The sequence below is a fragment of the Streptomyces sp. NBC_01549 genome, assembly GCF_026339955.1.
In the GTDB taxonomy this organism is placed as follows: domain Bacteria; phylum Actinomycetota; class Actinomycetes; order Streptomycetales; family Streptomycetaceae; genus Streptomyces.
Genome location: NZ_JAPEPW010000002.1, coordinates 1,375,219 through 1,430,672, shown reverse-complemented (window position 1 = coordinate 1,430,672; position 55,454 = coordinate 1,375,219). Strand labels below are relative to the sequence as shown.

Annotated in this window: 52 protein-coding genes, 6 pseudogenes and 1 riboswitch; of the genes and pseudogenes, 31 read left to right on the top strand and 27 right to left on the bottom strand. The window is 69.4% G+C overall.

The window, feature by feature from the left end; genetic code table 11:
- Positions 1-237: 237 nt before the first annotated feature.
- Complete coding sequence (locus OG819_RS41245) at positions 238-465, bottom strand: DUF1918 domain-containing protein (RefSeq protein ID WP_266632234.1); 228 nt, start codon at positions 463-465, stop codon at positions 238-240.
- 314 nt (positions 466-779) lie between these two features.
- Here OG819_RS41245 and OG819_RS41240 point away from each other — a divergent pair, with 314 nt between their 5' ends.
- Positions 780-917, top strand: a complete 138-nt coding sequence (locus tag OG819_RS41240) for a hypothetical protein (protein WP_266632236.1) — start codon at positions 780-782, stop codon at positions 915-917.
- Between the two features lie 309 nt (positions 918-1,226).
- On the top strand, positions 1,227-1,646 hold the full coding sequence (locus tag OG819_RS41235) for a CBS domain-containing protein (protein ID WP_266654295.1): 420 nt from the start codon (positions 1,227-1,229) through the stop codon (positions 1,644-1,646).
- Positions 1,647-1,714: 68 nt separating this feature from the next.
- On the opposite strand, the gene OG819_RS41230 is transcribed toward OG819_RS41235, so the two are convergent.
- A complete protein-coding gene (locus tag OG819_RS41230) occupies positions 1,715-1,924 on the bottom strand; it encodes a hypothetical protein (RefSeq protein WP_266654293.1) in 210 nt (69 codons plus the stop codon).
- On the opposite strand from OG819_RS41230, the pseudogene OG819_RS41225 reads away from it, so the two are divergent.
- From OG819_RS41225 to OG819_RS41205, 5 genes and pseudogenes are all read left to right on the top strand, one after another.
- A pseudogene (locus OG819_RS41225) lies at positions 1,917-2,559 on the top strand (zinc-binding dehydrogenase); the annotation flags it as partial. The gene OG819_RS41230 and the pseudogene OG819_RS41225 overlap by 8 nt on opposite strands.
- Before the next feature lie 752 nt (positions 2,560-3,311).
- Positions 3,312-4,184 (top strand): universal stress protein, encoded by an 873-nt coding sequence (locus OG819_RS41220; RefSeq protein ID WP_266654291.1) that lies wholly within the window; start codon positions 3,312-3,314, stop codon positions 4,182-4,184.
- A gap of 643 nt (positions 4,185-4,827) precedes the next feature.
- Positions 4,828-5,232, top strand: a complete 405-nt coding sequence (locus OG819_RS41215) for a universal stress protein (RefSeq protein WP_323139417.1) — start codon at positions 4,828-4,830, stop codon at positions 5,230-5,232.
- 24 nt (positions 5,233-5,256) lie between these two features.
- Positions 5,257-5,460 carry a hypothetical protein gene (locus tag OG819_RS41210; protein WP_266632244.1) on the top strand — a complete coding sequence of 68 codons (204 nt, stop codon included), beginning with the start codon at positions 5,257-5,259 and terminating at the stop codon, positions 5,458-5,460.
- Positions 5,461-5,613: 153 nt separating this feature from the next.
- A complete protein-coding gene (locus OG819_RS41205; protein WP_266632246.1) occupies positions 5,614-6,033 on the top strand; it encodes a CBS domain-containing protein in 420 nt (139 codons plus the stop codon).
- Positions 6,034-6,060: 27 nt separating this feature from the next.
- On the opposite strand, the gene OG819_RS41200 is transcribed toward OG819_RS41205, so the two are convergent.
- Positions 6,061-6,531, bottom strand: a complete 471-nt coding sequence (locus tag OG819_RS41200) for a TrkA C-terminal domain-containing protein (RefSeq protein ID WP_266654287.1) — start codon at positions 6,529-6,531, stop codon at positions 6,061-6,063.
- Between the two features lie 30 nt (positions 6,532-6,561).
- Here OG819_RS41200 and OG819_RS41195 point away from each other — a divergent pair.
- From OG819_RS41195 to OG819_RS41165, 7 genes and pseudogenes are all read left to right on the top strand, one after another.
- Positions 6,562-7,398 (top strand): annotated as a pseudogene (locus OG819_RS41195) (AAA family ATPase); the annotation flags it as partial.
- A gap of 109 nt (positions 7,399-7,507) precedes the next feature.
- A pseudogene (locus OG819_RS41190) lies at positions 7,508-7,658 on the top strand (alcohol dehydrogenase catalytic domain-containing protein); the annotation flags it as partial.
- 97 nt (positions 7,659-7,755) lie between these two features.
- A complete protein-coding gene (gene acsA, locus OG819_RS41185; protein WP_266654285.1) occupies positions 7,756-9,552 on the top strand; it encodes an acetate--CoA ligase in 1,797 nt (598 codons plus the stop codon).
- On the top strand, positions 9,549-10,631 hold the full coding sequence (gene pdhA / locus OG819_RS41180) for a pyruvate dehydrogenase (acetyl-transferring) E1 component subunit alpha (protein ID WP_266632250.1): 1,083 nt from the start codon (positions 9,549-9,551) through the stop codon (positions 10,629-10,631). The genes acsA and pdhA overlap by 4 nt, the downstream gene beginning before the upstream one ends.
- Before the next feature lie 2 nt (positions 10,632-10,633).
- Entirely contained in the window at positions 10,634-11,632 is a 999-nt protein-coding gene (locus OG819_RS41175; RefSeq protein ID WP_266654283.1) for an alpha-ketoacid dehydrogenase subunit beta, read from the top strand.
- A gap of 2 nt (positions 11,633-11,634) precedes the next feature.
- A complete protein-coding gene (locus tag OG819_RS41170) occupies positions 11,635-13,011 on the top strand; it encodes a 2-oxo acid dehydrogenase subunit E2 (RefSeq protein WP_266632254.1) in 1,377 nt (458 codons plus the stop codon).
- The gene (locus OG819_RS41165) at positions 13,008-13,253 is read left to right on the top strand and encodes an acyl carrier protein (RefSeq protein WP_266632256.1); all 246 of its coding nucleotides are present in this window, start codon (positions 13,008-13,010) and stop codon (positions 13,251-13,253) included. The genes OG819_RS41170 and OG819_RS41165 overlap by 4 nt, the downstream gene beginning before the upstream one ends.
- A gap of 472 nt (positions 13,254-13,725) precedes the next feature.
- Here OG819_RS41165 and OG819_RS41160 read toward each other — a convergent pair whose 3' ends face one another.
- The 8 genes from OG819_RS41160 to OG819_RS41125 form a co-directional block, all read right to left on the bottom strand.
- On the bottom strand, positions 13,726-15,111 hold the full coding sequence (locus OG819_RS41160) for a nickel-dependent hydrogenase large subunit (RefSeq protein WP_266654281.1): 1,386 nt from the start codon (positions 15,109-15,111) through the stop codon (positions 13,726-13,728).
- On the bottom strand, positions 15,108-15,899 hold the full coding sequence (locus OG819_RS41155; RefSeq protein WP_266654279.1) for an oxidoreductase: 792 nt from the start codon (positions 15,897-15,899) through the stop codon (positions 15,108-15,110). The genes OG819_RS41160 and OG819_RS41155 overlap by 4 nt, the downstream gene beginning before the upstream one ends.
- A 1-nt stretch (position 15,900) precedes the next feature.
- Entirely contained in the window at positions 15,901-16,707 is an 807-nt protein-coding gene (locus tag OG819_RS41150; protein WP_266632262.1) for an FAD/NAD(P)-binding protein, read from the bottom strand.
- The gene (locus OG819_RS41145; protein WP_266654277.1) at positions 16,704-17,180 is read right to left on the bottom strand and encodes a cyclic nucleotide-binding domain-containing protein; all 477 of its coding nucleotides are present in this window, start codon (positions 17,178-17,180) and stop codon (positions 16,704-16,706) included. The genes OG819_RS41150 and OG819_RS41145 overlap by 4 nt, the downstream gene beginning before the upstream one ends.
- Positions 17,177-18,346: a 4Fe-4S dicluster domain-containing protein gene (locus tag OG819_RS41140; protein WP_266654275.1), complete on the bottom strand. Its 1,170-nt coding sequence runs from the start codon at positions 18,344-18,346 to the stop codon at positions 17,177-17,179. Before OG819_RS41140 ends, OG819_RS41145 begins: the two co-directional genes overlap by 4 nt.
- A gap of 127 nt (positions 18,347-18,473) precedes the next feature.
- Entirely contained in the window at positions 18,474-19,328 is an 855-nt protein-coding gene (locus OG819_RS41135; RefSeq protein ID WP_323139440.1) for a hydrogenase maturation protease, read from the bottom strand.
- 291 nt (positions 19,329-19,619) lie between these two features.
- Positions 19,620-19,898, bottom strand: a complete 279-nt coding sequence (locus OG819_RS41130) for a hypothetical protein (RefSeq protein WP_266654271.1) — start codon at positions 19,896-19,898, stop codon at positions 19,620-19,622.
- A 42-nt stretch (positions 19,899-19,940) separates the two neighbouring features.
- The gene (locus OG819_RS41125) at positions 19,941-20,399 is read right to left on the bottom strand and encodes a CBS domain-containing protein (RefSeq protein WP_266654269.1); all 459 of its coding nucleotides are present in this window, start codon (positions 20,397-20,399) and stop codon (positions 19,941-19,943) included.
- A gap of 979 nt (positions 20,400-21,378) precedes the next feature.
- Between OG819_RS41125 and OG819_RS41120 the strand changes: the two genes are divergently transcribed.
- The 6 genes and pseudogenes from OG819_RS41120 (at position 21,379) to OG819_RS41095 (ending at position 26,377) form a co-directional block, all read left to right on the top strand.
- A complete protein-coding gene (locus OG819_RS41120) occupies positions 21,379-22,254 on the top strand; it encodes a universal stress protein (RefSeq protein WP_266632272.1) in 876 nt (291 codons plus the stop codon).
- A gap of 316 nt (positions 22,255-22,570) precedes the next feature.
- The gene (locus OG819_RS41115) at positions 22,571-22,846 is read left to right on the top strand and encodes a hypothetical protein (RefSeq protein ID WP_266655534.1); all 276 of its coding nucleotides are present in this window, start codon (positions 22,571-22,573) and stop codon (positions 22,844-22,846) included.
- Positions 22,847-23,210: 364 nt separating this feature from the next.
- Entirely contained in the window at positions 23,211-23,633 is a 423-nt protein-coding gene (locus OG819_RS41110) for an Hsp20/alpha crystallin family protein (protein ID WP_266632280.1), read from the top strand.
- A 140-nt stretch (positions 23,634-23,773) separates the two neighbouring features.
- Positions 23,774-24,394 carry a CBS domain-containing protein gene (locus tag OG819_RS41105; RefSeq protein WP_266654267.1) on the top strand — a complete coding sequence of 207 codons (621 nt, stop codon included), beginning with the start codon at positions 23,774-23,776 and terminating at the stop codon, positions 24,392-24,394.
- A gap of 225 nt (positions 24,395-24,619) precedes the next feature.
- Positions 24,620-24,907: pseudogene (locus tag OG819_RS41100) on the top strand (transposase); the annotation flags it as partial.
- Positions 24,908-25,225: 318 nt separating this feature from the next.
- Complete coding sequence (locus OG819_RS41095; protein ID WP_266655532.1) at positions 25,226-26,377, top strand: hypothetical protein; 1,152 nt, start codon at positions 25,226-25,228, stop codon at positions 26,375-26,377.
- Between the two features lie 474 nt (positions 26,378-26,851).
- On the opposite strand, the pseudogene OG819_RS41090 reads toward OG819_RS41095, so the two are convergent.
- Positions 26,852-27,046, bottom strand: a pseudogene (locus OG819_RS41090) (CBS domain-containing protein); the annotation flags it as partial.
- Between the two features lie 24 nt (positions 27,047-27,070).
- A complete protein-coding gene (locus tag OG819_RS41085; protein WP_266632284.1) occupies positions 27,071-27,499 on the bottom strand; it encodes a Crp/Fnr family transcriptional regulator in 429 nt (142 codons plus the stop codon).
- Between the two features lie 477 nt (positions 27,500-27,976).
- Between OG819_RS41085 and OG819_RS59210 the strand changes: the two genes are divergently transcribed.
- Complete coding sequence (locus OG819_RS59210) at positions 27,977-28,465, top strand: fructose 1,6-bisphosphatase (RefSeq protein ID WP_353963260.1); 489 nt, start codon at positions 27,977-27,979, stop codon at positions 28,463-28,465.
- A gap of 17 nt (positions 28,466-28,482) precedes the next feature.
- On the opposite strand, the gene OG819_RS41080 is transcribed toward OG819_RS59210, so the two are convergent.
- Complete coding sequence (locus tag OG819_RS41080; protein WP_266654265.1) at positions 28,483-28,869, bottom strand: hypothetical protein; 387 nt, start codon at positions 28,867-28,869, stop codon at positions 28,483-28,485.
- A gap of 530 nt (positions 28,870-29,399) precedes the next feature.
- Here OG819_RS41080 and OG819_RS41075 point away from each other — a divergent pair.
- A complete protein-coding gene (locus OG819_RS41075) occupies positions 29,400-30,734 on the top strand; it encodes a phosphoribosyltransferase family protein (RefSeq protein WP_266654263.1) in 1,335 nt (444 codons plus the stop codon).
- Between the two features lie 630 nt (positions 30,735-31,364).
- On the opposite strand, the gene OG819_RS41070 is transcribed toward OG819_RS41075, so the two are convergent.
- From OG819_RS41070 to OG819_RS41055, 4 genes are all read right to left on the bottom strand, one after another.
- Positions 31,365-31,517 (bottom strand): hypothetical protein, encoded by a 153-nt coding sequence (locus tag OG819_RS41070; RefSeq protein ID WP_266632291.1) that lies wholly within the window; start codon positions 31,515-31,517, stop codon positions 31,365-31,367.
- A gap of 304 nt (positions 31,518-31,821) precedes the next feature.
- Entirely contained in the window at positions 31,822-32,706 is an 885-nt protein-coding gene (locus OG819_RS41065) for a universal stress protein (protein WP_266632293.1), read from the bottom strand.
- A gap of 104 nt (positions 32,707-32,810) precedes the next feature.
- Positions 32,811-33,020, bottom strand: a complete 210-nt coding sequence (locus OG819_RS41060) for a hypothetical protein (protein WP_266632295.1) — start codon at positions 33,018-33,020, stop codon at positions 32,811-32,813.
- Positions 33,021-33,877: 857 nt separating this feature from the next.
- Complete coding sequence (locus OG819_RS41055; RefSeq protein ID WP_266632297.1) at positions 33,878-34,354, bottom strand: Hsp20/alpha crystallin family protein; 477 nt, start codon at positions 34,352-34,354, stop codon at positions 33,878-33,880.
- A 212-nt stretch (positions 34,355-34,566) separates the two neighbouring features.
- On the opposite strand from OG819_RS41055, the gene OG819_RS41050 reads away from it, so the two are divergent.
- Positions 34,567-34,791, top strand: a complete 225-nt coding sequence (locus OG819_RS41050; protein WP_266632299.1) for a hypothetical protein — start codon at positions 34,567-34,569, stop codon at positions 34,789-34,791.
- Positions 34,792-34,863: 72 nt separating this feature from the next.
- Here the strand turns inward: OG819_RS41050 and OG819_RS41045 are convergent, their stop codons facing one another.
- Positions 34,864-36,513 carry an FAD-dependent monooxygenase gene (locus tag OG819_RS41045; RefSeq protein WP_266632301.1) on the bottom strand — a complete coding sequence of 550 codons (1,650 nt, stop codon included), beginning with the start codon at positions 36,511-36,513 and terminating at the stop codon, positions 34,864-34,866.
- Between the two features lie 254 nt (positions 36,514-36,767).
- Between OG819_RS41045 and OG819_RS41040 the strand changes: the two genes are divergently transcribed.
- From OG819_RS41040 to OG819_RS41010, 7 genes are all read left to right on the top strand, one after another.
- Complete coding sequence (locus OG819_RS41040; RefSeq protein WP_266632303.1) at positions 36,768-37,889, top strand: SchA/CurD-like domain-containing protein; 1,122 nt, start codon at positions 36,768-36,770, stop codon at positions 37,887-37,889.
- Between the two features lie 69 nt (positions 37,890-37,958).
- Entirely contained in the window at positions 37,959-38,441 is a 483-nt protein-coding gene (locus OG819_RS41035; protein WP_266427165.1) for a cupin domain-containing protein, read from the top strand.
- Positions 38,438-39,706 carry a beta-ketoacyl synthase gene (locus OG819_RS41030; protein WP_266427163.1) on the top strand — a complete coding sequence of 423 codons (1,269 nt, stop codon included), beginning with the start codon at positions 38,438-38,440 and terminating at the stop codon, positions 39,704-39,706. Before OG819_RS41035 ends, OG819_RS41030 begins: the two co-directional genes overlap by 4 nt.
- Entirely contained in the window at positions 39,703-40,959 is a 1,257-nt protein-coding gene (locus OG819_RS41025; RefSeq protein WP_266427160.1) for a ketosynthase chain-length factor, read from the top strand. The genes OG819_RS41030 and OG819_RS41025 overlap by 4 nt, the downstream gene beginning before the upstream one ends.
- 26 nt (positions 40,960-40,985) lie before the next feature.
- Positions 40,986-41,246 carry a phosphopantetheine-binding protein gene (locus tag OG819_RS41020; protein WP_266632306.1) on the top strand — a complete coding sequence of 87 codons (261 nt, stop codon included), beginning with the start codon at positions 40,986-40,988 and terminating at the stop codon, positions 41,244-41,246.
- 2 nt (positions 41,247-41,248) lie between these two features.
- Positions 41,249-41,725, top strand: a complete 477-nt coding sequence (locus tag OG819_RS41015; RefSeq protein WP_266632308.1) for an SRPBCC family protein — start codon at positions 41,249-41,251, stop codon at positions 41,723-41,725.
- Between the two features lie 26 nt (positions 41,726-41,751).
- On the top strand, positions 41,752-42,084 hold the full coding sequence (locus tag OG819_RS41010; protein WP_266654261.1) for a TcmI family type II polyketide cyclase: 333 nt from the start codon (positions 41,752-41,754) through the stop codon (positions 42,082-42,084).
- A gap of 95 nt (positions 42,085-42,179) precedes the next feature.
- Here the strand turns inward: OG819_RS41010 and OG819_RS41005 are convergent, their stop codons facing one another.
- The 3 genes from OG819_RS41005 to OG819_RS40995 all read right to left on the bottom strand — a co-directional run bounded on the left by OG819_RS41005 (position 42,180) and on the right by OG819_RS40995 (position 46,730).
- The gene (locus tag OG819_RS41005) at positions 42,180-43,232 is read right to left on the bottom strand and encodes a methyltransferase (RefSeq protein WP_266654259.1); all 1,053 of its coding nucleotides are present in this window, start codon (positions 43,230-43,232) and stop codon (positions 42,180-42,182) included.
- 44 nt (positions 43,233-43,276) lie between these two features.
- Positions 43,277-44,338, bottom strand: coding sequence for a nitrous oxide reductase family maturation protein NosD (locus OG819_RS41000; protein WP_266632312.1), 1,062 nt, complete (start codon positions 44,336-44,338; stop codon positions 43,277-43,279).
- Positions 44,339-44,510: 172 nt separating this feature from the next.
- Entirely contained in the window at positions 44,511-46,730 is a 2,220-nt protein-coding gene (locus OG819_RS40995; protein WP_266654257.1) for an NADP-dependent isocitrate dehydrogenase, read from the bottom strand.
- Positions 46,731-46,926: 196 nt separating this feature from the next.
- On the opposite strand from OG819_RS40995, the pseudogene OG819_RS40990 reads away from it, so the two are divergent.
- Positions 46,927-48,485, top strand: a pseudogene (locus OG819_RS40990) (M1 family metallopeptidase).
- A gap of 41 nt (positions 48,486-48,526) precedes the next feature.
- Here the strand turns inward: OG819_RS40990 and OG819_RS40985 are convergent.
- The 5 genes from OG819_RS40985 to OG819_RS40965 all read right to left on the bottom strand — a co-directional run bounded on the left by OG819_RS40985 (position 48,527) and on the right by OG819_RS40965 (position 55,378).
- Positions 48,527-49,612, bottom strand: coding sequence for a mechanosensitive ion channel family protein (locus OG819_RS40985; protein ID WP_266654255.1), 1,086 nt, complete (start codon positions 49,610-49,612; stop codon positions 48,527-48,529).
- A 280-nt stretch (positions 49,613-49,892) separates the two neighbouring features.
- On the bottom strand, positions 49,893-50,657 hold the full coding sequence (locus OG819_RS40980; protein WP_266632322.1) for a crotonase/enoyl-CoA hydratase family protein: 765 nt from the start codon (positions 50,655-50,657) through the stop codon (positions 49,893-49,895).
- A gap of 70 nt (positions 50,658-50,727) precedes the next feature.
- Positions 50,728-52,221 carry a C40 family peptidase gene (locus tag OG819_RS40975; RefSeq protein WP_266654253.1) on the bottom strand — a complete coding sequence of 498 codons (1,494 nt, stop codon included), beginning with the start codon at positions 52,219-52,221 and terminating at the stop codon, positions 50,728-50,730.
- A gap of 56 nt (positions 52,222-52,277) precedes the next feature.
- Positions 52,278-52,449: riboswitch (cyclic di-AMP (ydaO/yuaA leader) on the bottom strand.
- Positions 52,450-52,564: 115 nt separating this feature from the next.
- Positions 52,565-53,926 carry a diacylglycerol kinase family protein gene (locus OG819_RS40970; RefSeq protein ID WP_266654251.1) on the bottom strand — a complete coding sequence of 454 codons (1,362 nt, stop codon included), beginning with the start codon at positions 53,924-53,926 and terminating at the stop codon, positions 52,565-52,567.
- 264 nt (positions 53,927-54,190) lie between these two features.
- Positions 54,191-55,378 carry a PP2C family protein-serine/threonine phosphatase gene (locus OG819_RS40965; RefSeq protein WP_323139416.1) on the bottom strand — a complete coding sequence of 396 codons (1,188 nt, stop codon included), beginning with the start codon at positions 55,376-55,378 and terminating at the stop codon, positions 54,191-54,193.
- Positions 55,379-55,454 lie beyond the last annotated feature (76 nt).

Here is a 55,454-nt window from a genome sequence, read left to right as displayed (position 1 = left end):
CGCCAGCATCCCGCGGCAGCAGGCCGGACCGGCCGTGTCAACCGAAGAGGCGGCGCACCCGTATCGTGTCGACGCGCCTCCAGCCGGACTTGGGAAGCAACAACCACCCGCGCTCGTCCTCGCGGTCCCTGCCGCTCCCCAACCCTGTCGCGGCCGCGCCTTGCGCCGCCCGGCGCCACGGCAGCCTGGCTCCGCACACAGGCCGCGCGGACCCGTTCCCGCCTCCGGCGAGTCCGGTCACCGCCTCTCCCGATGCGGATGCCCGAACGAGGCATCGGGTGCCGGATGGGTCTCGATCACGCATCCGGGGCCGGGATAGATCTCCGTCTTGTGACCGTCGTCGTAGCGCACCCGATAGGGCGGTTCGCCGTTTTGGCCGAGCACCTTCACGACGGTGGCATGGTGTTCGGGCGTTCCCACGATTCTGCCGGTGAACCGCAGCACGTCACCTTCATGCGCCTTCATCGTGACTCACCTCGTTCCCTGCCATCTTTCCCTGTCTTCGTTCAGGATGACTCCGGGAGGTGGCTCGCGCAGAAGGGCCGTTCGGGCACCTCCGGGGGGCTATGCGCCCCGTGACCAGCACAGCGCATGGTGTGCAGTTTCGGCGCCCAGCCTGCGGACGCACGTCGTCGACATCGGCGACCGGCAACGTGAGACAGCCCTGTGCGCCTTGCCGCACTGTGAGGTGGCTCCTACGCGACCTTGTCCCGTATGTGGAGGATATGACTTTTCGCTCTGTTGCCGGATCGGCAGGCTCGTGGGACGGAGGTTTGGCCATGTCTGAGCATGTGCACGTGCGCATCAACCAGGGGCTGGGAGTCACCGAGAATGGTGAGCTCGTGGAGCACTCCTACTGCCGTTGCGGGGCCACCTGGACCAAGACGTATCGGGTCCGGGAGGAAGATCCCGAGTAGTCCGGGGGCTCACGCTAGCCCAGGTCGCGGACCGCTCGACCAGCCCTTCGTGGACGAATGCCGCGCCGGCGCGCGTGAGTCTCATGTCGGCGTGCGCGAAGGCCTCCCGGCCGTTCGCGGCCGGACCGCTGCTCCACCAGGGCCGTTCGGTCTTGTCCACGGGTGGAGGAGGGCAAGACTGGGACGGTAGGCAAACCGACGGACTCCGGAGGCTGCCGTGAACAACCGGGAGAACTTCTCCATCGGCGCGGAAGGCCGCCGTGCCGTGCTGTCGCGCAGCTGGCGTCCAGGCGAGGAACACCGGCAGGATTGTTCCTGCGCTATCTGGGCGCCCTCGCCACTGTCGCGGTCAAGTACGCGGCGAGCGAGCGACCTGCCCCGTCGGTTCCGGTTGGCCCCGCCACGCCGACCCCTCCGCAGGCCGGAGCGGCGGCCGCCGTACCCTCGGAACGGCCGTCGCGGCCCGCCGCCGGGCCCGCGGCCCCGCTGGTGCAGGACGTGGTGGACGTGCCCGCCGTGTCCACATGGGACGACCTGTCGCACCGCGATATCGCACGCCTGCTGGCACGCGAACACATCGGCGCCGTCCCGGTGGTCGACGCCGACTACCGGGTGGTCGGCGTGGTGTCGGAGTCCGACCTGCTGGCGAAGGTCGCCGTCGAGGCATCCGGCCACCGACCCGCTCGGCCTGCTGCGGGAGCGCCGGCTGCAAGACAAGGCCCGGGGTGAGACGAGGCGGACTTGATGACCAGCCCCGCCACCATGGTGCTACCGGGGGCGACCGTCGCGGAGACCGCTTACATCGCGGCGCTGTCGCGCCTGAAGCGGCTCCCGGTCCCGACCACGACGGGTGCCTGGTCGGGGTGGTGCGGCGCAATGCGATGCTTCAGGCGCTCATCAGGGACGATGCCGGGATACAGAAGGAGATCGAGGCGTAGATCCTCGTCTTCTGCTCTCCGGTCAGCCGTGACGCCGTCGCGGTGCAGGTCCGGCGCGTTGGAGAGCAAGGATGCCGTGCTGCTGGCCGACATCTTCCCCACCGCCTACGAGGTGGGTGTGCTGAACGGGCGGGTACGGCCCGGAGACACCGTGGTCGGGGCCGGGCTCATCGGGCTCGCCGCGATCGCCACGGCGCGGCTCTACGCCCCCGAGAAGATCATCACCGTGGACCTCGCACCTGCCCGGCTGGATGCGGCCAAACGCCTTGGTGCCGACGCCGTGGCTCTGGCCGGGGAGGAGGCCGAACAACTGGTGGCCGACCTCACGCAGGGCCTCGGTGTCGACGTGGTCATCGAAGCGGTCGGGGTGCCGGAGAGCTTCGAGGTGCACGCGCATGGTGCGGCCCGGCGGCCACGTGGCCAACGTTGGCGTCCACGGCAAGCCCGCGACACTGCACCTCGAAGACCTGTGGATCAAGAACGTGACGAACACCACCGGCCTGGTCGACACGTACTCCACGCCCACCCTGCTGCGCATGATGGCCGCGCGCCACCTGCCCGCCTCGGCGATGGTCACCCACACCTTCCCACTGGACGCCATGAAGGAGGCGTACGACGTCTTCTCGCGGGCCGCCGACACCGGCGCGCTCAAGGTCGTCCTCGGCGAGCAGCAGCACGACGCCCTGACGGTCAGGACGTCCTGACAAGAAGAAGTGAAAGGCATGTCCGAACAGACAACGCCGAATGCGGTGTCCGCGGCAGCGGGCAGCGCACACGGCGACATCGGGCGTCGCATCGCCCAACAACGCGAAGAACTTGGCCTGACCCGGGAGGAGACGGCCGACAGGGCAGGTACGGTCGCCGGTTACATCCAAACCTGGAGGAACAGTCCACCGCCATGCCAGGCATCGGCCTGCTGTACGCGATCAATGGCGGCCCGGCCTTTGAGGATTCGAGCGCAGTCGGCATGAGTACGGGAGCGTCCTTGGGGAAGTCGCGCTGCGGCGGTCGGTCGGCCGGACAGGGATCCGTTTCGACAATGCCATGGCCGAATCGTTCGTCGGTGTTCTGAAGAAAGAATGAGTGTCATGCGGGAGTTACCCCACCCGCGAGGCCGCTCGAAGAGGCATCACTAGGTACATCGAATTCTGGTGCACTCCCTAACGTCCTCACCGGGCAGTAGGTAACCGGCCTCCGTGCGGCAGTTGGACACGGGAGCACGCTGCTCTTGAGCTGGTGCACTCCGCTGGTGACGGCAGCGGCGGCCTTGTTGCTGAACGATTGGTACCGCTCGCCGTCCAGATGGGTCCCGCCGGCCCTCGCGTCCCGTGGGCTGGGCAGGGAGACTGGTATGGGAGCGCCAGCATTGGGACGACGCTGGCCGTCCGGGGAGTCGGTCTGCGACGCGTGGACGCAGTGGGCGCCAATGACGCTCCCATCGAAAGGGGAAGACGACATGAATCGGCGCGTCGTAGCAGCAATCGATGGTTCTCCGGCCAGCGTGGCGGCGGCGGACTGGGCGGCGCGGCAAGCTTTGTGCCGCAATCTGCCGCTGTCCTTGGTGTACGTGAGTCCCGAGCGTCCCTCAGGAGAGGCAATACCCGTCTCGACCGCCGCGCCCCGGGGCGGGGTGTCCCGGCTGATCTCTGAAGAGGCTCATCGGGACATGGTCCACAGCGAGCTGGAAATCTTGACGGTCCAGTTGGAGGGGAATCCGCGCAAGGTGCTTCTCCGTGAGGCGGCCGGTGCTGAAATGCTGGTACTCGGTTCGCGACCTCTCGGGAGTTCAGGGGGCTTCGTTCTTGGGGGCCTGGGGCTGCACCTGGCTGCTCACGCGGACCAGCCGGTGATCATCGTTCGACAGCGGGAGGAGGCCGAGGGGGGCCGTGTGGGGGAGCCCGTCCATGCCCCGATCATGCTGCTGGGCCTCGATACGGAGAATCGGGCCGACGACTTGATCGACTTCGCCTTCCGCGCAGCACAGGCAGCTGGGGCCGGCCTCCGCATCGTTGGCGCGGCGGCTCCTCCGGTCTTCCCGCTTCACCATTTCGTGCCGGTGAGCCCCGAGGAGAGGGTGCGGCTGGAGGAGCGCGAGCGCCCGGCGCTGGAACGGGCGCTTGAGGGTTGGGCTGAGAAGTTCCCAGAGGTGCAGGTCGACACCGCGATCGTCGTGGGACATGCCGATGAGGTGCTCGTCGACGAGTCCCGGGGCGCCGACCTTGTCATTGTGGGACGTCGGCGAACCGTTGGCCCGCATCATCTCGGAGCCGTCGCTCACGCGGTGGTCCATCACGCGCCGTGCTCGGTGGCGGTGGTTCCGCACAACTGAGTACGACACCGTTCAACTACCGACCAGTACCACTGCGCGATACTGAACTGACCCGTGGGAGCGAACGGGGCCCGTCTGGAGAGCAGCGCATGGCCGGCCTCCAAGGGGGCGAGGGGACGCGGAACGGCGAGCAGGAGATGTGGTTAAGCCCGGCGGCATGGAAGAAGCGCACCGAGTCGGGGTTGTCGCCGTGCTCGCGGTAGACACCCGATGGTTAGCCCCGCTCCGAGCGGGCCATCGCCCAACACACGGACCCCGACACCGTGACGGCGGCCGCGGAGGGCAGCAAGGTGGCGTTCGAGGTGGATCACGTGCGAGAGGCCAGCGGAAGCCAGGGGCTCATGGCCTATTAGGCCTGAGGGCGTCGGCGACGGGCGGGTAGGGCGGGGCGGGCGCCATTGAAGCCCAGGAGCCCCGAGCCCTTGCGTGCAGGCCCACCCGGGACCCCGTGGGGCCTTCCGGACCAATGACGCGTGGCGGGCTCAGACGCGGGCTGGAGGACACGTAGTGGAGGAGAGAACCATGGGATCTCGGCTGAGCTGACGCGGGCGCTCGTACCACTGCTCGGTCACCCGGCGACAAGGCCGGACTGGAGGTTGCCCACGACCGGATCCTGCTCGGTGCGGGAGCCCCTTCCACCGGTGTGGAGGCGGTGCGGTTCGCCTTCCGCGAGGCCGAGGCGTGCAAGTACACGCTCGATGTCGTACGTGCCTGGCGCTGTCCCTCGTACGAGACAACCGACCATCCCCGGCTCGCCGACGAACCGCAGCGCTACCACGAGGAGCGAGCATCGGCCCTGCTCGACGCCGCGCTCCACGACGCAGTGGCAGACCATCCGGGTGTCCGGGTACACCGGACGACGGGCGAAGGGCCGGCCCGCAAGGTGCGCCTGCACCGCTCTGCCGCTGCAGACCTTGTGGTCATCAGGCGAGGCGCACAAACAGGTGTCCTGTTCGTCCCGTCACGTACACCTCCTGCAGCACACCAGGTGCCCGGTGGTTGTGGTGCCGTCGCAACGCGGCGGGGGCGAGACGTCCACCACCCGTAGCCGCAGCTCGCGCAGCAGGGCCTCGTGCGCTGCCCTATCCGCCGCGGCTCGAATGCGCGTCGATCGGTCGACTTCTACAACGAGCAGTCGCTCCACAACAGTTCGCCTTCTGAGCCGGAGGAGCAGGGGTGCGGCGAGTCGGTGCTCGGCGCCGTTGCCCTCGGCCTGGGCTCCGAGGTCTTCGCCGCGTACGCCGCCGACCACGGGCGCAGCCTCACGCACTCCTGACCGCCGCCCCGGGCGACTGACTCGGTGCTGTCGTCTTCCCGGCATGCGTACGGGATACGAAGAACCCAGACTGGCCTCAAGGACAACCTGTCGGGGCGGGGCCAGCTCCAGGGGCCTGCCCCGCGCGCGTCGCGAGGCTCGAAGGAGACGGCCATGACCATTGCACGGGAGATCATGCACGCCGGTACCACCTGCGTGCAGGAGAACGAGACGCTGGAGGACGCGGCACGCCGGATGAGTGAGCTGGATGTCGGAGCCCTCCCGATCTGCGGGCCGGACGACCGGCTGCACGGGATCATCACCGACCGTGACATCGTGGTGAAGTGCCTCGCCAAGGGTAAAGACCCCAGGACCATGACGGCGGGCCAACTCGCGCAGGGCAAGCCCATCACGATCGACGCGGAAGCCGATACGGGCCAGGTACTCCAGGCCATGGAAGAGCACAGGATCCGGCGACTGCCGGTCATCGACAACCATCGCCTGGTCGGCATGATCAGCGAGGCGGACCTCGCACGTCGTCTACCGGAGGAACAGGTCGGCCACTTCGTCGAGGTGGTCTGCGCGACCACCTGACCTCTCGACCCCGCCCTGGTACAGCCGTCATTGGAAGGCGGCGTGGATCTCCTGTTCGGTGGCGGCGTGGGAGACGACGAGGAGTTCGTCGCCCGGCTGGAGCCGCGTCTCGGGGGTGGGGACGTTGGGCTGGCCGTCGCGGACGACCGTGGCGATGAGGGCGCCCGCGGGGAGCGTGATCTCGGCGAGCGTGCGGCCCGCGGCGAGGGAGCGCGGTGTGATGGCGGTTTCGGTGACGTCGACACCCGCCTTGCTCAGCCTCAGCAGGGCAACGGTGTCCGTGGCGCCGGTCGCCTCCTCGATGAGGGAGATCAGAGGCGTGGCGGCCGGAACGGCGGTGTCGACGCCCCATCGCCGGTCGAAGAGCCAGGCGTTCTCGGCGTCGTTGACGCGGGCGGCGACACGGGGCACGGCGAACTGTCGCTTGGCGAGGAGGCTGACGACGAGGTTGTCCTCGTCGTTGCCTGTGGCGGCGATGAGGAGGTCTGAGGTGAGCACGTCGGCGTGCTTGACGAGGGTGGGGTCGATGTCGACGGCCTCGACGACGCCGTCTTCCTCGCCATGGACCTGGAACAGCTGGGCGTCCCGGAGGCCGCGGCGTTCTTCCTCACCGAGTACAGCGAGTACTCCGGCGACCCGGCACCGCTCTCCCTCCGGCACCACTGCGTCGCCTACCGCGCGTTCGTCCGTGCCAAGGTCGCGCTGATCCAGTCACGCCAGTGCGCGCCAGGCGCGGAGGCGACGGCACGCCGACCGATCACAACCACCCTGCGCCACCTACGTACGTCCGCTGTCAGCCTGACGCTCGTCGGCGGGCTACCGGGCAGCGGGAAGTCAACGCTCTCCGGCGCACTGGCCGACCGCCTGGGAGTCACACTGCTCAGCAGCGACCGCCTCCGCAAGGAGCTGGCGGGCATCCCGGCCGAGGAGCCCGCAGCCGCCGGCTATGGCGAAGGCCTGTACACACCGGAGTGGACCAACAAGACCTACGCGGCTTTGCTCGACCGCGCATCCGCCCTGCTGTCCTGCGGCGAGTCCGTCGTCCTGGACGCCATCTGGTCCGGTGCGAGACGGCGTGAAGCCGCTCTACGCATGGCCGGACACACCAGTGTCGACCTGGTGGCCCTGCACTGCCGGGTTCCGAGTGAGGTGGCGGCGGCCCGCACCCGCACGCCGGGTGCATCCGACGCCGGCCTCGAGGTGTCCACCAAGATGGCGGCCACGGAACCGCCCTGGCCGGAAGCCGTCGTCGTTGACACGAGCGGCTCCCTGGAGGCCGCGGTCGTCCGGGCGCTGGCAGCCGTACGCCCTTGCGCCACCGACCAGGCTCCAGTCTTTCGCCGCCCCTACATGGAGCCGGATTAGGAGGCGAGCTGCGAACGTGCGGGCCGCGGCCGGTGCGCCGGAATGGACGGCCTGCTCAGGAGGGCCCGGACAACCTGAGCGGCTGCTGTCCTCGAAAGGGAGGCGCACCATGCGAGCATTCGTCTACCACGGCCCCGAAGAGACCTCATGGGACACGGTCACGGATCCGGTGATCGAGGACCCGACCGACGTCATCGTGCGGGTCGACGCCACCACCGTCTGCGCTACTTGATCTGCACATCGTGCGCGGTGAGCAGCCGCGACTCCTGGTCGAGTTCCGGTCGGGGCCGGCCGCCGTGCGGGCGGGGCCGGGCTCGGCGATTCTGGAAGGAGAGGTAGGCGTCGGGAGGAACGCCCATGCGTTGGGAGACGATCCACAAGGGCGCCGCATCGGGTGTCAGCGCCACACCGAATCTCGCCGACTACGACCAGGCTCATTCCGATTTCACCTGGGCGAAGGCGCGCACCGCGCTGGCCGGGCTGCCCGACGGCGGGCTGAACATGGCGCACGAGGCGGTCGACCGGCACGCGGGTTCGGCATCACGGGACAAGGTCGCGCTGCGGTGCATCGCCCGCGACAACGCCGTTACGACAGTCACCTACGCTGAGCTGGCCCGCCGTACGGCCCGTTTCGCCAACGCCTTGCGGTCCCTCGGCGTCGGCCATGAGGACCGGGTGTTCACCCTGCTCGGCCGGTGTCCCGAGCTCTACACGGCGGTGCTGGGCACGCTGAAGAACACCAGTGTGCTGTGCCCGCTCTTCTCCGCCTTCGGCCCCGACCCGGTCGAGCAGCGGCTGCGTCTCGGCGACGCTCGGGTCCTGGTCACCACCGCGGCACTGTACCGGCGCAAAGTAGCCGAGCGCCGGGCGTCGCTGCCCGGGCTTGAGCAGGTGCTCCTCGTCGGGCCGGGTGCCGAGGAGCTGCCTGGCACGGTCTCCTTCGACGAGTTGATGTCCGCTGCCTCCGACACCTTCACTATCCCGCCGACCTCGCCCGAGGACATGGCGCTGCTGCACTTCACCAGCGGCACCACTGGGACCCCCAAGGGCGCGATCCATGTCCACGAAGCGGTCGTCGCCCATCACGCCACGGCCGCGTGCGCGCTCGATCTGCACCCCGAGGACGTGTACTGGTGCACTGCCGACCCTGGCTGGGTCACTGGCATGTCGTACGGCATCGTGGCCCCGCTCGTGCACGGCGTAACAGTCGTGGTCGACGAGGGCGACTATGACGCCCGGCGCTGGTACCGCATCCTCGGCGAACAGGAGGTCAGCGTCTGGTACACCGCGCCCACGGCCTTGCGGATGCTCATGCGCAGCACACCGCGTGAGGGCCCGTACGACCTGCCGCGCTCGCACGACCTGTCGGCCCTGCGCTTCATCGCCTCCGTCGGTGAACCGCTCAACCCCGAGGCCGTGGTGTGGGGCCAGGAGGTGCTTGGCCTGCCGGTCCACGACAACTGGTGGCAGACCGAGACCGGCTGCATCATGATCGCGAACTTCGCGGCCTGCGACATCCGGCCCGGCTCGATGGGGCGGCCGCTGCCCGGTGTCGAGGCGACCGTGCTGAAGCAAGGCGAGGACGGCCGTGCACTGATCACCGCTGGCAGGGTGACGCAGGTGGAGAGCCCGGACAGCGAAGGGGAGTTGGCGCTGCGTCCGGGCTGGCCTTCGATGTTCCGCGGCTATCTGAACGACAAGAAGCGTTACGAGGCCGCGTTCGCCGACGGCTGGTATCTGACCGGCGACCTGGTCAGGCGTGACGAGGACGGCTGGTACTGGTTCGTGGGGCGCGCCGACGACGTCATCAAATCGGCGGGGCATCTGATAGGCCCGTTCGAGGTGGAGAGCGCACTCATGGAACACCCGGCGGTCGCCGAAGCCGGAGTGATCGGACGGCCGGACCCTGTCGCGGGAAACATCGTCAAGGCGTTCGTATCGCTGCGCCCCGGCATTGAGCCGACCCCTGATCTGGAACGGGAATTGCTGGCCTTCGCACGCCGCAGGCTGGGCCCTGCCGTCGCGCCCCGGGAGATCGCCTTCGACCAGAACCTGCCCAAGACCCGGAGCGGCAAGGTCATGCGTCGACTGCTGCGTGCGCGTGAACTCGGCCTGCCCACCGGTGACTTGTCCACGTTGGAGGGACCCGCATGAACCTCGCCCGCTCCACCCGCACCCGGAAGACTCCCGAGCCGTCGAAGCCTGCGAAGAAGGCCACGACGAGCAAGCAGAGCACGAAGACCAAGTCGTCCCCCGGCCGACCGGGCAGCGAGCACAAAGTGGATCTCCTGGAGTCCATGCTGCACATCCGGCGCTTCGAGGAGCGATGCGTCGAGCTGTACAGCGCTGCGAAGATCCGCGGCTTCGTACACCTCTACATCGGCGAGGAGGCCGTCGCCGTCGGCGTCAACCAGGCTCTCACCCCACAGGATGCGGTGGTCTCCACCTACCGCGAGCACGGCCACGCACTCGCCCGCGGCATCCCGGCCGAGGCTGTCATGGCCGAGATGTACGGCAAGACGACCGGCTGCAGCGGGGGACGCGGCGGATCCATGCACCTGTTCGACGCCAGCCGCCGCTTCTACGGCGGCAACGCGATCGTCGCCGGCGGCCTCCCACTGGCCGCAGGGCTCGCCCTCGCCGACCACATGCGCGGACAGACCCGTGTCACGTGCTGCTTCTTCGGCGACGGTGCCTTCGCCGAAGGCGAGTTCCACGAGACGGCGAACCTCGCCGCCCTGTGGAATCTGCCGTTGCTGCTCGTCTGCGAAAACAACCTCTACGCCATGGGCACAGCCATCGAGCGACACGAGGCACAGACCGATCTGGCCATGCGCGCCGCTTCGTACGGCATGGTCGCCTGGGCCGTGGACGGCATGGACGTCGAGGCCGTGGAGCAGGCCGCTCGCCGGGCCGCCGAGAGCATCCGGGCAGGGACCGGACCGCACTTCCTGGAGCTGCGTACCTACCGCTTCAGAGCCCACTCCATGTACGACCCGGACCGCTACCGGGACAAGGCGGAGATCGAGCAGTGGAAGGGACGCGACCCGATCGCCCGGCTCATGGACCGCATGCGCGAAGACGGCGAGCTGGGGAAGAAGGAGCTCGCCGGGATCGAGCGCCGGGTCACCGAGGAGATCGACCGCGCCGTCGAGGCAGCCGAGAAGGCGCCCGAGGAACCGGTCGAAGACCTGCTCCGCCACGTGACCGGCGCTCCGGTGGGGGTGAGCTGACGATGGGAACCGCCGAGCAGCCGCAGGAGCGGAAGACGACCTACCGGGAGGCGATGCGTGAGGCCCTGCGTGAGGCCCTGCGCTCCGACGAACGCGTCTTCCTCATGGGCGAGGACGTGGGCCGGTACGGCGGCTGCTTCGGCGTCAGCCTCGGTCTGCTGGAAGAGTTCGGACCGGAGCGGGTGCGCGACACCCCCCTGTCGGAGTCTGCGTTCGTAGGCGCCGGGATCGGCGCGGCCCTGGCCGGGATGCGGCCCATCGTCGAGATCATGACCGTCAACTTCAGCCTGCTCGCCCTCGACCAGATCCTCAACAACGCCGCCACCCTGCGGCACATGTCGGGCGGCCAGCTGGGCGTACCGCTGGTGATCCGCATGACGACGGGCGCGGGTCGACAGCTCGCCGCACAACACTCGCACAGCCTGGAAGGCTGGTACGCGCACATCCCCGGAATCCGCGTCCTCGCACCCGCCACCATCGAGGACGCACGCCACATGCTGGCCCCGGCACTGGCCGACCCCGACCCAGTACTGATCTTCGAACACGGAAGTCTCTACAACGCCGCAGGTGAACTCGGTCCGTCCACCGCCCCGGTAGACCTGGACCATGCTGCGATCCGCACGCCCGGCACCGACATTTCCCTGATCACATACGGGGGTTCGCTGCCCAAGGCACTCGCGGCGGCGGACGAGCTGTCCACCGAAGGCATAAGCGCCGAGGTGATCGACCTGCGCACACTCCGGCCGCTCGACGACGCGGCCATCACCGCATCCGTCGCCCGTACGCACCGCGTCGTGATCATCGATGAGGCCTGGCGCACCGGAAGCCTCGCAGGGGAGGTGTCTGCCCGCATCGCGGAGCGATCGTTCTACGAACTGGACGCGCCCGTGGAGCGGGTGTGCAGCGCCGAGGTGCCCATTCCGTATGCCCGGCGGCTCGAGGAGGCGGCCCTGCCACAGACGGCCGACATCGTCGCGGCGGCGCACCGGGCGGTGGGCTGACCATGGCCGAGTTCACCATGCCGTCCCTGGGCGCCGACATGGACGAGGGCACGCTCCAGGAATGGCTGGTGCAGCCAGGCGACACGGTCCGAAAGGGCGATGCGGTCGCGGTCGTCGAAACCGCGAAGTCCACGATCGAGGTGGAGTGCTTCGAAACCGGGAAGATGGGAAAGCTGCTCGTCGAGCCGGGCAGAACAGTGCCGGTCGGCACGGCGCTCGCGCTGATCGAGCCGACCGCGGAAGGGCCAAAGAAGCGCGCCCCTCGTCGAAAGCCCGAGAAGCCCGAGAAGCCCCAGAAGGCCGAGCCGAAACGAGCGAAGCCGCCACCCCTGCCCGAACCCGCCCGAGTTCCGGTGTCGTCCCCCGACCACGAACGAGGGCACACCGAAGCGGGGCCCTTGATCCGTCACCTTGCGGAGCGCAGCGACATCGACCTGGAGAGCCTCCATGGGTCCGGGCCCGGAGGGCGTGTCACCCGCACAGACGTCGAGCGGGCAGCGGCTGCCGCGACCGCTGCTCAGCCGCTGCGCGTAAGGGCGACCCCCCTCGCCCGGCGGCTCGCCGCCGAACTGGACGTCGACTTGGCCGCGGTGACGGGGACTGGCAAAGACTCCGCCGTCCGTGCCACGGACGTGCGCAAGGCGGCCCCCGGCCCGGCAACCGCGGCCCCGCCCTCGCGCCACGTCGCCGCCCCTGCACGACCCTCCGAGGACCGGGCGGCGGCCATGCGCCAGGCGATTGCAGGGCTGATGACCCGCGCCAACCGGGACATCCCGCACTACTACCTGTCCACGACCGTTGACATGGCCGCAGCCAGCGACTGGCTGCACGAGCACAATCGGCGCAGCCCGGTCGCCGATCGACTGCTTCCCGCGGCCCTGCTGCTCAAGGCCGCGGCCCGCGCAGCGCGGGAGGTCTCTGAGCTCAATGGCTTCTGGCTCGACGACCGCTTCACGGCCGGCGACGGCGTACACCTCGGGGTGGCGGTGTCCCTGCGCGGCGGCGGGCTCGTCGCCCCCGCACTGCATGACGCCGACGCCCTCGCACTCCCTCAACTGATGGCCGCCTTGAAAGACCTGGTCGTGCGTGCTCGCACGGGTCGGCTGCGCGGCTCCGAAGTGTCAGACTCCACGATCACGGTCACCAATCTCGGCGATCAGGGCGTGGAAGCCGTCTTCGGCGTGATCTACCCACCCCAGGTGGCACTCGTCGGCTTCGGGCGGATCATCGACCGGCCATGCGCAGTCGACGGCCTGCTGGGAGTACGGCCCGTCGTCACGGCCACCCTGTCGGCGGACCACCGGGCGACGGACGGGGCCATCGGAGCCCGCTATCTGACCGCGGTCGACCGCCTCTTGCAGAACCCGGAGCAGCTGTGAATCGAACCGAAGCGCTGGATGTGGTCAAGGAGTCGATCGCCCGCGTCATCCCTGACGCCGACTTCGATACCTTGGGGCCCGACGACGCGTTCCGCGAAGCACTGGAGATGGACTCACTGGATTTCCTGAGTTTCATCGAGACCCTCAGCGAACGGACCGGTGTCCGCATCGAGGACGAGGACACGCCACAGCTCACCACGCTGTCCGCCGGCGCCGACTTTCTCGTCGCCCGTACGGCGTGAGTACCACGGCCGAACGTGCCAGCGAGCTCGGGATCGCGTTGACCAAGGGTTTGCCACCGATGGGCTGGGCTCCTCACCGGGCCGAACGGCAGACGTCGGCTTCTGCCGATGCATGTGGACGGGTGACGCTCGAACGGGCCGATCAGGTGCCCGGCCGACTTGATGACGTTGTCGGCGCGTCCTACGCGATGAATGCCCGGTGGCGGGTGATCACGTCGTCCGAGTAGATCGCGGAATAGGGCAGATCGTGTTCACGTAGTTATAGCCGGAGGTGGAAAGGACCAGACGGTCAGCCCCGCCGACGACCTGAGCGAGACCGGGGGCGATTCTCATCGTGGCCTGGCTGGTGGCACGCGATCCAGCCCTGCCTGAACCCGCCCAGCCCCGACTCCGCAATGCGGCCAGACGCCCTGAGACCGGAGGAGGCCGTCAGGAGGACGGCATGACGTTGCGGCAACCCGCCGTGATGCCCTCAGTCAACGCTCGAGAGCGCCTCGGTGTTCAGGTCCAGAAAGTGGGCCGAGCACGAGATGCACGGGTCGTGGTTCCGGATGGCCCGTTCACACAGACGGGCGAGTTCGGCGTCGGATGCCTGCCCACGGACCAGGGCGTCCTGGACAAGTAGGCGCAGATCTTCCTCGATCGCGCCCTGGTTCTGTGCGGTCGGCGGGACGAGGCAGGCGTCGGTGATCCGCCCGTCGCCGTCGAGGTGGTAGCGGTGATAGAGCAGGCCTCGTGGTGCCTCGGTGGCGCCGTGTCCCACGCCTGCCCTGGGAGGCACCTCGATGTATGGGCGGGGCGGAGGCTCGTACGCGTCGATGATCCGGAGGGCTTCCTCGACGGCGTACAGGACCTCCACGGCCCGGACGAGGATACTGCGGTAAGGGTTTCTGCAGACCTCGCCCCGCGCGGTGCCTTCGGCGCGGAAGGAGGCCAGAGGGGGGTCGCCCAGTCCGGCCTCTCGTGCGGCCTGAAGGGCTGTCGGCGAGAGCAGGTGGCCGCTGACGGCGTAGCGGGCGAGGGAGCCGGTGAGGTGTCTGCGGCCGTCCAGTCGGGCGTGGAGTGCGGTGGAGTGCGGGGCCTGCTGCTCGGTGACGTGATCGGAGAAGTGGCGTACGGGGAAGCTACGGGGCGGCAGCGTCGGGTCTGCCGGGAGAACGGTGGGTACGCCCGATTCGATGGCGTACGTGCCGGGCTCGGCCAGGGCGAGCAGGTCGGCGTCGCACTTGGCCTGGGGGAAGTCGAAACCGGCGACCCAGCGCACGGTGTCCCAGGCATCGTCAAGGGCCACGCGCAGGCGCTCTTCGAGGGGGCGGAGTTCGGAGCGGGTGGGGGTGCGATGGAACCCGCCGAGGCGGATGTTGACGGGGTGGATCGCGCGTCCGCCTAGCAGCTCCATGATGGCGTTTCCGGTCTGCTTCAGGCGCAGTCCGCGTTGGACGTGCTCCGGATGTGTGCGGGCCATGGCGATCAGGTCCGCGTGGCCGAGGAAGTCGGGAGCGTGCAGCAGATACATGTGCAGGGTTTGGCTCTCGATCCACTCCCCGCAGTACAGCAGGCGACGCAGGGCCGCCAGTTGGCCGTCCACCACGGCTCCGCACGCGTCCTCGACGGCACGGCAGGCGCTCAGTTGGTAGGCGACGGGACAGATCCCGCAGACGCGTGAGGTGATGTCGGGAGGCTCGGTGTGGGCGCGGCCCCGGAGGAAGGCCTCGAAGAACCGTGGCGGCTCGTAGATCTTCAGCCGGGCCTCGGTGACGGTGCCGTCGAGGATCCGCAGTCGCAGCGCGGCCTCGCCCTCGACGCGGGTGAGTGCCGGGATGCGCAGGACACGCGATGGGGCGGCGGGGTCTGTCACGGCCGGTCCTCCTCTTCCACCGCGGTGAAGGCGGTGACGTTGAAGGTGTGCAGGAATCTCGCGATGTCCTCCTCGTCCATCCCGTCGCGTTGCAGGACCGGGATGACGGCAGGCAGATTCGTGGTTCCGGCGGGTCCGAAGCAGCCGTAGCAACCGCGCCCGTAGGTGGGGCAGAGGGCTCCGCACCCGGCGTGGGTGACGGGGCCGAGGCAGGGCGTGCCGTGAGCGACGAGGACGCAGACGTTGCCACGTTGCTTGCAGGAGAAGCAGACGCTGTGGTTCGGGATGCCGGGTTTGCGGCCGACGACGAAAGCGGTGATGACCTCCAGGAGCTGAGTGCGGTCGATGGGGCAGCCACGCAGCTCGAAGTCGACGGGCACATGGGCGGAGATCGGTGTGGAGGTGGCGAGGGTTTCGATGTAGTCGGGGCGGGCGTACACCGTCGCCATGTACTCCGTCACGTCGGCGTAGTTGCGGAGCGCCTGGACACCGCCGGCCGTGGCACAGGCACCGATGGTGACGAGGTACCGGGACTCGGCGCGGATACGCCGGATACGTTCCACATGTTCGGGGGTGGAGACCGACCCCTCGACGAGCGACAGGTCGTACGGCCCGGGTGCCACATCGCTGGATGCCTCCAGGAAGTGGGCGATCTCCAGCTCGTGGGCGATGCCCAGCAGTTCGTCCTCGCAGTCGAGAAGGGTGAGCTGACAGCCGTCGCACGAGGCGAACTTGAACACGCCGAGCCGGGGACGGGCGCGCCTCGGGGGCGGGGTGGGATCCGTCATCTCAAAGCTCCCGTACGGCGAGAAGCGGCTGTGCCAGGTCGTAACCGACGACGGGGCCGTCGCGGCAGAGCAGCAGAGGGCCGAGCTGGCAGTGTCCGCAGTGGCCGGTGGCGCAGCGCATGTTGCGTTCGAGGGAGACCCGGACACGGTCGGCGGGAACGCCCCGGTGGATCAGCTCGCGGGCGGTGGCGCGGATCATGACCTCCGGACCACAGACGAACGCCGTGGTGTGGGCCGGTCTGAAGTGCGCTTCGTCCAGCAGCGTGGTGACGATACCGACCCGGCCGGTCCAGGCGCCGGCGGGGCGGTCCACCGTGACGGCGCCGAACGGCTGTCTCCAGGCGGGGAACTCGTCCTGATACAGCAGATCGTCGGGGGTCCGGGCTCCGGCGAGGACGTTCAGCTGCCCATACGCGTGAGGTTCGGCCAGGACGGCGTCGATCAGGGGACGCAGCGGGGCGAGACCGATGCCACCGGCGATGACGAGCACATCGTGTCCCCGCGCGTCCGTTACGTTCCAGCTGGTACCGAACGGACCGCGTACACCGACCGAGGCACCCGTCGGCAGAGCGCACAGCGCGCGCGACACGGCACCTACCGCGCGGATGGTGTGCCTGAGCCGCTGGTCCCCGGCCGTGCCGGACACCGAGACCGGGATCTCGCCGACGCCGAATGCGTAGACCATGGCGAACTGACCGGGGGCGAAGGGCTGCAGGGGCTCTCCGGCGGGTTCCAGGTCGAGCGTGACCGTATCGGCCGTCTCCCGGCGACGGCCCACGAGGCGGTAGGGGAGAGGGACGGTCGTCATGGCCTGGGTCCGCTTCCCTGAGGTCCGTACAGGTCGAGCAGCCGGGTGCGCGTGGCGCGCAGCCGGTGGCCGATCGTCTCGGCGACGAGGGTGACCAGTACCAGGCCGAACGTGGGGTTCGCGGCGCACAGCTCGCGTACTTCGGTGGCGTCGAACTCCCAGGCGGACACGGGGTTCCTGGTCTCGGCCCCGAGGTGCCACTGTCGCGGCGGGCACAGCCATGACCACCCGAGGAGGCTACCCGCCCCGATCGTCTCGACTACGGTGCGGCCGCGGCCGGGAATCTGGACGTCGAGGGCGACGATGCCCGTCTGGATGATCCAGAAGCGGTCGGCCGTTGCGCCTTCCTCGAAGAGCCGAGTGGCCTGAGGGAAGTTGACCTCGTGTGCGAGGCCCATGAGCCGCTTGCGGTGCTCCGCCGGTAGTACCGCGAGGATGCTCGTCCCCGGATGCGCGCTCGCCTGCGATGTCATAGCGCGGTTCCCTTCTCCGTAGCCTCCCGGTGCAGTGCGTGTGCTTCTTCCGTGAGGTCGATGCCGGTGGGGCACCAGACGATGCAGCGGCCGCAACCGACGCACCCGGAGCTGTCGAACTGGTCATGCCAGGTGCCGAGCTTGTGGGTGAGCCACTGGCGGTAGCGGCTGCGCGCAGAGGCGCGGACCGGGCCGCCGTGCAGGAGGGAGAAGTCCAGGTCATAGCAGGAGTCCCAGCGGCTCCAGCGCTCGGCGTGGTCGCCGGTCAGATCGGTGACGTCCTCGGTGGTGGTGCAGAAGCAGGTGGGGCAGACCATGGTGCAGTTGCCGCAGCTCAGGCAGCGGGAGGTGACGTCGTCCCAGCGCTCGGCCTCCAGGTTGTCGCGCATCAGGGTGCGCAGGTCGACCGGCGGCATCGACCGGCCCATCCGCTCGGCGGCCTGACTCACGGCCCCGGTCGCCGCGGTGCGGGTGGCGTCGTCGGATTGCCGGCGCGGGAGTTCCGCGAGCACGGCCGCGCCTTCCTCGCTCCCGCTCCGGCACAGGAAGCGGTGCCCGCCGTGGTCCAGCACTTCGGTGAGCGCGAGGTCGTATCCCGCGTCCACGGCGGGCCCCGCGCCCATGGAGACGCAGAAGCAGGTGGCCCCCGGCTCCGTGCACTCGGCCGCGATCAGGAACGCTCCGGAGCGTCGGGAGCGATACGCCGGATCCTCGTATCGGCCGCCGCTCATCACACGGTCGAGGATCTGGATGGCCCGCAGATCGCAGGGCCTCACCCCGAGGAACGCGTACGAGACGCTTCGTGGCTCCTCCTGGTGCACCGTCAACTCGCCGCCGCTCCCACGCTCAGCGGTCCACTGTCGGACACGCTCGGGATGCAGGAACGACTTCCATGACTGCGGCCCGGCACTGTGCGCGAACACGGCGCCGTCGTCCCTCTCGCGGAGCCGGTACTGCCCTGCCTCCAGCTCGACGCCCCAGCCGTGGGGGAGCTCGTCAGCACAGTCCAACTCGGCCAGAACGATGGCGCGGTCGCGTACGGTCGGGCCGATCACGGTCCGGCCGCGTTGTTTGAGGACACGTACGAGCGCGTCGAGACCGTCGCGATCGAGGACCGCTTCGATCCGGCCGTCGAGGGCCGTTCCGGTGTCCCTGGGGTCAGTCATCCTCATTCCCCTCTGCACAGGCTTTCTGGGACCGGGAGGCATCCGCTCTGCCGACGACGGGTCCACGGCGCCATCACACCGCGTGATCCGCAGGCTGGTCACTGACAGACTGTCAGGTGTCCACGTCTCATGGTTTGACGCAGTCCGGCGTGTCCCGCCGGGTGCCGGCCTCGGAAGCGGCCGAGGGGGAGTCATGCAGCGCGGCCGCGGTGTGCCATATGACGTCCGCCTCAACGCGCTCGGCCAGAGGCCGCACCACTCTGGCCACCGGGGGAGTCAGCCCCGTGCCCAGCGACTGGCTGGCTCCTTCGACTGCGTACACGACGAGACGGCCGGGACACCGTCCGAGGCTGTGGGCGAGGCGGACCGTCTCGACGAGACCGAGCCCGTGCGTACTGTGTCGCCCGGGGGTAAGGGCCCCAACGGAGCCCGGGTCCGGGCACCAACGGTGAATCCGCCCAAGACGTACGGGAGAGGGGAAGCAAGCGTCGATGACCACCGTCAGGCCGGTGCCTTCCCACAGCCCGATCAGTCGGCCGGGGTCCCCATCGCACTCCTGAAGCACGGTGCCCGGTGGCAACGGCTGAGCTATTGCTCGCTCCCTCAACAGCGCGACCACGGCCGGCCCGACACCGTCGTCCCGCCGGAACTCATTGCCGATCCCGATGACCGCCGTACTGATGAACGCCGTCACGCGTATGCCTTTCCACCTCGTCTCCAGGCGCGGGTGGCCCGTCCCGCATGCCCACGGCCCCTTCGGTCCGTGCTTCCTCAGTGTCAGCGGCGGCGCATCGAGGCCGACGACGACACGCGCCGCGTCCTCGCCGAGGTGGGTCCGACTGCAGCATTCGTCGTCACGCGGCGAGCCGGAGTTCGTAGGGCGGCTGGGACCGGGGCGGATGGCAGAGGCGTGAACGGGTGGGCGCCGGGGATGAGTGGCCCGGCCTCCGCGGCACCAGCCGAACAGACGGCACACCTGCATCATGTCGACGCGCCTCCATTCGGCCCTGGGCAGAGAGCCCCGATCGTCCGCCGTCTTTCGACCGTTTCCCCTGTCCCCGGCGCTCCCCGTCCGGGCCGCGCCACGCGCCGCCCGGCGCGGCAGCTTGGCACCACACGTGGCACGCTCAGCCGTCTTTCCGGCTGCGGCGAGTTCGACCACCCCTTGCGCACAGGCCTGGTGGAGGCATCGAATGCCGGTCGGGTCTCGTTCACTCATCCGGACCCGCACCGTCGATCACGCCCTATCTGCTTCTGACGTTGTGCAACACCTCTAGCGATGCCCGGGGGCAGCCGACCGCAGCGCGCTCGCACCAGTACCGGTCGGCCGGTGGAGATCGAGCGGGCGAGCGCGCACGCGCCGTGAAGTGGTGGGCGACGACAGCCTCGTCGCGTGTATCGCGCCCTTGGACGCACCGGTTGTGTCGCTGGTGAAGTGCACCAGCGCTGGCTCGTCGGGATCGGTGGGTGGCACGGAGAAGTCCCCGTCGGCCAGTGCCACCAGCGCGTCGAAGTGAGTGCCCGGGAAGGTCCTGGCCTTGTCCACCGACAATCAGGAACCTATCGTCGCCCGCCTGCTGCCTACCGCGTTGGTTCACGTGCCATACGAAGAACTGTTCTCCGACGGTGGGCCCTGTGGCTCATCGAGGACGCTCCAGGCAACGGGCCCGAGAAGGTCGGCCAGTCGTTGGAAGACGTCGAGGAGAAGGTCGTCCACCGTCAGCATTCCCACAGCGCGGTGTTCGTCGAGGACCGGCAGGCGGCGCATACCGGATCGACGGAAGGTGCGATACGTCATGTGCACGTCGTCGGATACGTCCAAGGTGACGACCTGCGGTGACATCATCTCCTCCACCGGCACCTTCGCGTCGAGGCCTCGGCCCAGCCCACGGACAGCAAGGTCGCGGTCGGTGACGATGCCGCGGAGCGCCCCGCTCTCGACGACGAGCACCGAACCGACCCCGTATTCATCCATCTGACGTGCCGCCTCCGCCAGGGAGGTCTGTGGGGGTACGACGACCGCTGGAGCGCTCATCGCTTCGGAAACGTTCATACGGCGGCTCCGTCAGGGGGGCCCGGAGTACGAGTGCACCGCGTACGCGGTGCACTCGTACTCCGGGCACGGCGCGCGCCACTCCTACGAGACCAACGGCCGGCCGACGCTCGGGTGGGGTTCCCTTTCGGGTGACGACGCAGTTCTCGATCTGTACGTCGAGGCCGGGGGAACCAGCCAGGGGTGTGGCCATGAGTCCGCTCCTCACCTCCCCATGATGTCGTCGTCCGGGCGCGAATGGTTCTTGAGTTGCTCCCCGCGGCCGACCGTCGCCCACAAGGTGCCCCTCGGCGTCGGCCACGGGCCGTCGCTTCAGGTGTCTGTGAGCCGTCAGATGTGCCACACCAGTGATCGTGGCGTTGTTCGGGACGATGACAGTGGGGCACGCTCATCGGGCTTCCGGCGGTCAGGTGCTCCGGAGGTGTTGTCTCCACCATCTCCCAGAACGGCGCCGCACGGCCAAAAGAGACGACAGTGTGCGTCATCACGGCACGCCCACGGTGCGCACATGCTTCACGACCATCCTCTCCCGTCCCACGCAGCCGCGGCGGCTCCAGGCCGGAGCCCAGGCCGTAGGTGTGACCGATCGACTGGTGGACGGCGACGACGTCGACGGAGCGGTGCAGGCGTTCGATGACCGGGATGAGCGTCCGTGTCCGTCGCTCCGGCCGACGATTCCGATGAGTTCGCCGGTCTCGTCGACCACGGGAAGCCGCACGGACAGTCCGCAGCGGAGGTCTGCGGGTCCCTGGGCGACTCCCGGACGCCTTCCGGTGCCGAAAGGCGAACTGCGCCGAAACGCTGCGGCGGACGCCATCACTGCCCCTTCGGAAGCGATTACTGCTTATTTGGGATGGCTTAGGTTAAATATTCCAACAAGGGACGAACTATCGTTCGCGCAGCCTCCTGGTAGGCGTGACGGTGGCAGTAGGCCTGCGCTGATGCAGGCATGGGAAGCCGGATGAAAGGCGGTGGGGCCATGCAGCTGCCCCTGGTCGTAGGCGTGGACGGATCGGAATCCAGCCTCGTGGCGCTGGACTGGGCGATCGACGAGGCCGCCCGGCACGGCCTGCCGCTGCGGCTCGTGTACGCGTCCCGGTGGGAACGTTACGAAGGCATCATGCCCTCGGGCAGCGTACAGCGCCCGTCACACCAGGTGATGGCGGACAACATCGTCGCCACCGCGACGGAACGCGCACGGCGCCGCAACCCGACAGTGAAGGTCACCGGCGACGTCCTGCCCGAGGACCCGGTGTACGCGCTCCTGCGTGAAGGCGACAACGCCAGGGCCGTGGTGACGGGATCTCGTGGTCGTGGTGAGCTGAAGGGGCTGCTCCTCGGCTCAACCAGTCTCACCGTGGCCGGCCGCGCTTCCGGGCCGGTGATCGTGGTCCGCGGCGACGAGGCAGGGCTGGAGGGCACACACGAGCGGATCGTGCTCGGCGCCGGCGAATCCGGTACGTGCGGCGCGGCCGTGCGGTTCGCCCTCCGTGAGGCGGAGGCGCGGCACTGCTCCCTGGAGGTGGTCCGCACTTGGCGCCGCCCCACGCACGAGTCCGTCGAACACCCTCTGCTTGCCGGAGATCCGGCGCGCTATTACGAGGAGCGGGCGTCCACGCTGATCGATGCTCTGCTTCTCGACGCCGTGGCGGACCACCCGGATGTCCGGGTGATCCGGTCCACGGTCGAAGGGCCCGCCCACAGGGTTCTCGTGCACCGCTCGGCCGCCGCGGATCTCATGATCATCGGCGTGCGTCGCAGCCGCGATTCGGGAGGACTCCAGATGGGCCGGGTGGGACACACGCTGCTGCACCACGCCGAGTGCCCGGTGGCAGTCGTACCGCAAGTGCCGTGAGCCGTGGAGTACAGCTGATTCCACTGCGGCGGCCGCCTCGTACCCCCGGTTCCGCGCGATCGGCGTAGTACTGCCGTGTCCGAGGGATCATGGAATGAGTTCGTCCCGCAGATCCGGCGCCGCCAGACGGTGTGTGGGTGCATGACGGCAGGCTTGTCGGAGGAGGCGGTGCGTCGTGATCACACGAACGCGGATGCCGCACCTGCATCTCACACCACCGCCGGCTAAGTCCCGGCCGCCGAGGGAGCCGCCGAGGCCGCCTACCCAGCAGCAGTCGCGATCGGGCCGGCAGTGGTGGATTCTTCCGTTGCTCTGGGTGGTCATCCTCTCCGTCCTCCTCCTCGTGCGCGCCCCGTCGGGGACCCCACGGGCGCACCTGTCCTACAGTGACTTCGTCGCCAAGGTCGGCGTCGGCCAGGTGAAGACCATCGACATCAACGACAAGGGCGCGGTCAGCGGCGGTCGGCGGGCGGACCGGCGGCAACGCGACCTGCTGGTCGCCCGCGAGACGGTCGACGGCTCCGCCGTCCTCGACGTACTCCGGCAGGAGCAGGGAGAGGGGGCATGCCGCCCGCCGCACTCTGCACCGTGATCCAGCGCGCGGTCGGCGATCTTCATCGCGTTTATCGCGTCGGCGAGGCGGCCGACACGGTCTGTGGACAGGGCGATGTCGTCGGCCCCCGAAGCCGAGGTGGCACGCCGCCCATGTCGACCCCGACGTCGGCCGCGGCGAGGGCGGTGGCGCCGTTGGCACGTCCGAGCGGGGGCTCGCGCGAAGGCATGGGCCGACCGGCCCTCCAAGGGCACGAATATCGATCGCATGAACCTCATGTGGACTGGTCGCATGGAAGGGACTTCTGGGACCCCGAAGATGGGCCATTCGGCCTCAGCGCACTCCCAGCGCACGAGGTGCACTGGGGGTGTCAAAGCCGCAACCACGACAAGGAGACACAGCGATGACCACACTCACACGAAGGCAGAGGTTCCCGTTCCCGGAGCTTCCCGAGTGGTTCGAGACGTTCCCCGCGCGCTTCGCGATGCCCACGATGGGCGACCTCTACACGGTCCGCATCGAGGACTACATGGAGGACGATCGGTACGTCATGCGGGCGGAGCTTCCAGGGGTCTCACCCGAGGACATCGATGTCGTCATCAGTGACGGGGTGTTGACCGTCAAGGCCGAGCGCACCGAACGCGAGGTGGACAAGAACCGCAGCGAGATCCGTTACGGCTCCATGAGCCGCAGCGTGCCCATGCCGCCGGGCGCCAACGAGGACGACGTCAAAGCCGGCTACGCCGACGGGATGCTCACCGTCAGTGTGGGCCTCCGAAGCGAGAAGGCCGAGGAGAAGCACATCGACGTCAAGCACGGTGGGTGACCTCCGTACCCGCTGGGTCCCGGACGGGCGGCCACATGCCCGCCCGAGCCCGCAGGTTCGCGGTCGGCCCCTGTTGTGCAGGGACGGCGTCTCGTTCCTGTGCAGGGGAACTGCTGCAGATGCGGAAGGGGTTCCGAGCGATGAAGCACCGCAGCGTGGGCGATCTGATGACGCCCGCCGCCGTGAGTGTGCGACCGGGTACGACGTTCAAGGAACTCGGACGACTCCTCGACGAGTACGACATCACCGCCGTCCCGGTGGTCGACGACGACGGTCGGCCAGTTGGGGTGGTGTCCGAGGCGGACCTGCTGCACAAGCAGACGTTCGCCAGAGTCGGGAGCGGCGCCGGGGATCTGATGACGAGCCCCGCCGTGGTGGCAGAGCCGGGGTGGAACGTTGTCCGTGCCGCGCGGACAATGGAGAGATACAAGGTCAAACGCCTGCCCGTGGTCGACGATGCGGGTCGGCTGATCGGTGTGATCAGTCGCAGCGACCTGGTGCAGTTGTTCCTCCGCAGGGACCACGCTATCGAGGAGGAGATCCTCGAGGACGTCATCGTTCAGACCTTGGGACTTCCGCAGTCGGCGCTGACCGTCGAGGTCACCGACGGCAGGGTCACGCTGAGCGGCAGCGTGGAGCGCAAGAGCCTGATCCCGGTCGTTGTGCGGCTGTGCGCCGGCGTCGACGGAGTGGTGGACGTCGTCAACCGGCTCGGCTTCGACCAGGACGAGAGGACTGCTCCGGTCCGCAGGGATCCGTGACGACCCCTAGTGGTAGGGCTTGGTCAGGTTCACTTTGTAGCTGGCGTGTCTGTTTACTGGTGGGTGTCGTCGGGGTGGTATGCCCCCTGGAGAGACGACCGTCCGGTAGGGCCTGGAGGCGTTCACGGCGGAGAAGTTTGACGGGTTCGGGCGTGCTGGCCAGTGGCGCTGGGGGAGGTGTGTGTGGGGCTGCTGTTGGACGGGCGGCGCAAGTCGGTGGAGCCGATGGCGGCCGGGCCGGGTGAGAACGTTGACCGGCAGGCTTTGGCGCATTTCGTGACGTCGAGTCCGTGTGATGCGGCGTATGTGCGGGCCCGTCTGGCGTGGATGATGCAGGACGCGTCCCGGCCGGAGGCGTTGATCGTGGACGACACCGCATTCCTCAAGAAGGCCCGGTCTGTCACGGCGCCCGTTGCGGAGGGCTGGCCGAGCGCGGCCCGCCGAAGCGGCGTCGGCATGCCTACGGTAGCGGGCGGGACCGCACGTGTCAGCCGAACAGGCGGCGCACCCGTAGCGTGTCGACGCGCCTCCAGCCGGACTTGGGCAGCAGCAGCCACCCGCGCCCGTCCTCGTGGTCTCTGCCGCTCGCCAACCCTGTCACGGGATCCGGTTCACCCAGGTTCGGGAGCGTGGTGGGTATGCCTGTGGACGTGCAGGACAGGGCCGTACACATCGGCCGTGGAAGCCTCGGGTCCGCAGTGGCCGGCCCACCGGGCGATCTTCGGCCACCTCCCCCAGGATGGGACCCGGTCGCCCGGCCAGGGCGACGGACTTCGGGCGGCCTGTCTTCGTACGCGGCGGCGAGGTCGCACCGACCCCAGGAGGCAGCTCATGGCAGCAGCGACAGATGTGCTCATACCTGTGCTGGAAGACGTCCGTGAAGCTCATGCCGCGGTCGTCGCCCGGTTCCGGGCGGATGCGGCCAGCACGCCGCCAGGCGCCGACCGGCACAGAGTCGAACGCCGAGCCGCCGAAGTCCAGGGCCATCTCGCGCGCATCGAGGACCGCGTGCGCGCGATACGCCCTTCCCGTGGACCGCTGGCCGCCACTGCGCAGTTGCTGCGGTTCGTCGCTCTCGGTGCGGTACGGGCGACCACGCTCCCACTGGAGGCCACGGTGTCGGCCGTCACGGAGATCGTGCGCAGCCAGCAGCCGGGCGATCAGCACACCCTGCTGAAGCACGCCGAAGACGAGTACGCGGCCGCAGCCCGGGCGGTGGCGACCTGTCAGGCAGGCGAGAACATCGCCGAACAGCTCAACGACCGGGAATCCGCCGACCTGCTTCACATGCTGCGCCGTCAGGACGAGCAGCTGCTGGAAAGCATCGAGGAGAACGTCACCCAGCGGGCGGGGGCCGTGGCAGCGGCCACCAACGGCCACCGCCCGCCACAGGCCGAAGCCATCCGGGCCGCCGACGGCGGCAGTCTGCTGGATACAGTCATGGGCACGATGCGCGTGGCCGTGGCACGGGTCGGAGCGGTCCTGCAAAAGAGCATCAGGCTCGTGACAGACACGGCTGAGGGCGTCCTGCGGGAGAGGCCCTACACCCACCGCGCGGCCGAGGAGGCCCATGGCGCGCTCACCCGCGAGCAGGACCTGCCCATCCCTGGCTTCGGCGGGCTCGGCGTCCCGGAGATCCAGCAGCACCTGTGCGACCTGTCCCAGATGCAGCTGACGGTGGTCGAGGGCTACGAACGTGCCCACGCGAGGCGATCCGCAGTGCTGAACGCCATCACGCAACTGCGCGAAGCCGAACCACTGGCTGGCTACGACACGATGAGCCCCGAAGAGATCAAGGAGCAGTTGCCCGAGGTCTGCGACGACGCGGCCCGGCAGGTACTGGAGTATGAGCGACGCCACCGACGGCGCGAGATGGTGATCGACGCGGCGGAGGTCGCGCTCCATGTTCCGCCCGAGGCCACCCACAGAACTGAGGGGGACGTCCGCGACACCGCCACCCGAGAAGGATCTGCCCATCCCTGACTACGGCCAACTCGGCGTCACGGAGATCCAGCAGCGCCTGCGCTGTCTCTCCCGGTCGGACTTGACGCTGATCGAGAACCACGAGCGAACACATGCCAACCGTCCGGGGGTTCTGGACGCCGTGGAGGGGCGGCGCGGCCCTGAACCCTGGGTCGGTTACGACAACATGGACATGGATGAGATCACTGAATGCCTTGATCAGGTCCCCTCCGGCGTGGCCCGGCAGGCACTGGATTACGAACAGCGCCATCTGCAGCGTAAGAGAGTCATCTCCGTAGCCGAGACACGGTGCCAGGGGGCACCGCCGCCTCCTGGAGTGGGTACGCGCGCTGGGTACTTCGCACCGGTTTGGGGCGGAGGGCACAGATGCCTATGGCGCCGGGCTGACCCGCTACCTGCGCCGTCAGGGCATGGACGTGGTGGAGGTCATCCGGCCGATCCGCCAGACCCGGCGTCGGGCCGACGGCAAGAACGACGCCATCGACGCCGAAGCAGCAGGTCGGCCTCGGAGACCACACCGATGACGCGTCCCTCGTCCTCCAGTACCGGCATGGGACTGACCTTCCACTGCTGTATGGCTTCGACGATTTCCTTGAAGGGCGCGTCGCGTCCCACAGTCACGACCGTCTGGGGCATCACGTCGCTCACGATAAGCGGGGTCTCAGGCACTTGCGGCCACCTCGTCCCTCCTCGTCACGGCACCTCGCCCGCACCGTGGGGCGCGTACAGGTCGAGCAGTCGCCCCCGGGTGGACCTGAGCCGGCGAGCCAGCACGCCGGCGACGTAGGTGCACACCTCGTGATCCAGCACCGGGTCCTTCGCGCACATCTCACGCACCGCCGCCGCGTCGAACTCGTAGGCCCGTACCGGACTGCTGGCCTCGGCCCCCAGATGCCACACATGGGGAGGGACCAGCCAGGACCAGCCCAGCAGTCTTCCGGAACCGAGGGTCTCGATGACCGCTGCGCGCTGGCCGGGCACCTGAAGATCGAGAGCGACCGTGCCTGTGTGGATGATCCAGAAGTGGTCGGCCGTTCCGCCCTCGTGGAAGATGCGCTCGCCCGTCGCGAACGACACCTCACGAGCGAGCGACATCAGCTGATCGCGATGTTCCTTCGTCATGGCGCCGAAAACACCGGCTCTGGCAACCACAGTGGTCGTCCTTTCTCCGTGACCTCGAAGTGGAGGCGGGCTCCTGTCCGGTCAGGGACGTCTCGGCGCGCGGCTGATGCTCAACTTATGGCGGCGGGGTGGTGGTTCTCCACGCCGGCTCCCTTCCGACCGCATGACTCCACGATCGCCGCAAACCGGCGTGGCGCAACCCGGGCCGAGGCACTCCGCGAGTTGATCCGCGTGTCGCGGTGGGGCCAGCGCGGTGGGACGGTATTCACAGGGCGTTCTCGCATGGCCTGACAGAGAGGCGGTGGCGTCGTTGGGGCTTCTGCTGGTCGTGGAGATGACGGGTGGGATGCCAGCCTGCAGGCGTGGACGAGGCGGTGCGACGCGGGCTGCCTTCGCGGGTCGTCCACGCCTCCCCGTGGGAGCTCTGCCGGTCACCACCTACATCGGCCGGGAACCTGCGCGGAGTGAGGCCCGGCTATGCTGAGCCGAACTTCGGGGAGCGGCTGTCCGATCCGGTGTTCTGCCTTCTCGCCGACTAGCCCGGGCGGGGCGCGTGGAACCTGGTCCTGTAGAAGATGTTCACGGATCCGTTCAACACGGCCGGACCGATCATCGACTCGAAGACGCACGACGGGTTCGTGTTCGAGGCCTGCCCCTGTTCGAGAGAGGCGGATCTTCTCCGCCAGCCCCGGTGACCTGTACGACCTGCTGACGTACACCGGGGCTCCGACCCGATGTGTGGTCCACCGCGTGCGACCCACGGCGCTGGGGAAGATCGCGGCGGCGACGAGGCCTCAGCGGCTGTCACCGATCGCGGGGAAGCACGCGGGCCAGGGCGACCCGGTTTCGAGGACGCGCGCCGCCAGGCGAATGCGGTCATGGACCATCGGCCCCTCCGAGTCGCACCGACTGCCGCTGGAGGGTCTGAAGTGTATCGAGCAACCCCCTTCGGAGCGCAGTCCCTGAGTCGCCGTGCCGTCGGCCTACCGACCCCGGTACAGCCGGTCGAGTCCGACGAGCAGCACAGCTCCGTCGGCCTCGGCCGCGCGCAAGGCGGGAGCGAAGCCGACGCCGTTGTAGCAGGCGGGCCGAGTGTGGGTGACGTCCTCGCCGCGGGTGGCGAGCAGGGTGAGGAGATGACGAAGCTGTTGCAGGTGGTGCGGGTCGGGCGTCGACCGGTAGAAGCCGCCCAGGACTGCTGTAAGTGCCTCCAGAAGGGCCGTCTTACCCCGCCGCAGCCGTCCCGACACGACCTCGAGGCCGGTTCCGGGGCGGGTGTCACCGGCGAGGGCGACGAGCGCGTCCCACGAGGGGGCGCGGTCGGAAATCGTCTCCGGCTTCGCGGGACGACAAACGTCGGACGGCGACATGGCTGCTCTCATTGCTCGGCAGAGCTCCTGCCACCGGCACAACGTCGAATGCCGGACGCCGCGACATCCGTGGCCAGCCACGGTCAGGCCCGTCGAGGCTGAGCACGCAGGCGCGGATTCGTGCTCTCCCAGTCGTCGGCCGCGGGTCTCGGTCCGTCGGTTCCCTGTCCATGGCTTGGCCGCGCGTGCACCGCGCGCCATGTGCCCTGATGCTGGGCTCGATGTATGTCGGCGGCCTCTGAATCGTGAATACCACCTGGAAACTGGTCCGCCGCCTTGGATTCGAAGGGGATGTGTTGGGTCCTGGACGGTTGCCGTGCGCTCTTTCGGGGCGATGTCCACGATGGTTTGTACCCCGGACTGTGGTGTCAGTCCGGGGCCATCGCGCGTACGACAGATCGCGTTCGGTGACGATGCCGACCACTTGGGCGCGTCCCGTAGCGGGCGCACCTGTTCCCTGCTGGGGCGAGCATGGAAGCACTGGGTGTCGCGTTGCTCACCGTGTTCCCCGGAGGCGAGGAGGTCGGATCGTGTTCTTCATGGATCGTCGTGATGCCGGCCGGCAGCTGGCGGCCCGGCTGGGGCACTTCAAGGAAGCTGGGGTTGTGGTGCTGGGCCTGCCCCGTGGCGGGGTTCCGGTCGCTGCGGAGGTTGCCGAGGCGCTGGGCGCGCCGCTGGATGTCTGTCTGGTGCGGAAGCTGGGCGTGCCCTTTCAGCCGGAGCTGGGGATGGGAGCGATCGGCGAGGGCGGCGTACGCGTGATCAACGATGACGTGGTGCGCACGGCTCGCGTCACCCCGGATGAACTGGCAGAGGTCGAGGCCCGTGAGCGGGTGGTGCTCCAGAGCCGTGCCCGGCAGTACCGGGGCGGGCGGGAACCGATCGAGCTCGAAGGCCGCACGGTGCTGGTGGTTGACGACGGGGTGGCCACGGGGTCGACGGCGCGCGTGGCCTGCCGGATCGCCCGCGCCCGCGGGGCCGCGCGGATCGTGCTCGCGGTCCCCGTGGCACCGCACGACTGGACCGCACGGCTCAATGAGGACGCCGACGAACTGGTATGCCTGCACACCCCGCGGAACTTCTTCGCGGTCGGACAGTTCTACACCATCGACTTCTCCCAGGTCGACGACGCTGAAGTCGTGGCCTGTCTGGAAGCGGCCGCAGCCCGCCTGGCGAGCAACCGCCCGACTGAGCCGGGTCACGCCGGGCCCGAGGACCGGGAGGTGGACGTGCGGGTCGGCGCGACGGTGCTGCGCGGGCAGTTGACGGTGCCAGAGGCCGCGAGGGGGGTCGTGGTGTTCGCGCACGGCAGTGGCAGCAGTCGGCACAGCCCGTGCAACCGGTTCGTGGCCGTCGGACTGAATCGGGCAGGGCTGGGCACTCTGCTGTTCGACCTGCTCACCGAGGAGGAGATCGACCGAGCCAACGTCTTCGACACCGGACTTGTGGCCCGGCGTCTGGCGGATGTCACCGGCTGGGTGCGGAGGCAGCCCGAGACCGCAGGGCTTGCTGTCGGGTACTTCGGTGCCAGCACCGGCTCGGCAGCCGCGTTGTGGGCGGCCGCCGAGCCGGGCGCGCGGATCGCCGCGATCGTCTCTCTGGGTGGCAGGCCTGACCTGGCCGGGCCACGGCTGTCGGCGGTGACGGCGCCCACGCTGCTGATCGTCGGGGGCGACGACCAACTGGTGCTCGACCTCGATCGCGAAGCACAAGCCCGGCTGCGTTGCGGGAACCGGCTCGCGATCGTCCCCGGCGCCACTCACCTCTTCGAGGAGCGCGGTGCCCTGGAGAAGGCCAGGGATCTGGCCCGAGATTGGTTCACCGACCACATGGCCACGGCTTCCCGTGCGGCGGCCCCAGGCTGAACGCGTGCTCCAGGCGCTGCTCAGGTGCAGCGGCACGACTGTGTGCCGCCTCATGCCTCGTCGATAAGCTTGGCGGCGCAAGGGACTGCCGAACTACCGGCTGGTGCAATGCGCGGACGACTTCGTCGTGTTGTTGGTGCAGTGCACCGGGTCCAAGGCCCAGAAGTTCAGGGCGGAGGTGGGGGGACTACCCGGCCCGCAGGCTGACGGTGACCCTCTGGGCCGGGAAGATTCATATCGCTCGTATCGACGACGGCTTCGTCTGCCTGGGCATCCGCATTCAGCGAAGGGGCTGGTGCGATGGTCGTTGCGTCGTGCCCACCATGCCGGCCAAGCCCGCTTTGGCCTCGGTGGCGGTCGGTCAACCCGGTCCTCCGGGGTTGGGCCGTCCATTGCGCTACGGCGCGACCAGGAGAACGTTCTCCTGCCTCGGCTGCTCCGCGTGGTGGAGACTGCTTTTCTGGAACCGCAACATGCACCTGACCTGGAGGCCTCCGCGGCGCCGCTACTACCAGCCAGGCGTGCCTGACCACACGGTTCGAGGGCGGGCGGTCCCGACAGGCGTAGCAGCCGGGCTCTGCCACCTTCAGCGCCCGGCGGGCCATCCGAACCGGCTGGTGTTCACGGCCATCACGCGGATGGCTTCGAAACACCTTTTGGGGAAGTCACCTTGCCCAGGCGTTCGGCGGCCCGCCGGTGGATGGCCAATTCGGCTTCCAACTCGGCGATGCGCTTGCGGGCCGCGGCCGGCTCGGGCAGATCAAAGCTGATCGCACCGGGCAACTGCCCAGCATCGATCTCCTTCCAGATACGACAAGGTCGAGGACCTTAAGGCGGAACTCGGGTGGATAGCTGCGGGGCATCGATGGATCGTCAATTCTCCAGCGACCCGACTCCATCAGACCCAGGGCATACCTGAAGTGGCCGTACAGATCCTGGGCCCCGGCAATGGCGAGCGCTGCCGCTGCGGCTACCGTCGGCCGGCCCTCGCTCGCCGATGTCATCAACCGCTTGCACACGGCAGCGAGCACCCTGACGTTTCGCTGCTATATGCCTGACACGTGCGGCGGAGAGCCGCAGCGCCTGCCTACTGGTTGTGCGGATACGGGACGGTGATGACCGGACACTGCGCATGGTGAAGTACCCCTTGACTGACCGAGCCCAGCAGCATGCCGGTGAAGCCGCCGTGCCCGCGTGTGCCCACGGTCAGGCCGAGGGCGTGTTCCGATGCCTTGGTGAGGACCTGGACGGGGTGGCCGAGCGCGACCTCCTGGTGCAGTTCTACGTCCGGATGGGCGACGGTACGCCCGGCAAGCGTCTCCGACAGCAACCGGCGGCACTCCTGGACGGCCGCGTCCTCGTCCAGGACTCCGAGCCGCGGAGAGTGCCACACATACAGGGCCCGCAGGATTGCGCCGTGGAGGGCGGCTTCCTCGAAGGCAAAGTCGACGGCGGCGGATGACTGAGGGCTCCCGTCGACCCCCACCACAAGGTACGGCGGCTGCTGGGTGATGTGCTCCGCCTCCGGTACGACCACCACGGGGCAGGGGGCATGGGCGATGAGCGGCAGGGTGACGGCGGCGGAGGTGAACAGTTCCTGGACAGCGCTCAGATGCCAGGAACCGAGTACGACCTCTGTGGCGTTCTGCCCCTGCTCGCGCAGTACCCACGCCGGATGCCCCTCCGCCAGCAGCCCGGACACCCGTGCCTGTGGGTGCCTGGATTCGACGAAGGCCACCGCCTTCCGCAGCACTTGATCCCCCGTCGCGTGCAGTGCGTCGTTCCACTCCTCCCAGGACGGCCGCCCGGCTGTCGGCCGGTACCCAGGGGTCGGCACGTTCTGCGCGAGGACCAGCAGTAGGGGCAGGCCGCGCTTGTCCGCTTCGTCGGCTGCCCAGGCGAGACCCGCGCGTTTGCCGGGATCGGGGTCGACGCCGACCACGACTGGTCGACGTGCTTCCGTACGCGTCATCGCCGCTCCCAAGCGGTGTCTTCGAACGGCCCATGGGCTCGGTGCCGACCGGTGGTGTACCGACCATGGCGGCTGCCCGCGCCCCTTCCGGCGTGACGACGCGCCTACAACCCCTGGGAGAGCAGGAGCTCGTGGGCGAGTCGTGCGCCGCGTGCTGCGTCTTCGGGGGGAACGTCCTCTGATGGGATGTTCTCCAGTCCATTGACCAGTGCACGCACGGCCTCGGCCAGGGTCGCGACCTGTACTTCAAGCCGACTCAACCGGGCTTCCGGTCCGGGCGTCGCGTCGGGTTCAGGGGACTCGTTCTGCCTCATGTTGCGCTTCCTTAGGGCGGGCTGGAGACCTTCGCGGCCTGGTTCACTCTGTTGTTCGTCATCGGACTGTTGGTTCAGCACGGTCTGAGGTGCGGCCACTGGTGGCGGTACAGGTCGCGCGGCATCAGCACTGGGCGGTGTATGGGTGCCTGGCCAGGACGAGGACGTAAAAGGGCGGAGTCGCGGGAGACTGCTCTCAGGCGGCCTGCCAGGAAATGCGGGTCCGGTGGGTGCCGCGAGCAGACCGGTGCCGACTGTCACGATGAGGTGCTCTCGGTATCCCGGGATACGGTGGTCGGGATGTCGTGAAGGAACCGCTGTTCTGATTCGGGTAGGTCGCACAAAAGCGTTTGTCCAGAGTCGGGAGCGGTTGGGCAGCCGGTGATGGCCAGGGCGCCGACGTTTTGGTCCGAGCCACCGGGGGTGGGCGCGAGCTGACTGGCAACGTGCTTCGGCGGATATGCGTCGCCAACCAGAACGGAGGTGTCGGCGACTTGACCGTGCACGCCGTTCCCGCCCCAGGCAGCCCGCTGGACAGCGAAGACGAGGAGTAATCGTGGTGCGGATCAGCGTCTTCGCATATCTGCTCCGGGGTACCGTTGCGGAACTCCAGTCCGCCCCCGGGACGGGTCAGCGCTGGTCGCCAGGCATCTTGTGGGCGTTCGGCCCGCCCCGAATGCTGTGGGGTGGGCGGGGTGGTCCGATCGTGTTCGCAGACCGTCACGATGACGATTCCCGGGCGGATGGGGTCTGATAGGCCTTCCCGCGGCCGGGTGTCCCGGAGACCGCCTGGCAGCGGGATGTCCTCCCATGCGGTGGGGCGGGCGACATCACCCGTTCCACCACCGTGCCGCGGCTCAGGCTTGGGTGATTTCGATGTGCCGTGGCTTGGCCGCTTGGGCCTTGGGGACCATGACGGTCAGCACCCCGTCGGCCAGCGTCGCTTTGATCTCGTCCGTCTTGACATCGGTAGGCAGCAGGGCCCGGTACTCGAAGCGGCCGGTGCGCCGGGTGCTGCGGCGCAGGACGCCTTCATGCTCGCGTGCTTTGTATTCTCCGGTGATCAGCAGTTCCCGCTCGTTGATCTCGACTTCGATGTCCTCGCGTTTGATCCCGGGCAGTTCCACCTCGACCGCGTAGGCGTTGTCCGTCTCCTTCAGGTCGGCCAGGGGTGAGAAGGACCCGACGGCGGGTGCGGTACTGGCGGCCTCCAGGAAGCGATTCATCCGCTCGAAGAGGTCGTCGAACTCGGCAGCGATCGGCTCGCCCCAGCCCAGGCTGGAGAAGGGATGTTCCAGGAGCCGACCGGGTCGGTGGTGTACAGGCAGGGTCATTGCGGTTCGCCTCCGCGAAACGACGGCAATCCGGTCACTTCCATGCTGCCCGTCCCCACCTCCCCTGGCGAATCGGGCACCGAACTCCCGCACCAGGGAGACCAAACCGCAAGCCCCAGACACCGCGCGAAGTTCGCCCCGCTCCTCGCCAGCGCAAGGCGGATCTCACGCGTATCGGCACATTCTACTGGCGGATCCTGTCGGGGTGGAGCGTGCGCCCGTACAAGACCGGCAGCCGGGCGGTCCTCGAACAGGACATGGTGGCTCGCAAGGCGCTCATCCGCCGACTCGAGGTGCCGTTTCGCCCGCTGTTCCGCGCCAACCACTATCTCCTGACGTACCGGGGACACCGTGGTCTGCGGGCATGGCTGGACGGCGGTCAGGAGGTCCGGCGCGCACGCCAGGAGGACCGGCCGTCGGGTACCCGTTCCGAGTGAGTCCCTCGGCTCACCCGGAACGGGTACCGGCTGGCCGACGCGGACGTCGGGGTCACGGTGTGAACGGAGTCGTCAGCTCCGGTCCAGGATCGCCGTGAGGGCCTCCCTCAGTGCCGTTTCGGGGCTCGCGGACGGGCCTTCGGAGCGCCAGGCGACGAAACCGTCGGGGCGGACCAGCACCGCTCCGTCGTCGGTGACGCCGTGCACCTCCGCCCAGTCCGTGTCGCTCGCGGGGGAGAGTTCCGCGTCGGGGCCGCTGCCGATCCGGTACGCGTCGAGCGGGACGGACAGAAGCTGGGCGACGGCCTTGGCCGCGCTGTGCCACTTGTCCGCCGAGGTCAGGAGCACCATGGACCGCTCGTACAGGTCGAGGGTGGAGACCCGGGTGCCGGAGCGGGTCAGCCACATGTGCGGCGCCCGGCTGCCGGGTTCGCCCGTCAGGCGCAGGCCGTCGGGGACGATCGGCGCCGACTGGTCGGCGCCGAGGACCGCGCCGCGCGGATAGCGGTAGGCCAGCGCCACGTTGAGGATGCCGCCCTTCTTGCCGCCGGGGCCGGCGGCGCCCGGGGCGGGGATGTACCCGGGGTGGCTGTGCTCGACCGAACGCGACGAGGCACGGGCGCTGGTCGCCTCCGCGACCGGGCGGCGCTCGGCGTCGTAGGACTTCAGCAGTCCCGGCCCGGCCCAGCCGCCCAGCACCGCGGCCAGTTTCCAGGCGAGGTTGTGCGCGTCCTGGATACCGGTGTTGGAGCCGAACGCGCCGGTGGGGGACATCTCGTGGGCCGAGTCGCCGGCCAGGAACACCCTGCCGTCCGAGTAGCGCTCGGCGACCCGCTCGGCGGCGTGCCAGGCGGCCCTGCCGGTGATCCGCACATCGAGATCGGGTACGCCCACGGCGCGTCGGATGTGGTCCGCGCACCGCTCGTCGGTGAACTCCTCCAGGGTCTCGCCGTGTTCGGGGTGCCAGGGCGCGTGGAAGACCCAGTGCTCCTCGTTGTCGACCGGCAGGAGCGCCCCGTCGGCCTCCGGGTTGGTCAGGTAGCAGACGATGAAGCGTCGGTCACCGACGACGTCCGCGAGAGCCCGGGAGGTGAACGTGACGCTCACGTTGTGGAACAGGTCGCCCGGTCCGCTCTGCCCGATGGCGAGCCGCTCGCGGATGGGGCTGCGCGGACCGTCCGCCGCGACCAGGTAGTCCGCGCGGACGGTGCTGTGCTCTCCCGTCTCCCGGCTCTTGAGCCGCGCCGTGATCCCCTGGGCGCCCTGCTCGAACGACATCAGCTCGGTGGAGAAGCGCAGGTCTCCGCCGAGTTCCCGGGCGCTCTTCAGCAGCACCGGCTCCAGGTCGTTCTGGCTGCACAGACACCACGCACTGGGGCTGAAGCGGGCCAGTCCGCCGCCCGGGTCGATCTCCTTGAACAGCCATTCACCGGCGTCGCCCACCAGCGTCGGGGTCTGCATGATGCCGTGGTTGTCCGCCAGGACCGAAGCGGCCTCCTCGATGCGTCGCTGCACTTCGGCGACTCGGAACAGCTCCATCGTGCGCACGTTGTTGCCACGCCCACGCGGATGGATCGAGGTGCCCGAGTGGCGTTCGACGAGCAGGTGCGGCACTCCGAGCCGGCCCAGGAACAGCGAGGTGGACAGGCCCACCAGGGAGCCGCCGACGATGAGCACCGGTGTGTGCTGACCGACCTCGCCGGCCTCTTCCGATCGGTTCATTGATTGCCTCCAGCGTCACCTGCGAGGTGAGTCAGGGATGGGATGCCGACCGCCTTGAACGGCCATCAGTTTCCATGCCCTGTGCGGAGAGGATCGCGCGCTCCGGACACCCGGATGGCACACAGTTCACTCGTCCGCACCGGCGGGCTCGCGCGCCTCGGGGGTCGAGTCAACGATCGGCTCATGGCGACCCCGGCCTTTGGGACACGGCGGTCGTTCCTGACCTTCCGTGAAGAAGAGAAGAGGTGTGCCGGATGACTACTTCGGGACGTATATCGCAATCGGCGTTCGACGGCTCCAGGCTTCGGGTGATCCTGCTGCTCGACCTGTTCGAAGGAGCACAGGAGCAGTTCCTCGACGCGTACGAGCACATGCGCAATCAGGTCGCGTCCGTCCCCGGACATCTCAGTGACCAGCTCTGCCAGTCGATCGAGAACCCCTCGCAGTGGCTCATCACCAGCGAATGGGAGAGCGCCCCGCCCTTCCTGGCCTGGGTGAACAGCGAGGAGCACGTCCAGACGGTCCGGCCGATGCACAACTGCGTCCGGGACACCCGTTCGATGCGCTACAGCATCCTTCGGGAGACAACCCCGGATCAGCCGCTCGGCAACGAGGCGGCGACGACGGATCTGCAGGTCGAGGCCCGGGTGGGCGAAGGTGTGGCACGCCATGCCCTCACCTTCACCGTGAAGCCGGGTTCCGAGTCGAAGGTCGCGGAGATCCTCGCCGGGTACGAGTCCCCCCAGCCCCAGGTCGACGACACCACGCGGCTGCGGCGCACCTCGCTCTTCATGCACGGCAACCGTGTCGTGCGTGCGGTGGAGGTGGAGGGCGACCTCATGGCGGCACTGCGTCACGTCGCCCGCCAGCCCGAGGTACGGGCGGTCGAGGAGGCCATCAACCCGTACCTGGAGCAGGACCGGGACCTGAGGGACCCCGACTCGGCGCGGGTCTTCTTCACCCGGGCCGCGCTGCCGTCCGTGCATCACGTGGCGTCCGGCAGCAAGGCACCCGAGGACCTGCGCCGCCACGCGCTCTACTACCCGGCCAAGCCAGGCTGCGGGATGGAGCTGGCCAGGTTGCTCGCCCACCAGGACGAGGCCGCGGCGGAGGACCCGAAGAGCCCGGTGTACCGGAGCACGGTCTTCCAGCGTGACGACATCGTGGTGCGTCTCATCGACGTGACGGGCGAGCTGGACGCGGACCCCGTCGCCGCGCTCGGTGTCAAGGGCGCGAAGAAGGCCGCGGAGCTGGAGCGCCTCATCGACGGTGCCGCGATCGGCGTCGAGGGCTCCCTGGAGACGGAACGCAACATCAACCGCCTCCTGTCGCACGTCGACATGATGCCCGTCACCGACCGCTCGGCGGATTCCTGACGGAGGGCCGCGGCTCCGTCCGCGGCCTTCCCTCCCCGGACGTCACTGCCCCACCCGGAGGTATCAAGCATGTTCAAGAAGCATCCACGCATCGTGGACCTGAGCGAGACGGAACCCAACCGCAGGCGCGGAGGCGACATCCGGGCCATGCTCACGCCCGCCACGGCGGGATCCACCAGCGGCTTCATGGGCCTGGCCATCATCCAGCCCGGCGAGCGCATCGGCGAGCACTACCACCCGTACTCCGAGGAGTTTGTGTTCGTCGTCAACGGCGCACTCGAGGTGGACCTGGACGGCGAATCGCACGCCCTGCAGCCCGATCAGGGTCTGCTGATCCCGATCAACATGCGGCACCGCTTCCGCAACGTCGGCGACACGGAAGCCCGCATGGTCTTCCACCTGGGCCCGCTCGCCCCGCGTCCGAGCCTCGGCCACGTCGACACGGAGGTGACCGACGACACCGCGCCCGGCCCCGAGTTCGCCACTGCCGGAGCGGACCTGTCCGCGCCGGACCACGGACGGCCGTCCGAGCGAAGTGGGGCCATAAAGTGACCCGGCGGGTGGCCGTCACCGGTATCGGTGTGGTCGCTCCGGGCGGCACCGGGGCGACGGCGTTCTGGGACCTCCTGTCCAATGGCCGCACCGCGACCCGCGGCATCTCGCTGTTCGACCCGGCGGGTCTGCGCTCCCGGATAGCCGCCGAATGCGACTTCGACCCGCTCACGCACGGCCTCGACCCGGAGCTGAGCGAACACGCCGACCGGTACATCCAGTTCGCCGTGGTCGCGGCCGGAGAAGCCGTACGCGACTCCGGACTCGACACCGGCAGGGAGGACCCCTGGCGGGTCGCGGTCTCCCTGGGCAGCGCCGTCGGCGGCACCACCCGCCTGGAACACGACTACGTCCAGGTCAGCGAGGGGGGCCGGCGGTGGGACGTGGACCACCGCGCGGCCGACCCGCAGCTGCACCTGGCGTTCGCGCCCAGCACGCTGGCCTCGGTCGTCGCAGAGCAGTTCGGTGCCCAGGGACCGGTGCAGACCGTCTCCACCGGCTGCACCTCCGGACTCGACGCGGTGGGCTACGCCTTCCACACCATCGAGGAGGGCCGGGCGGACGTCTGCATAGCCGGGGCGTCGGACTCGCCGATATCCCCGATCACCATGGCCTGCTTCGACGCCATCAAGGCCACCTCACCCAACAACGACGACCCCGAGCACGCCTCCCGGCCCTTCGACGCCAACCGCAACGGATTCGTCATGGGCGAGGGCGCCGCGGTACTGGTCCTGGAGGAGTACGAGCACGCCCGAGCCCGCGGCGCGCACATCTACTGCGAGATCAGCGGCTACGCCACCTACGGCAACGCCTACCACATGACCGGTCTGACCAGTGAGGGGCTGGAGATGGCCCGGGCGATCGATACCTCGCTCGGCCAGGCCCGCCTCGACCCCACCCTGATCGACTACGTCAACGCGCACGGCTCGGGCACCCGGCAGAACGACCGGCACGAGACCGCCGCGGTCAAGCGGTCCCTGGGCGAGCACGCCTACAAGACGCCCATGAGCTCCATCAAATCCATGGTGGGGCACTCCCTGGGCGCGATCGGTGCGATAGAGGTCGTCGCCTGCGTCCTCGCCCTGAAGCACCAAGTCGTGCCGCCCACGGCGAACTACGAAACTCCCGACCCCGAGTGCGACCTGGACTACGTGCCGTGCACCGCACGCCCGCGGAAGCTGAACAACGTGCTCTCCGTGGGCAGCGGATTCGGCGGATTCCAGTCCGCGGTGCTCCTGACCGGGCCGGGTGGGAGGAACCGATGACCACTCAGCGCACTCAGCGTCCCCGGCGTGCGGCCATCACCGGCATCGGTGTGATCGCGCCCAACGGACTGCGCGCCGACGCGTACTGGAAGTCCGTCAGGGAAGGCCTCGTCGTCCTGGACCGGATCACCCGCGAGGGATGCGAGCACCTGCCGCTCCGTATCGCGGGCGAGGTCCGGTCCTTCGACGCCGCGGCCCTCATCGAGGAGCGGTTCCTCGTCCAGACGGACCGCTTCAGCCACTTCGCGATGGCTGCGACCGTACTCGCCCTCGACGACGCCGGCCTCGGCCAAGGTGACCCCGCGGACCCGTACGACATCGGCGTGATCACCGCCGCCGGATCCGGCGGTGGCGAGTTCGGGCAGCGGGAGCTCCAGAAGCTGTGGGGCCAGGGATCCCGGTACGTGGGCCCGTACCAGTCCATCGCGTGGTTCTACGCCGCCAGCACCGGCCAGATCTCCATCCGCGGCGGCTTCAAGGGGCCCTGTGGAGTGGTCGCGAGCGACGAGGCGGGTGGCCTGGACGCCATCGCGCTCGCCGCCCGGGGAGTACGACGCGGCACCGGCGCGGTGATCGTCGGATCCGCGGAGGCGCCCCTCGCCCCGTACTCGATGGTGTGCCAGCTCGGATACCCCGAGATCAGCACAGCCGAGGAACCCGGTCGCGCCTATCGGCCCTTCACCGCGGGAGCGTGCGGCTTCGCTCCCGCGGAGGGGGGCGCCATGCTCGTCGTGGAGGACGAGGCCCGCGCCCGCGAGCGTGGGGCGGCCGTCCGGGCCACCGTGGCCGGTCACGGGGCCACGTTCACCGGCGCCTCCCGCTGGGAGCGGTCCAGAGAGGGGCTCGCCCACGCGATCCGTGGCGCCCTCGACGAGGCCGGCTGCGCTCCGGAGGAGATCGACGTCGTGTTCGCCGACGCCCTGGGTGTTCCGGAGGCGGACCGCGCCGAAGCCCTGGCCATCGCCGACGCCCTGGGGGCGCACGGCACCCGCGTCCCCGTCACGGCACCCAAGACGGGCATCGGGCGGGCCTACTGCGGGGCACCCGTGCTGGACACCGCGGCCGCGGTGCTCGCCATGGAGAACGGCCAGGTACCCCCCACCCCCAACGTGTTCGACATCTGCCACGACCTCGACCTGGTGATGTCGAGCGCTCGCCCCGCCGAGCTGCACACGGCCCTGGTCCTCAGCAGGGGACTGATGGGCTCCAACGCGGCGCTGGTAGTGCGCCGCGGCGGCGACTCCGCCCGATAGGACCGGGCGGGAAGGAGAACAGACCCATGATCACCACCGAAGTGACCCTCATCGAACTGGCCTCCCTGATGAAGAAGGCGGCCGGAATCACCGTCGAACCCGAGGACCTCGAGAAGTCGTCGGACTCCCCGTTCGGCGTCCTCGGCCTCGACTCCCTCGGCCTGCTGGGCATCGTCGGTGAGCTGGAGAACCGTTACAGCCAGCCGCTGCCCCCCGACGCCGAGCGCTGCAAGACCCCCCGTGAGTTCCTCGACCTCGTCAACAACACCCTCAAGTCTGGAGCCTGAAAGTGGCAGGACACACCGAGAACAGCATCACCATCGACGCCCCTCTCGACCTCGTCTGGGACATGACCAACGACATCGAGAACTGGCCGCAGCTCTTCAGCGAGTACGCGTCCCTGGAGGTGCTCTCCCGGGACGGCGACACGACGAAGTTCCGCCTGACCATGCACCCGGACGAGAACGACAAGATCTGGAGCTGGGTCTCGGAGCGGACCGTGGACCGTGCCAAGCGGACCGTCCGCGCCCGCCGCGTCGAGACGGGCCCCTTCGACCACATGAACATCCGGTGGGAGTACAAGGAGACCCCTCAGGGCACCCACATGCACTGGGTGCAGGACTTCGCGATGAAGCCCGAGGCTCCGGTCGACGACGCCTGGATGACGGACAACATCAACCGCAACTCCCGCGTCCAGATGGAGCTCATCCGGGACCGGATCGAGAAGGTCGCCCGCGACCGTCAGAACGCGCCGATGCCCGGCTGACCGCCGGAGCTCAGGAAGGACAACCGATGCACCACGCCCTGATCGTCGCGCGCATGGCGCCCGACTCGGCCCCGGCGATCGCCGATGTGTTCGCCGCCTCCGACCGCGGTGAACTCCCGCACCTGATCGGCGTCAAGCGCCGCAGCCTCTTCCAGTTCGGTGATGTGTACATGCACCTCATCGAAGCCGACCAGGACCCGTCACCCGCCATCGCGAAGGTGGTCGGGCACCCCGAGTTCCGCAGTGTCAGCGGGCAGCTGGCGGCGTACGTCAGCGCCTACGACCCGAAGACGTGGCGCAGCCCCAAGGACGCCATGGCCCAGTGCTTCTACCGCTGGGAGCGGGACGCCGGCTCCTGAGGCGAGCGCCCGGACACAACCCGAGGCCGCCGACCCCGCGACAGACGCGGAGCCGGCGGCCTCGGGTTTTTCCCGGTGGACCGGGAGGGGCCGGATCAGCCCGGGATCGTGCACTCGAAGGCGTGCAGATACGGGTTGACCGGACGGAACTCGTCGATGACGAGCCCCGCGGCGGTCAGCCGGTCGACCATGCTCTGCCGGGTGTGCTTCGCACCGCCGACATTGAGGAGCAGCAGCAGGTCCATGGCTGTGGTGAACCGCATCGACGGGGTGTCGTCCACGAGGTTCTCGATGACGACGACGCGGGCACCGGGCCGCGCCGCCTTGCGGACGTTCGCCAGCGCCCTGCGGGTACTGTCGTCGTCCCACTCCAGGATGTTCTTGATGATGTACACGTCCGCCTGGACCGGGATGTCCTCACGGCAGTCCCCGGGCACCACGCGCACCCGTTCGGCCAGTGAACCGCCTTCGCGCAGCCGGGGATCGGCGTTCCTCACCACTCCCGGCAGGTCGAGCAGCGTGCCGTGCATAGCGGGGTGCTTCTCCAGCAGGCTGACCAGGACCTGGCCCTGACCGCCGCCGATGTCCGCGACCGAGGACACACCACGCAGATCGAGAAGGTTCGCCACGTCCCGCGCCGACTGCTCGCTGGACGTCGTCATGGCCCGGTTGAACACGTACGCCGACTCCGGGGCCTCTTCGTTGAGGTAGTCGAAGAACTCCCGCTCGTACACGTCCTCGAAGACGTTCCGGCCGGAGCGCACCGCCTCGTCGAGCTTCGGCCAGACGTTCCACGTCCACGGCTCGGTGCACCACAGGGCGATGTAGCGGAGGCTGTGCGGGTCGTCCTCGCGCAGCAGCCGGGACATCTCCGTGTGCGTGAAGGTACCGTCCGGGAGTTCGGTGAAGACCCCCTGGCAGGACAGCGCCCGCAGCAGCCGGCGCAGGGTCTTCGGCTGGGTCTTCACCGCCGCCGCCAGGTCCTCCACGCTCATGGGCGTGTCACCCAGGGTGTCCGCCACGCCGAGGCGGGCGGCCGCGCGTACGGCGGCGGCGCAGGCCGCTCCGAAGACGAGCTCCCGCAGCCGCATGGGCGGTGGGGGAGCCGGATCGACCGTGGCCGGGGGGGCCGGATCAACAGTGGTCATTGTCGTGCCTCGCTTCTGGGATCGTGCTGGTGGGGGAGGAGGGGTCAGCACAGTCCGGCGGGCTCGGAGTGCGCGCAGGTGTTGTCGTGGAAGGTGTTGCGCTTGCCCTTGGCGCGGTCGCGGTTGGCGAGGTCGGCCTTGCCGTTGCGCTGCGCCACGTTGTTGCGGATCTCGTTGTGCTCGTTGACGGCGCCCACGAAGCTCTTGTAGAGAACGATGCCGCCGGACAGCGGGGAGGTGCCCACGTTGTCCTCGACCCTGTTCTCCGCCACCAGCGTCTTCTCGGCTCCGGTGAGGACGATTCCGGAGCCCTGCAGGAAGGGCAGCCGGGGGGTCTTGGGACAGAACTTGTTGTTGGCGTGGATGTAGTTGCGGACCACGCTCAGCGCCCCGACGTGCGGCTTGTTCTCGTCGCCCACGACGAACACCGCGGCGCAGTTGCCGGTCGCCTCGTTGTGATCGACGGTCAGGTTCCGCAGCCGTCGGACCGTGACGCCGATCCGGTTGCCGGCCAGAACGTTGTGGCTGACGACCGTCCCCAGGGAGTCCCGGGCGCCCTCCTCGGTGCTGACCGTGTTGGACAGGAACAGTCCGGCGTCGCCGTTCTTCTGGGCGAGGTTGTAGCGGAACACCCCGCGTACGGAGCGCTCCTGGGCGATGCCCCACTGGCCGTTCTTCTCGGCGACCACTCCCTGGACCGTCAGCCGGTCGGTGCCCGACGCCCACAGGCCGTGCTTGGCGAAGCCTCTGAGGGTCAGTGAGCTGACGGTGACGTCCTTGACGCGCTTTTTGTCCGTTCCGGTGACGCAGATCCCGTTGCCGGCCTTGGCGCAGCTGCCGGAGGCCTTACCCGGCACGATGACGGTGGAGCGGGCACCGTAGCCGCGCAGCGTCAGGTTCGACACCGTGACGCGGACGCTCTCGTGGTACGTGCCGGGGGAGAGGAGGACGGTGTCCCCCGGGTGTGCGGAATTCACGGCCTGCTGGATCGACCCGCCGGGTTTGACCCAGTGCACCGTCCGGTGCTCGGCCGACGGGGCGGCACCCAGCACCGACGCTGTGACGGCTGCGGTGCAGGCGAGGTAGGCCATCTGTCGTTTCGTCATAGGCCGAAGCTAAGAGCGGGTGTTCCGGCCCGCCACCGCTGATCACCCAGGTGGACCGCCGGTGTCACCTGCCTGCGCGCGTACGGGTGAGCCGTCGGCGGACATGCGACCGCCCCGGCCGGAGAGCCCGGCCGGGGCGGTGCGGTGGCGACGCGTGGGCGCCGACGGTGTGTCAGGCGAGGGTCGCGAGCGTCTCGTTCCAGGTGGCCGAGGGGCGCATGACGGTCGCGGCCTTGGCCGGGTCGGGCTGGTAGTAGCCGCCGATGTCGGCGGGCTTGCCCTGGACCGAGAGCAGCTCGTCGACGATCGTCCGCTCCTGCGCTGTCAGCGTCTCGGCGAGCGGGGCGAACGCCTTGGCGAGGTCCGCGTCGTCGGTCTGCTTGGCCAACTCCTGCGCCCAGTACAGGCCCAGGTAGAAGTGGCTGCCGCGGTTGTCGATGCCGCCGACACGACGGGTCGGCGACTTGTCCTCGTTGAGGAAGGTCGCCGTCGCGCGGTCGAGGGTGTCGGCGAGCACCTGGGCGCGCGCGTTGCCCGTGGTCTGCGCGAGGTGCTCGAAGCTCGCCGCGAGGGCGAAGAACTCGCCGAGGCTGTCCCAGCGCAGGTAGTTTTCCTTGACCAGCTGCTGGACGTGCTTCGGGGCGGAGCCGCCGGCACCCGTCTCGAAGAGGCCGCCGCCCGCCATCAGCGGAACGACGGAGAGCATCTTGGCGCTGGTGCCCAGCTCCAGGATCGGGAACAGGTCGGTCAGGTAGTCACGCAGGACGTTGCCGGTGACCGAGATCGTGTTCAGGCCCTTGCGGATGCGCTCCAGGGAGAACTTCGTCGCCTCGACCGGGGAGAGGATCTTGATGTCCAGGCCCTCGGTGTCGTGCTCCGGCAGGTACGCGTTGACCTTCTCGATCAGCTGCGCGTCGTGGGCGCGGGTCTCGTCCAGCCAGAACACCGCCGGGTCGCCGGTGGCGCGGGCGCGGGTGACGGCCAGCTTCACCCAGTCCTTGATCGGGTCGTCCTTGGTCTGGCAGGCGCGGAAGATGTCGCCCGCGCCGACGGCCTGCTCCAGGACCACGTTGCCGGCCTGGTCGACGAGGCGGACCGTGCCGGTGGTGGGGATCTCGAAGGTCTTGTCGTGGCTGCCGTACTCCTCGGCCTTCTGCGCCATCAGACCGACGTTCGGCACCGAGCCCATGGTGGACGGGTCGAAGGCGCCGTGGGCGCGGCAGTCGTCGATGACGACCTGGTAGACGCCGGAGTAGCTGCTGTCCGGGAGGACGGCGAGGGTGTCGGCCTCCTGGCCGTCCGGGCCCCACATGTGGCCGGAGGTGCGGATCATCGCCGGCATGGAGGCGTCGACGATCACGTCGGAGGGGACGTGCAGGTTGGTGATGCCCTTGTCCGAGTCGACCATCGCGAGGGCCGGGCCCTCGGCGAGCTCGGCGTCGAAGGACGCCTTGATCTCGGCGCCCTCGGGCAGCGACTCGAGGCCCTTGAAGATGCCGCCCAGACCGTCGTTCGGGGTCAGACCGGCGGCGGCGAACGTCTCGCCGTACTTCGCGAACGTCTTGGGGAAGAAGGCGCGTACGACGTGGCCGAAGACGATCGGGTCGGAGACCTTCATCATCGTGGCCTTGAGGTGCACGGAGAACAGCACGTCCTCGGCCTTGGCACGGGCGATCTGCGCCGTGAGGAACTCGCGCAGCGGCGCGACGTGCATGACGGACGCGTCGACGACCTCGCCCGCGAGGACGGGTACCGACTCGCGCAGCACGGTGGTGGAGCCGTCGTCGCCCGCCAGCTCGATGCGCAGCGAGCCCGCCTCGGAGATCACCGCGGACTTCTCGGTGGAGCGGAAGTCGTCGACGCCCATGGTGGCGACGTTGGTCTTGGACTCGGGGGTCCAGGCGCCCATGCGGTGCGGGTGGGTCTTGGCGTAGTTCTTGACCGACGCGGGGGCGCGGCGGTCGGAGTTGCCCTCGCGCAGCACCGGGTTCACAGCGGAGCCCTTGACCTTGTCGTAACGGGAGCGGATGTCGCGCTCCTCGTCCGACTTCGGGTCATCCGGGTAGGCCGGCAGCGCGTAGCCCTGCTCCTGCAGCTCGGCGACCGCGGCCTTCAGCTGCGGGATCGAGGCCGAGACGTTCGGCAGCTTGATGATGTTCGCCTCGGGCGTCTTCGCCAGCTCACCGAGCTCCGCGAGGGCGTCGGGAATGCGCTGACCCTCCTGGAGGAACTCGGGGAAGAGCGCGAGGATGCGCCCGGCCAGCGAGATGTCACGGGTCTCCACAGTGACACCCGCCTGCGAGGCGTACGCCTGGACCACCGGCAGGAACGAATACGTCGCCAGGGCCGGGGCCTCGTCAGTGTGCGTGTAAATGATGGTCGAGTCAGTCACCGGGTGCTCCGCTCCACGTCTGCAACATTGCTCGACATCAAGATATCTCGTGAGCGACCCCGACTCGACAGGGGTCTGTCCGCCATCGCCGTGAACAAGAAGTGGCGCGCCCCAGGCAACCGCCTTCCAGGCTCTCGTACTCCTGCTGGACGAACGCCCACCTGGACCAGCTCGTCCTCGCGAACGAAAGCGAACCATGAGATATCGCACGAGAGTGACGGCCCCCGCGGCCGCCCTGACCGGAACGGCCGCGGTGCTCACTGCGGGCACCCCGGCGGCCTCCGCCCAGACCCCGGCCTTACGGGGTGGGGGCACCCCCGGCGCGGAGACCCTGCCCGAGCCCGACCCCGTCTTCCCGGCCCTCGGCAACGACGGCTACCGCGTCACCGCGTACCACCTCGACTTCTCGTACGACGCGACGAACCGCCTGGTCGACGCCATCGCGACCCTGACTCTGCGCGCGACCCCGGACCTCTCCCGCTTCTCGCTCGACGCGCTCGGTCTGGACATCCGTTCCGTGCGGGTCGGCGGTCGCACGGCTATATTCGAACAAATAGACGAAAAGTTGCGGGTCACCCCGGCGTGCCCCCTGCCGGAGCGCGCCCGGGTGACCGTCCGCATCGAGTACTCCGCCGACCCGAGCCGCTCGCTCGCGCACACGGCTGGGTCGTCACCCCCGACGGATTCGCGGTCTGCGCCCAGCCGAACTCGGCGCACACCGTCTTCCCCTGCAACGACCACCCCACGGACAAGGCGGCCTTCAGCTTCCGCGTCACCGTCCCGCGCGGTCTGCGCGGCGTCGCGAACGGCACCCTGGTCCGCGCCGAGAACCTGGACGGCGACCGGACCGCGTACACCTACCGTTCGCGGCACCCCATGGCCACGGAGCTGGTGCAGATCACGGTCGGTGACTACACGGTGAAGGACCGGCGGGGGCCGCACGGGCTGCCCCTTCGGGACGTCGTCCCGACCGCGCGGGCCGCCGCCCTCGAACCCGCGCTCAGCCTCACTCCCGGCCTGGTCGAGTGGGTGGAGCGGCGGCTCGGGGCGTTCCCCTTCGAGACGTACGGTCTGCTGCCCTGCAACTCCGACGATCCGAAGGCCTTCGACTTCACGGGCCTGGAGACCCAGACCCTCACGCTCTACAAGCCGGCCTTCCTGCTCCAGGAGGAGCAGAAGATCGGCGCGCACCTGATGCACGAGCTGGTCCACTCCTGGTTCGGCAACAGCGTCAGTCCCGCCGGCTGGGCGGACCTGTGGCTGAACGAGTGGCACGCCGACTTCTACGGGCTGCTGTACCGCTTCGAGCGCGGCTGGCCCGACTCGCTCGGCCTGACCAGCATGGAGGCCCGGATGAAGGACACGTACGCCAGGGGAGACCTGTGGCGGCGGACCTCGGGGCCGGTCGCGGCGCCGAACGCCGTGAACCTCTTCGACAACCAGCGCTACCTGGGTGGCGTCCTGGTGCTGTACGCGCTGCGCGAGCTGGTCGGCGAGGACGTGTTCCGTCGCATCGAGCGCACCTTCCTGGGGTGCCATCGGGGCTCCTCCGCGAGCACCGAGGACTACATCGCCATCGCCTCCGAGGTCTCGGGGCAGGACCTGTCCGGCTTCCTGCGGGACTGGCTGTACGGCACGAAGACGCCCCGTTTGCCGGGCCACCCCGACTGGACGGTCGTCCCGGTGCCCCCGGGCCTTCTCGCGTCCCGTAACCGCGAGCCCGGCCACTACCCCGACTCGACCGCCACCCTCTGACGGTACGGCAGGGGAGCCGGGCGGACTCGCTTCGCCCGGTTCTACCTCCCCGACGTGGCCTCGCGCTGGTGCGGGATGCCCGCCTCCAGCAGCTCCGCCCCGCCCGGCTGCAGCGCCACCGTCCGGGTGGGCGCCGGAATCCGGATGCCCTCGTCCCGGTACCGCCTGTGCAGGCGTTTGATGAACTCGTGCTTGATCCGGTACTGGTCGCTGAACTCGCCCACGCCGAGGATGACGCTGAAGCTGATGCGGGAGTCGCCGAAGGTGTGGAAGCGCACGGCGGGCTCGTGGTCCGGGACGGCGCCGGTGATCCCGGTCATCGTCTCGGTGACGACCTCGGTGGTCACACGCTCGACATGGTCCAGGTCGCTGTCGTAGCCGACTCCGACCTGGACGATGAGGGTCATCTGCTGCTCGGGGCGGTTGAAGTTGGTCATGTTGGTGCCCGCGAGCTGGGCGTTGGGGATGATGACCAGGTTGTTGGAGAGCTGACGGACCGTCGTGTTGCGCCAGTTGATGTCCACGACGTAGCCCTCCTCACCGCTGCTGAGACGGATGTAGTCGCCGGGCTGGACCGTCTTCGAGGCGAGGATGTGGACGCCCGCGAAGAGGTTGGCGAGGGTGTCCTGCAGGGCGAGCGCCACCGCCAGACCGCCCACACCCAGGGCCGTGAGCAGCGGGGCTATGGAGATGCCCAGCGTCTGCAGCATGACGAGGAAGCCCATCGCCAGCACCACGACCCGGGTGATGTTGACGAAGATGGTGGCCGAACCCGCCACCCCGGACCGGGACTGGGCCAGCGAGCGGACGAGGCCGGTGATGACCCGGGCCGCGGTCAGCGTCGCCACGAAGATGAGGACGACGGTCAGGACCTTGTTGACGTTGCGCCCGACCGGAGCCGTCAGCGGAAGCACCGCGCCCGCCGCCGAGACACCGGCGGCGATCGCGCCCCAGGGGACGAGTGTGCGCAGCGCGTCGACGATGAAGTCGTCACCGCTCCACCGGGTGCGCGAGGCGTGCTTGCCGAGCCAGCGCAGCAGGATGCGCAGCAGGAACGCCGCCAGCAGACCCGCCACCACGGGAATCCCGGCCATCATCAGGTCGTCCAGTGTGAGGGAGTGTTTCACCGGCCGCCTCCCGTGCGGCGGAGGGGAAGGCCCGTGGGCCGGATGTGCTGTGTCGTCACTTGCCACCTGCTCGAATCCGGGAATGCACGATCACGCCCGGACGTGTGTTCGTCGTCCGGGGTGAGGCCTCATCCTGCCGTACTCACAGGTACGTCCGTTACCGGGCCCGCACGATTCCGGCACACCTGTCGACCCGTCACCAGGGTCTCGGCCGAGGCCGATCCGGTCGGGGCCGATCCGGTCGCGCCGAGGAGCCGCGACACCGCACAGGCCGTCGCCCCTACTTCGCCGTGAACGAGCCGTGCCGCCCGGCTCCCGAGGCGAAGCGGGCGGCGCCCTCCATGCCCTCGGCCAACACGTCCAAGCCGTAACGGAGTTCGACGCGCATGGCCGCCTCTTCGATCAGTCCCTCCTGGTCGAGGACCGACGCGCGGTCGCTGCGCAGGCAAGACTGGGGGAAATCGGCGATCGCCGCGGCGAGTTCCTCGGCCTCGGCACGGGCGCGGCCGGTCGGGACCAGCCGGTTGGCGAGGCCCATCTCGTACGCCTCGGCCGCCGGCACCGCGCGGCCGGTGAGGATCAGGTCCATCGCGCGACTGGTGCCGATGAGGCGGGGGAGCCGTACGGTGCCGCCGTCGATGAGCGGGACGCCCCAGCGGCGGCAGAAGACACCGAAGACGGCGTCCTCCTCGGCGACCCGCAGATCGCACCAGAGCGCCAGTTCCAGGCCGCCCGCGACGGCGTGCCCCGCGACCGCCGCGATGACGGGCTTGGACAGCCGCAGCCGGGTGGGACCCATCGGCCCGTCACCGTCCCGCTCGACCCGGTTGCCGTGTTCGGTGCCGATCGCCTTGAGGTCCGCGCCGGCGCAGAACGTGCCGCCCTCGCCCCAGAGCACCGCGACCCGGGCCGTCTCGTCCGCCTCGAACTCCCGGAAGGCGTCGACGAGTTCGGTGGCGGTCGGCCCGTCCACGGCGTTGCGGGCGGCGGGACGGGAGAGGACGACCGTGGTGACGTAACCCTGACGTTCGATCCGGACCGACATCGTGCTGTCCCCTTCTCCCGACCGTGTACGCCTTCTCGTGACCGGCGTACGGCGAGGCTACTCCGGGGTGTCACGCCGGGCGCAGCGCGCTGTGGATCGCTTTCTGTCCGGCGAAGAAGATCGACTCTTCGCGTATCGAGGCACCCGGGCTGGGGGCGTGGATCATCATGCCGTTGCCGGTGTAGAAGCCGACGTGGCTGACGTTGTCGTGGAAGAAGATCAGGTCGCCGAACTGGATGTCGGTCAGGGGAATCGCCGTGCCGGCGGTCGCCTGGCCGTGCACGGTGCGCGGGAGCGCGACCCCGGCGGCCCTCCAGGCGGCCTGGGTGAGGCTGGAGGAGTCGTACGAGTCCGGTCCGGTCGCGCCCCAGACACACGGCTTGCCGATCTGCGCGCGAGCGAAGGCGAGGGCCTTGGCGGCCTTTCCGCCGTACCCCGACTCCGAGGCGCCGACCATGCCGACGGGGCCGGCCATGTAGACCGCGCCGATGGAAGCACCGGTGCCTACGGTCATGCCCGCGCCGAGGGACACGTCCGCGCCGGGGGGCATGCCTGCGGCCATGGGTATATCCGCGGTCAGGGGCGTGTTCGCGCCGGGGGACATCTCCCGGGCGGGAGGCATGCCCGCGCCGAGGGACATGTCCGCGGTCAGGGGGATGCCGGCGCCGTTGGACATGTTCGGGCCGGGGGGCATGCCTGCGGCCATGGGTATATCCGCGGTCAGGGGCGTGTTCGCGCCGGGGGACATCTCCCGGACGGGAAGCATCCCCGCCCCCATGGACATGTCCCGGCCGAGAGGCATCCCCGCGCCGAGGGACATGTCCGGGCCGAGTGCGGTCGGCTGCTGGCGCTGCCACTCCTCGGCGGCCTGGTGGCGAGCCTGGTCCTGCGGGGCGGGCCAGGCCACCTCGGCCGGACGCGACTCGATCGTCGCGGGCCCAGGGTTCCACTGTGCGGCGTGCTTGGACACCACCTCACGGGCCAGCGCCAGTTTCCGCTGGATCTTCTCCTTGGACGTCTTCAGCGAGGACTGCCCGGGCCCGGCGGGCAGCGCGGGCAGCAGGGCCGCGGCGGCCTGCTGCACAGGCTGTGGCGCGGGCGGCAGCGCGGCGACGGCTCTGGCCGTCAACTCGGCCACGGGACCGGCGGCCGCCTCGGCGGCAGGCCCGGCGGTCAGCTCCAGGACGGGGCGGGCGGTCAACTCCCGCCCACCGTTGGTGAGCCCGTCCTCCGGACGCCTGGCCGGGCTCGCGGGCCGCGCGGCCGGGGGGTCCGGCATCCGGTCGGCCGGCAGCCTGGCCGGCGCGGACGGACCCAGCCGTGAGCGTGCCGCGTCGAACCAGGTCTTGGTGATGTCGTCGAGGGCGGGATCGCTGCGCCTGCGCGCGGTTTCCGGCGTCGGGTTGCCGCGGCCTCGGCTCCCCGTGGTCATCGCGCGGGTCCCGTTGACGAACCCGACGGCGTTCTCGGCCTGGTCGTAGAGGGAGCTGATGCGCTGCTGCACCTCTTCGCGACTCGGACCGTCCGCGCCGTTGAGGGCCGCCGCGCGTGCGGAGTCTGGCATGCCAGGGAGGCTGGTGCCTCCAGGGCGCGGCGTTCGTTCCGGCGCCATGGGAGCCGTACTCCTTCCGTACTCCGCCTACCGAGTCGGCTGTCGGGTTCGGGCGCAAGATTCCGGAAGGCCAGCCCTACGGCCCTTGCCCGGTCGGGCGGTTGGGCCGATTCACCCCAAGGTCGGTTGGGTCCCCGGTTCCGGTTGCCACGGGGGCACCGGATTCGGCGGAGGTCGCGCGACCCGGCGAGGTTCGCCGGAGGGAGTCGTGCGTCCTGCCGCCAACTTAGCCAATTTGTGTGCCTGGTGTGAAGATTGCAGCTCGAACTGTCCGATATGTAATTGTGACCTTCGTCTACGTGTCCCCGGCGCGACCAGGATGTCGTACCACCGCCGTTCGCCCCATGGTCGCCGCGAGCGTGCCCAACCGGCGCCAGTCCAAGGGGGGTTGGGACTCGGGTACACCAGGCCGCTCCTTGGGGACGCGGACGCGCAGGGCGCCGGGTTCGACGCGGCAGTGAACCGGTACCGGCAGGACCAGGGCCTCACCGTCGATGCCGGCCTCGATCTCCGCGCGGTCGGCATCGATGACCACCTCACGGGTGGTCAGGACCGCGAGCCCGTCCGGCGCGGGGTCCAGTACGAGCGCGGCGGCCTCGGCCGCGCTGTCCACCGTGACGCCGAGGACGCCCAGGAGTCCGGAGTCGAGCCGTTCGCGGCGGCCGAGGCCGACCGGATCGTTGGTGCGGTACGGGTTGTTGCTCACCAGTACGGCCTGTGGGGCGTCGAGTGTCGTGTCGGCGGCGCGGACGGTCAGCCGCGGCCCGCGCTGACGGGTGAGCAGGTCGGGCAGGAGGCCCAGGACGGTGCCGATCTTGTCGTCGCGGTACGCGGGGCTCTGGACGACCGCCGCGTACGCGCCGAAGGAGGCGTTGTTGACGAACGGATGCCCGCCGGCGAAACCCAGGTCCACGCGGAGTTCCACGCCGTCGGTGAGAGCGTCCAGGCAGGTCGCCGGGTCGTCGCGGTCGAGGCCGAGATCCATGGCGAAGTGATTGCGGGTGCCGGCGGAGACCACCAGGAACGGCAGACCGTGCTCGGCGGCGACGGCCGCGACCAGCGCCTGGGTCCCGTCACCCCCGGCGACGCCCAGCAGGTCCGCGCCGTCCGCGACGGCGGCCCGGGCCAGCGCGGTGACGTCCTGGTGCTTCTCGGGGTCGAGGAGCACGACCCGCGCGCCGAGCCGCTCCGCCTTCTCCCGCAGTCCGAACTTCGCCACCTTGCCGCCGCCGGAGTGCGGGTTCATGAGGAGGAAGGCGCGCCGCGGTGGCGGGGCCCTGCGTTCCTTCGGGCGCGGGGCGCGCGTCCGATCGCTCCGCAGGGCGTACCGGCCGCTCCAGACGGCCATGGCCCACAGTGCCAGGGACACGGGAACGGCCCAGAGCAGCCCGGCCACGGCGAACAGGGTGAGCACGGCGCAGGGCGCGACCGCCGCCAGCACGGCCGCCACCCAGCGGAGCGGGCCGCGCCGGGTCAGCGCCCACCACAGCGCCGCCGCCGTGACCGCCACGCCGAGGAGCGCGGCAAAGAGCAGCAGTACGCCGTCCACGCCTCCGTAACCGAGCGGCAGCAGCACCGCCAGCGCCGCCGCGAGCAGCGCGGCCCTGGCCGTCCACCGTTTCCCGTGGCCGGCCTGTCCGCTCGCGTCCACACCCATCGCTCCTCCACGGACGTCATAGGTCCGGCCCTGGTGGCCGCGGCCACACGGTGACGAGGGCCCGCGAACGGCGGCACCGTCCGGGGAGGGGGCCTGGTTCGGCGGGCCGTCGCTGTGTGCGGCGTCGGGTATCGACGACACAGTCGTATGCAACCGCCGGGTCGCACCCCGCGCAACCGCCACGTTCCACCAGGGCGCGCGCCGACCGGACAGCCGCGGCTCCGGCCTCGGACCGAACCTGGTCGCCATGGCCCGGGAGTGAGGTCAGCGGTCCATCGACGGGGGCGCTCCACGGGGGTGGAACCGGTGGTGGCCCTCGACGGGGCGGGTGGTGACGTGCGGTCGATGCGGATGGGGGGAGGCGGTGCGTTCGATGATCAGGAGGGCGGCGTCGTCGCCGGGGTGGCCGCCGACGTGTGCGAGGAGGTCGGCGTGGATGTGGCGCAGCAGGGAGTCGGGGCTGGAGGCCGGGAAGGAGGCGACCCGATCGAGGAGCGGGTAGAAGGCGCCCGACGGTGAGCGGGCTTCGACGACGCCGTCGGTGTAGAGCAGCAGGATGTCGCCGGTTTGGAAGGTGAGCGGGTCGGGAGAGTGGCTCGCGCCGGGCAGCCCGCACATGCCGAGCGGGGGGACGGGGTGGCGCGCGTTCAGGACCGTGACCTCGTGGTTGCGCAGAAGCAGAGGCGGTGGATGACCGTGGTTGATCATCCAGCCCTGTGGACCCTCGTCGGGGATGTCGAGCACGAGCGCGGTGACGAAGTGCTCGCCCGGGTCGTGCTTCGTGTCGGCCACGTCCTCCAGGTCGCGGCACACGCTGACCTCCAGCGCCGCCGCCAGCTCGGGGAGCGTGGAGTACCGGTGAGCGCCCTCGCGGAACGCGCCCAGCACCACCGAGGCCTCGCCGATGGAGGCCAGGCCCTTGCCGCGTACGTCACCGATGATCACCCGGGTCGAGGACTGGGCGGCGCGGGAGATCGCGAACAGGTCGCCGCCGATCTGGGTCTCGTCCTCGGCGGCCAGATACAGCCAGGCCACGCGCAAGGGCCCGATCCGGCGGGGTGGCGGTCTGAGCAGAACCCGCTGCGCCGTCTCGGCCACCGACCGCGCCCGGCTCAGCTCCCGGTCGCGCCGCTCCCGTACATGGCAGACGAAGACCACCAGCGCCGAGAGCACGGTCAGGGCGATGATCTGCGCGACGTGGTTGGCGGTGGTCAGCCCGCCGTGGAACATCGCGATGAAGACCTGGGCGGCCACGGCCAGTATACCGACCAGCGCGGTCAGCCGCGGCCCGGCCAGGGAGGCGGTGAGGGCGGGTGCGATGACGAGCAACGGACCCAGGTGGACATCGGTCGGGGAGTGGAGGTCCACCACGGTGATCACCACGATCAGCGCGAGGGGGATCGCCACCAGTCCGCGGCCCGAGGGCTGCTCCACGAGGCGGTCCACTGACACGCGCCGGACACCCACATATCCCATTTTGCCCCCGATCATGAGGCGTCTGCCGTCCGGTGACCGACTCATAAGATCG

What these genes read in the sequence shown, in the direction of transcription:
- OG819_RS41245 (WP_266632234.1), bottom strand. Translation starts at nt 465, where the DNA reads ATGAAGGCGCATGAAGGTGACGTGCTGCGGTTCACCGGCAGAATCGTG.
- OG819_RS41240 (WP_266632236.1), top strand. Translation starts at nt 780, where the DNA reads ATGTCTGAGCATGTGCACGTGCGCATCAACCAGGGGCTGGGAGTCACC.
- OG819_RS41220 (WP_266654291.1), top strand. Translation starts at nt 3,312, where the DNA reads ATGAATCGGCGCGTCGTAGCAGCAATCGATGGTTCTCCGGCCAGCGTG.
- OG819_RS41205 (WP_266632246.1), top strand. Translation starts at nt 5,614, where the DNA reads ATGACCATTGCACGGGAGATCATGCACGCCGGTACCACCTGCGTGCAG.
- acsA (WP_266654285.1), top strand. Translation starts at nt 7,756, where the DNA reads ATGCGTTGGGAGACGATCCACAAGGGCGCCGCATCGGGTGTCAGCGCC.
- pdhA (WP_266632250.1), top strand. Translation starts at nt 9,549, where the DNA reads ATGAACCTCGCCCGCTCCACCCGCACCCGGAAGACTCCCGAGCCGTCG.
- OG819_RS41175 (WP_266654283.1), top strand. Translation starts at nt 10,634, where the DNA reads ATGGGAACCGCCGAGCAGCCGCAGGAGCGGAAGACGACCTACCGGGAG.
- OG819_RS41170 (WP_266632254.1), top strand. Translation starts at nt 11,635, where the DNA reads ATGGCCGAGTTCACCATGCCGTCCCTGGGCGCCGACATGGACGAGGGC.
- OG819_RS41155 (WP_266654279.1), bottom strand. Translation starts at nt 15,899, where the DNA reads ATGACGGATCCCACCCCGCCCCCGAGGCGCGCCCGTCCCCGGCTCGGC.
- OG819_RS41150 (WP_266632262.1), bottom strand. Translation starts at nt 16,707, where the DNA reads ATGACGACCGTCCCTCTCCCCTACCGCCTCGTGGGCCGTCGCCGGGAG.
- OG819_RS41145 (WP_266654277.1), bottom strand. Translation starts at nt 17,180, where the DNA reads ATGACATCGCAGGCGAGCGCGCATCCGGGGACGAGCATCCTCGCGGTA.
- OG819_RS41140 (WP_266654275.1), bottom strand. Translation starts at nt 18,346, where the DNA reads ATGACTGACCCCAGGGACACCGGAACGGCCCTCGACGGCCGGATCGAA.
- OG819_RS41135 (WP_323139440.1), bottom strand. Translation starts at nt 19,328, where the DNA reads ATGCAGGTGTGCCGTCTGTTCGGCTGGTGCCGCGGAGGCCGGGCCACT.
- OG819_RS41125 (WP_266654269.1), bottom strand. Translation starts at nt 20,399, where the DNA reads ATGAACGTTTCCGAAGCGATGAGCGCTCCAGCGGTCGTCGTACCCCCA.
- OG819_RS41120 (WP_266632272.1), top strand. Translation starts at nt 21,379, where the DNA reads ATGCAGCTGCCCCTGGTCGTAGGCGTGGACGGATCGGAATCCAGCCTC.
- OG819_RS41110 (WP_266632280.1), top strand. Translation starts at nt 23,211, where the DNA reads ATGACCACACTCACACGAAGGCAGAGGTTCCCGTTCCCGGAGCTTCCC.
- OG819_RS41105 (WP_266654267.1), top strand. Translation starts at nt 23,774, where the DNA reads ATGAAGCACCGCAGCGTGGGCGATCTGATGACGCCCGCCGCCGTGAGT.
- OG819_RS41095 (WP_266655532.1), top strand. Translation starts at nt 25,226, where the DNA reads ATGGCAGCAGCGACAGATGTGCTCATACCTGTGCTGGAAGACGTCCGT.
- OG819_RS41085 (WP_266632284.1), bottom strand. Translation starts at nt 27,499, where the DNA reads ATGACGAAGGAACATCGCGATCAGCTGATGTCGCTCGCTCGTGAGGTG.
- OG819_RS59210 (WP_353963260.1), top strand. Translation starts at nt 27,977, where the DNA reads ATGCTGAGCCGAACTTCGGGGAGCGGCTGTCCGATCCGGTGTTCTGCC.
- OG819_RS41080 (WP_266654265.1), bottom strand. Translation starts at nt 28,869, where the DNA reads ATGTCGCCGTCCGACGTTTGTCGTCCCGCGAAGCCGGAGACGATTTCC.
- OG819_RS41065 (WP_266632293.1), bottom strand. Translation starts at nt 32,706, where the DNA reads ATGACGCGTACGGAAGCACGTCGACCAGTCGTGGTCGGCGTCGACCCC.
- OG819_RS41060 (WP_266632295.1), bottom strand. Translation starts at nt 33,020, where the DNA reads ATGAGGCAGAACGAGTCCCCTGAACCCGACGCGACGCCCGGACCGGAA.
- OG819_RS41055 (WP_266632297.1), bottom strand. Translation starts at nt 34,354, where the DNA reads ATGACCCTGCCTGTACACCACCGACCCGGTCGGCTCCTGGAACATCCC.
- OG819_RS41045 (WP_266632301.1), bottom strand. Translation starts at nt 36,513, where the DNA reads ATGAACCGATCGGAAGAGGCCGGCGAGGTCGGTCAGCACACACCGGTG.
- OG819_RS41040 (WP_266632303.1), top strand. Translation starts at nt 36,768, where the DNA reads ATGACTACTTCGGGACGTATATCGCAATCGGCGTTCGACGGCTCCAGG.
- OG819_RS41035 (WP_266427165.1), top strand. Translation starts at nt 37,959, where the DNA reads ATGTTCAAGAAGCATCCACGCATCGTGGACCTGAGCGAGACGGAACCC.
- OG819_RS41025 (WP_266427160.1), top strand. Translation starts at nt 39,703, where the DNA reads ATGACCACTCAGCGCACTCAGCGTCCCCGGCGTGCGGCCATCACCGGC.
- OG819_RS41020 (WP_266632306.1), top strand. Translation starts at nt 40,986, where the DNA reads ATGATCACCACCGAAGTGACCCTCATCGAACTGGCCTCCCTGATGAAG.
- OG819_RS41010 (WP_266654261.1), top strand. Translation starts at nt 41,752, where the DNA reads ATGCACCACGCCCTGATCGTCGCGCGCATGGCGCCCGACTCGGCCCCG.
- OG819_RS41005 (WP_266654259.1), bottom strand. Translation starts at nt 43,232, where the DNA reads ATGACCACTGTTGATCCGGCCCCCCCGGCCACGGTCGATCCGGCTCCC.
- OG819_RS41000 (WP_266632312.1), bottom strand. Translation starts at nt 44,338, where the DNA reads ATGACGAAACGACAGATGGCCTACCTCGCCTGCACCGCAGCCGTCACA.
- OG819_RS40980 (WP_266632322.1), bottom strand. Translation starts at nt 50,657, where the DNA reads ATGTCGGTCCGGATCGAACGTCAGGGTTACGTCACCACGGTCGTCCTC.
- OG819_RS40975 (WP_266654253.1), bottom strand. Translation starts at nt 52,221, where the DNA reads ATGCCAGACTCCGCACGCGCGGCGGCCCTCAACGGCGCGGACGGTCCG.
- OG819_RS40970 (WP_266654251.1), bottom strand. Translation starts at nt 53,926, where the DNA reads ATGGGTGTGGACGCGAGCGGACAGGCCGGCCACGGGAAACGGTGGACG.